The 57,671-nt window shown below is 63.5% G+C and carries 43 protein-coding genes (1 of these 43 running past the window's edge); 15 read left to right on the forward strand and 28 right to left on the reverse strand.

The genetic code is table 11. From position 1 onward, the window contains the following. The 4 genes from ASD58_RS12085 to rpsL all read right to left on the reverse strand — a co-directional run. A partial coding sequence (locus ASD58_RS12085) for a GTP-binding protein (RefSeq protein ID WP_229209966.1) occupies positions 1-231 on the reverse strand: 231 nt, incomplete at its 3' end. Positions 232-308: 77 nt separating this feature from the next. Continuing rightward, on the reverse strand, positions 309-2,414 hold the full coding sequence (fusA, locus tag ASD58_RS12090) for an elongation factor G (protein WP_057261427.1): 2,106 nt from the start codon (positions 2,412-2,414) through the stop codon (positions 309-311). A 102-nt stretch (positions 2,415-2,516) separates the two neighbouring features. Then, positions 2,517-2,987, reverse strand: coding sequence for a 30S ribosomal protein S7 (gene rpsG / locus ASD58_RS12095; protein WP_028102973.1), 471 nt, complete (start codon positions 2,985-2,987; stop codon positions 2,517-2,519). 109 nt (positions 2,988-3,096) lie between these two features. Beyond that, positions 3,097-3,480: a 30S ribosomal protein S12 gene (rpsL, locus tag ASD58_RS12100; RefSeq protein WP_028102972.1), complete on the reverse strand. Its 384-nt coding sequence runs from the start codon at positions 3,478-3,480 to the stop codon at positions 3,097-3,099. Positions 3,481-3,738: 258 nt separating this feature from the next. On the opposite strand from rpsL, the gene ASD58_RS12105 reads away from it, so the two are divergent. Then, positions 3,739-5,607, forward strand: a complete 1,869-nt coding sequence (locus ASD58_RS12105; RefSeq protein WP_057261428.1) for a phosphoethanolamine transferase — start codon at positions 3,739-3,741, stop codon at positions 5,605-5,607. A 3-nt stretch (positions 5,608-5,610) separates the two neighbouring features. Here ASD58_RS12105 and ASD58_RS12110 read toward each other — a convergent pair whose 3' ends face one another. The 4 genes from ASD58_RS12110 to ASD58_RS12125 form a co-directional block, all read right to left on the reverse strand. Beyond that, a complete protein-coding gene (locus ASD58_RS12110) occupies positions 5,611-6,078 on the reverse strand; it encodes a DUF2269 domain-containing protein (protein WP_156401258.1) in 468 nt (155 codons plus the stop codon). Continuing rightward, on the reverse strand, positions 6,063-7,316 hold the full coding sequence (locus tag ASD58_RS12115; RefSeq protein ID WP_057261430.1) for an SDR family oxidoreductase: 1,254 nt from the start codon (positions 7,314-7,316) through the stop codon (positions 6,063-6,065). The genes ASD58_RS12110 and ASD58_RS12115 overlap by 16 nt, the downstream gene beginning before the upstream one ends. Further along, on the reverse strand, positions 7,313-7,633 hold the full coding sequence (locus tag ASD58_RS12120; RefSeq protein WP_057261431.1) for a hypothetical protein: 321 nt from the start codon (positions 7,631-7,633) through the stop codon (positions 7,313-7,315). The genes ASD58_RS12115 and ASD58_RS12120 overlap by 4 nt, the downstream gene beginning before the upstream one ends. An 89-nt stretch (positions 7,634-7,722) precedes the next feature. Then, positions 7,723-8,250 carry a GbsR/MarR family transcriptional regulator gene (locus ASD58_RS12125; protein WP_057261488.1) on the reverse strand — a complete coding sequence of 176 codons (528 nt, stop codon included), beginning with the start codon at positions 8,248-8,250 and terminating at the stop codon, positions 7,723-7,725. A gap of 107 nt (positions 8,251-8,357) precedes the next feature. On the opposite strand from ASD58_RS12125, the gene ASD58_RS12130 reads away from it, so the two are divergent. Next, positions 8,358-9,485 (forward strand): DUF1624 domain-containing protein, encoded by a 1,128-nt coding sequence (locus ASD58_RS12130; protein ID WP_057261432.1) that lies wholly within the window; start codon positions 8,358-8,360, stop codon positions 9,483-9,485. Here ASD58_RS12130 and ASD58_RS12135 read toward each other — a convergent pair. After that, positions 9,460-10,944 carry a hypothetical protein gene (locus tag ASD58_RS12135; protein ID WP_057261433.1) on the reverse strand — a complete coding sequence of 495 codons (1,485 nt, stop codon included), beginning with the start codon at positions 10,942-10,944 and terminating at the stop codon, positions 9,460-9,462. The genes ASD58_RS12130 and ASD58_RS12135 overlap by 26 nt on opposite strands. A 216-nt stretch (positions 10,945-11,160) precedes the next feature. Between ASD58_RS12135 and ASD58_RS12140 the strand changes: the two genes are divergently transcribed. From ASD58_RS12140 to ASD58_RS12180, 9 genes are all read left to right on the forward strand, one after another. Next, entirely contained in the window at positions 11,161-12,426 is a 1,266-nt protein-coding gene (locus ASD58_RS12140) for an efflux RND transporter periplasmic adaptor subunit (RefSeq protein ID WP_057261434.1), read from the forward strand. Between the two features lie 18 nt (positions 12,427-12,444). Next, positions 12,445-13,149 carry an ABC transporter ATP-binding protein gene (locus ASD58_RS12145; RefSeq protein WP_057261435.1) on the forward strand — a complete coding sequence of 235 codons (705 nt, stop codon included), beginning with the start codon at positions 12,445-12,447 and terminating at the stop codon, positions 13,147-13,149. Between the two features lies 1 nt (position 13,150). Then, complete coding sequence (locus ASD58_RS12150) at positions 13,151-14,461, forward strand: ABC transporter permease (RefSeq protein WP_057261436.1); 1,311 nt, start codon at positions 13,151-13,153, stop codon at positions 14,459-14,461. A gap of 10 nt (positions 14,462-14,471) precedes the next feature. Further along, a complete protein-coding gene (locus tag ASD58_RS12155) occupies positions 14,472-15,707 on the forward strand; it encodes an ABC transporter permease (protein WP_057261437.1) in 1,236 nt (411 codons plus the stop codon). Between the two features lie 100 nt (positions 15,708-15,807). Then, complete coding sequence (locus ASD58_RS12160) at positions 15,808-17,166, forward strand: sigma-54 dependent transcriptional regulator (protein WP_057261489.1); 1,359 nt, start codon at positions 15,808-15,810, stop codon at positions 17,164-17,166. Between the two features lie 84 nt (positions 17,167-17,250). Further along, positions 17,251-18,555, forward strand: a complete 1,305-nt coding sequence (locus ASD58_RS12165; RefSeq protein ID WP_057261438.1) for a PAS domain-containing sensor histidine kinase — start codon at positions 17,251-17,253, stop codon at positions 18,553-18,555. Positions 18,556-18,634: 79 nt separating this feature from the next. Beyond that, positions 18,635-19,150, forward strand: coding sequence for an FxDxF family PEP-CTERM protein (locus ASD58_RS12170; protein ID WP_057261439.1), 516 nt, complete (start codon positions 18,635-18,637; stop codon positions 19,148-19,150). 25 nt (positions 19,151-19,175) lie between these two features. After that, positions 19,176-19,931 (forward strand): spermidine synthase, encoded by a 756-nt coding sequence (locus ASD58_RS12175; RefSeq protein WP_057261440.1) that lies wholly within the window; start codon positions 19,176-19,178, stop codon positions 19,929-19,931. 186 nt (positions 19,932-20,117) lie between these two features. Then, positions 20,118-20,747, forward strand: coding sequence for a Crp/Fnr family transcriptional regulator (locus tag ASD58_RS12180; RefSeq protein WP_229209967.1), 630 nt, complete (start codon positions 20,118-20,120; stop codon positions 20,745-20,747). A 4-nt stretch (positions 20,748-20,751) separates the two neighbouring features. Here the strand turns inward: ASD58_RS12180 and ASD58_RS12185 are convergent, their stop codons facing one another. Together ASD58_RS12185 and ASD58_RS12190 are read right to left on the reverse strand one after the other, a co-directional pair. Further along, positions 20,752-21,375, reverse strand: a complete 624-nt coding sequence (locus ASD58_RS12185) for a Crp/Fnr family transcriptional regulator (RefSeq protein ID WP_082565377.1) — start codon at positions 21,373-21,375, stop codon at positions 20,752-20,754. Positions 21,376-21,467: 92 nt separating this feature from the next. Then, the gene (locus ASD58_RS12190; RefSeq protein WP_057261441.1) at positions 21,468-22,952 is read right to left on the reverse strand and encodes a PLP-dependent aminotransferase family protein; all 1,485 of its coding nucleotides are present in this window, start codon (positions 22,950-22,952) and stop codon (positions 21,468-21,470) included. 70 nt (positions 22,953-23,022) lie between these two features. Here ASD58_RS12190 and ASD58_RS12195 point away from each other — a divergent pair, with 70 nt between their 5' ends. Beyond that, positions 23,023-23,667, forward strand: coding sequence for a pyridoxamine 5'-phosphate oxidase family protein (locus tag ASD58_RS12195; RefSeq protein ID WP_057261442.1), 645 nt, complete (start codon positions 23,023-23,025; stop codon positions 23,665-23,667). A 32-nt stretch (positions 23,668-23,699) separates the two neighbouring features. Here ASD58_RS12195 and ASD58_RS12200 read toward each other — a convergent pair whose 3' ends face one another. From ASD58_RS12200 to ASD58_RS12250, 11 genes are all read right to left on the reverse strand, one after another. Continuing rightward, positions 23,700-24,488, reverse strand: a complete 789-nt coding sequence (locus ASD58_RS12200) for a PPK2 family polyphosphate kinase (RefSeq protein WP_057261443.1) — start codon at positions 24,486-24,488, stop codon at positions 23,700-23,702. A gap of 26 nt (positions 24,489-24,514) precedes the next feature. Next, positions 24,515-26,191, reverse strand: coding sequence for a hypothetical protein (locus ASD58_RS12205; RefSeq protein ID WP_057261444.1), 1,677 nt, complete (start codon positions 26,189-26,191; stop codon positions 24,515-24,517). Continuing rightward, complete coding sequence (locus tag ASD58_RS12210) at positions 26,188-28,257, reverse strand: DUF4175 family protein (protein WP_057261445.1); 2,070 nt, start codon at positions 28,255-28,257, stop codon at positions 26,188-26,190. The genes ASD58_RS12205 and ASD58_RS12210 overlap by 4 nt, the downstream gene beginning before the upstream one ends. Next, positions 28,241-29,233, reverse strand: a complete 993-nt coding sequence (locus ASD58_RS12215; protein ID WP_057261446.1) for a hypothetical protein — start codon at positions 29,231-29,233, stop codon at positions 28,241-28,243. The genes ASD58_RS12210 and ASD58_RS12215 overlap by 17 nt, the downstream gene beginning before the upstream one ends. Further along, positions 29,230-30,120, reverse strand: a complete 891-nt coding sequence (locus ASD58_RS12220) for a DUF58 domain-containing protein (RefSeq protein WP_057261447.1) — start codon at positions 30,118-30,120, stop codon at positions 29,230-29,232. The genes ASD58_RS12215 and ASD58_RS12220 overlap by 4 nt, the downstream gene beginning before the upstream one ends. A gap of 3 nt (positions 30,121-30,123) precedes the next feature. Beyond that, positions 30,124-31,125 carry a MoxR family ATPase gene (locus ASD58_RS12225; RefSeq protein WP_057261448.1) on the reverse strand — a complete coding sequence of 334 codons (1,002 nt, stop codon included), beginning with the start codon at positions 31,123-31,125 and terminating at the stop codon, positions 30,124-30,126. Further along, positions 31,122-31,742, reverse strand: a complete 621-nt coding sequence (locus ASD58_RS12230) for a DUF4159 domain-containing protein (RefSeq protein ID WP_057261449.1) — start codon at positions 31,740-31,742, stop codon at positions 31,122-31,124. The genes ASD58_RS12225 and ASD58_RS12230 overlap by 4 nt, the downstream gene beginning before the upstream one ends. Positions 31,743-31,745: 3 nt before the next feature. After that, positions 31,746-33,080 (reverse strand): TldD/PmbA family protein, encoded by a 1,335-nt coding sequence (locus tag ASD58_RS12235; protein WP_057261450.1) that lies wholly within the window; start codon positions 33,078-33,080, stop codon positions 31,746-31,748. 11 nt (positions 33,081-33,091) lie between these two features. After that, positions 33,092-34,729: a TldD/PmbA family protein gene (locus ASD58_RS12240; protein ID WP_057261451.1), complete on the reverse strand. Its 1,638-nt coding sequence runs from the start codon at positions 34,727-34,729 to the stop codon at positions 33,092-33,094. Positions 34,730-34,798: 69 nt separating this feature from the next. Continuing rightward, the gene (locus ASD58_RS12245; RefSeq protein WP_057261452.1) at positions 34,799-36,136 is read right to left on the reverse strand and encodes a TldD/PmbA family protein; all 1,338 of its coding nucleotides are present in this window, start codon (positions 36,134-36,136) and stop codon (positions 34,799-34,801) included. Between the two features lie 15 nt (positions 36,137-36,151). Beyond that, positions 36,152-37,786: a TldD/PmbA family protein gene (locus ASD58_RS12250; RefSeq protein ID WP_057261453.1), complete on the reverse strand. Its 1,635-nt coding sequence runs from the start codon at positions 37,784-37,786 to the stop codon at positions 36,152-36,154. Positions 37,787-38,093: 307 nt separating this feature from the next. Between ASD58_RS12250 and ASD58_RS12255 the strand changes: the two genes are divergently transcribed. Beyond that, positions 38,094-38,909 carry a class I SAM-dependent methyltransferase gene (locus tag ASD58_RS12255; RefSeq protein WP_057261454.1) on the forward strand — a complete coding sequence of 272 codons (816 nt, stop codon included), beginning with the start codon at positions 38,094-38,096 and terminating at the stop codon, positions 38,907-38,909. Positions 38,910-38,912: 3 nt separating this feature from the next. Then, positions 38,913-39,770, forward strand: a complete 858-nt coding sequence (locus ASD58_RS12260) for an ABC transporter substrate-binding protein (protein ID WP_057261455.1) — start codon at positions 38,913-38,915, stop codon at positions 39,768-39,770. Between the two features lie 158 nt (positions 39,771-39,928). On the opposite strand, the gene ASD58_RS12265 is transcribed toward ASD58_RS12260, so the two are convergent. From ASD58_RS12265 to ASD58_RS12285, 5 genes are all read right to left on the reverse strand, one after another. Beyond that, positions 39,929-41,536 carry a serine hydrolase gene (locus tag ASD58_RS12265; protein ID WP_057261492.1) on the reverse strand — a complete coding sequence of 536 codons (1,608 nt, stop codon included), beginning with the start codon at positions 41,534-41,536 and terminating at the stop codon, positions 39,929-39,931. 2 nt (positions 41,537-41,538) lie between these two features. After that, on the reverse strand, positions 41,539-43,380 hold the full coding sequence (locus ASD58_RS12270) for a M1 family metallopeptidase (protein ID WP_307177428.1): 1,842 nt from the start codon (positions 43,378-43,380) through the stop codon (positions 41,539-41,541). A gap of 65 nt (positions 43,381-43,445) precedes the next feature. Then, on the reverse strand, positions 43,446-44,012 hold the full coding sequence (locus tag ASD58_RS12275) for a hypothetical protein (RefSeq protein ID WP_156401254.1): 567 nt from the start codon (positions 44,010-44,012) through the stop codon (positions 43,446-43,448). 91 nt (positions 44,013-44,103) lie between these two features. After that, positions 44,104-52,755, reverse strand: a complete 8,652-nt coding sequence (locus ASD58_RS12280; RefSeq protein WP_082565378.1) for a GH36-type glycosyl hydrolase domain-containing protein — start codon at positions 52,753-52,755, stop codon at positions 44,104-44,106. Positions 52,756-52,927: 172 nt separating this feature from the next. Further along, entirely contained in the window at positions 52,928-53,272 is a 345-nt protein-coding gene (locus tag ASD58_RS12285; RefSeq protein WP_229209968.1) for a beta galactosidase jelly roll domain-containing protein, read from the reverse strand. A 168-nt stretch (positions 53,273-53,440) separates the two neighbouring features. On the opposite strand from ASD58_RS12285, the gene ASD58_RS12290 reads away from it, so the two are divergent. After that, entirely contained in the window at positions 53,441-55,594 is a 2,154-nt protein-coding gene (locus ASD58_RS12290) for a TonB-dependent siderophore receptor (protein WP_057261459.1), read from the forward strand. A 123-nt stretch (positions 55,595-55,717) separates the two neighbouring features. On the opposite strand, the gene ASD58_RS12295 is transcribed toward ASD58_RS12290, so the two are convergent. Continuing rightward, positions 55,718-57,671, reverse strand: the 3' portion of a protein-coding gene (locus ASD58_RS12295; protein WP_057261460.1) for an aminotransferase class V-fold PLP-dependent enzyme. It continues 2 nt past the right edge of the window; the window shows 1,954 of its 1,956 coding nt (coding positions 3-1,956); its start codon straddles the right edge of the window (only 1 of its three bases is visible, at position 57,671); it ends in the stop codon at positions 55,718-55,720.

Here is a 57,671-nt window from a genome sequence, read left to right on the forward strand (position 1 = left end):
GTAGTGACGGTTTGCAGTCTCGTACTCAACGTGGGCGGTGTTGATGGTAATGCCGCGTGCTTTTTCTTCTGGAGCAGCGTCGATCTGGTCGTAAGCTTTGGCTTCGCCGCCGAATTTCTTCGACAGGACGGTAGCGATAGCTGCGGTCAGGGTGGTCTTGCCGTGGTCAACGTGACCGATGGTGCCAACGTTCACGTGCGGTTTAGTCCGCTCGAACTTTTCTTTTGCCATTTTAATTCTTCCTCAGAACTTTGATTTAAGGTCAATTCCGGGCGGGAGGATCTCCCCCGCCCGGGTAATTATTTATTTTACTTCGCTTTGGCGGTGACGATTGCGTCGATCACGTGCTTAGGCGCCTCGGAGTAGTGCTTGAACTCCATGGTGTAGGTCGCGCGGCCCTGGGTCGCGGAACGCAGGATGGTCGAGTAGCCGAACATCTCGGACAGAGGTACCTCTGCCTTGATGATCTTGCCGCCGCCGCCTGGGATCTCGTCCATGCCTTGCACCATACCGCGGCGGGACGACAGGTCGCCCATCACGGTACCGGCGTAGTCTTCCGGAGTCTCGACTTCCACAGCCATCATTGGCTCCAGAATCACTGGGCTGGCGCGACGGCACGCTTCCTTGAACGCCATCGAACCGGCCATGCGGAATGCATTTTCGTTCGAGTCAACGTCGTGGTAGGAACCGAAGGTCAGGGTGACTTTGACGTCAACCACCGGGTAGCCTGCCAGAACACCGTTGTTCAGGGTTTCGCGCACGCCTTTTTCCACTGCAGGGATGAATTCGCGAGGAATCACACCGCCCTTGATCGCGTCGACGAATTCGAAGCCCTTGCCTTGTTCCTGTGGTTCCAGGGTAACAACGGCGTGACCGTACTGACCGCGGCCACCGGACTGCTTGACGAACTTGCCTTCCACGTCGGACACCGACTTGCGCACGGTTTCGCGGTATGCAACCTGTGGCTTGCCAACGGTTGCTTCCACGCCGAATTCGCGCTTCATACGGTCAACGATAATTTCCAGGTGCAGCTCGCCCATACCACCGATGATGGTCTGGCCGGATTCTTCGTCGGTCTTCACGCGGAACGAAGGATCTTCCTGTGCCAGGCGGTTCAGGGCCAGGCCCATCTTTTCCTGGTCAGCCTTGGTCTTAGGCTCAACTGCCTGCTGGATCACTGGCTCTGGGAACACCATCTTTTCCAGGGTGATGATCGAGGATGGATCGCACAGGGTTTCGCCGGTGGTCACGTCCTTCAGGCCCACTGCAGCGGCGATGTCGCCGGCGCGGACTTCCTTGATCTCTTCACGCTGGTTAGCGTGCATCTGCAGAATACGACCCAGACGTTCTTTACGCTGCTTCACCGAGTTGTAAATGGTGTCGCCTGCGTTCACCACGCCGGAGTAGACGCGGAAGAAGGCCAGCTGGCCCACGAACGGGTCGGTCATGATCTTGAATGCCAGCGCAGCGAACTTTTCGTCGTCCGAAGCTTTGCGGGTAGCTGGCTGTTCGTCGTCGTCGGTACCGGCAACGTCAGCGATGTCGATCGGCGACGGCAGGTATTCGATCACGGCGTCCAGCATGGCTTGCACGCCCTTGTTCTTGAAGGCGGTGCCGCACATCATCGGAACGATTTCCGAAGCGATGGTACGCTGGCGCAGGGCGGTCTTGATCTCTTCTTCAGAGAGTTCGCCTTCTTCCAGGTACTTGTTCATCAGGTCTTCGTTCGCTTCAGCAGCGGCTTCAACCATCTTCTCGCGCCACTCTTGTGCGGAGTCAGCCAGTTCGGCCGGGATGTCCACGTAGTCGAACTTCATGCCTTGGGACGCGTCGTCCCAGATGATGGCCTTCATCTTGACCAGGTCGATAACGCCTTTGAAGTTGTCTTCGGCGCCGATCGGGATCTGGATCAGGACTGGGTTGGCCTTCAGGCGCGAACGCATCTGCTCGTAGACCTTGAAGAAGTTGGCGCCGGTACGGTCCATCTTGTTCACGAAGGCCAGACGAGGGACCTTGTACTTGTTAGCCTGGCGCCATACGGTTTCAGACTGTGGCTGCACGCCGCCCACTGCACAGTAAACCATGCAAGCGCCGTCCAGAACGCGCATCGAACGTTCCACCTCGATGGTGAAGTCAACGTGCCCTGGGGTGTCGATGATGTTGATGTGGTGTGGCTTGAAGTTGTTTGCCATACCATTCCAGAAGCAGGTAGTCGCTGCCGAGGTAATGGTAATGCCGCGCTCTTGCTCCTGCTCCATCCAGTCCATGGTGGCAGCGCCGTCGTGCACTTCACCAATCTTGTGGTTCACGCCGGTGTAGAACAGGACGCGTTCGGTGGTGGTGGTCTTACCGGCGTCGATGTGAGCGGAGATACCGATGTTACGGTAGCGCTCAATGGGGGTCTTGCGGGCCATAATTGATCCTAAATCTTTGAATGGACAAAACCGAGCAGCATTTTTTCGAGAAAAATGTGCCCGGCTTGAACAAGGCCAGCCAGTAAAGGCCGGCCAAACGTATTAGAAGCGGAAGTGCGAGAACGCTTTGTTCGCTTCAGCCATACGGTGGACTTCGTCACGACGCTTCATCGCGCCGCCACGGCCTTCCGCGGCTTCCAGCAGCTCGCCGCCCAGGCGCTGTGGCATGGACTTTTCGGAGCGCTTGTTAGCGGCTTCACGCAGCCAACGCATGGACAGGGCCAGGCGGCGCACTGGGCGCACTTCGACTGGAACCTGGTAGTTAGCACCGCCAACGCGGCGGGACTTCACTTCAACCATTGGCTTGGCGTTGTTGATCGCTGCGGTGAACACTTCCAGTGGGTCCTTGCCGGACTTGGACTGGATGTGGTCGAAGGCACCGTAGATGATGTTTTCTGCAACCGACTTTTTGCCGGACAGCATCAGAACGTTGACGAATTTCGCGACTTCGGTGCTACCGAATTTTGGATCCGGCAGAATTTCGCGCTTGGGTACTTCACGACGACGTGGCATGTCATTTCCTTTTCTTCAGTTGAGCGCCTCTGATTTGGCACTCGCGGTGGCCATCATAGCCATCCACTTACTCGGTCTCGCGACCGCCTCAACTCAGTTAAATTGCAAATTACTTCTTAGCGGCCTTAGCGCGCTTCGCACCGTACTTGGAGCGAGCTTGCTTACGGTCTTTAACGCCCTGGGTATCCAGCGAGCCACGGACCATGTGGTAACGCACACCTGGCAAGTCTTTTACACGACCGCCGCGCAGCAGGACAACGCTGTGTTCCTGCAGGTTGTGGCCTTCACCGCCGATGTACGAAATCACTTCGAAACCGTTGGTCAGACGCACTTTTGCAACTTTACGCAGTGCCGAGTTAGGCTTCTTAGGAGTGGTGGTGTACACACGGGTGCACACGCCACGCTTTTGCGGGCAGTTTTCAAGTGCCGGCGATTTGCTCTTCACGACCAGCTTGGTACGTGGTTGGCGAATCAATTGGTTGATGGTTGGCATCGTTTTAAATCCAACAAAATTACAGCATTGACAACCCAGGCAGCCTTGCCCGGGGGCTAAAACGGTATCTCTCAGTGTGCGCTGAACGTCGCTCAAACAAACGCGTATACGATGCGCAGACTAAATGGAGAACTCGCGAGTATATACCTGGTTAACAGCTCAGTCAACCGGAATGCTGAATAAAGTGGCAGTATTTGGACGCCCCATGGCGCGGCATTGGCCGCATAATAGCGATCATTTTGTACTTTCCTGTAAGCAATGCTGCCGCGCCCTTCACACCTGTTCATCCTGTTTAGCTACCTGGCGCTATCCGCGGTGCCCTTCGTGCCTTTGTTCCTGGGCAAACCGGTGGAACAGCCGTGGCAATTGCTGGGAATCGAATGCGTCGCCTGGGTCACGGTATGGGCGCTGTTCAAGCGGCCGGCCTATTTCCATTGGCTGCTGATCCCGGCCTTCCTGGCCTTGCCGACCGAGATTTACCTGTTCGTATTTTACGGCCAGGGCATTTCCACCCACCACCTCGGCATCCTGGCGGAAACCAGCCCGCAGGAAGCGCTGGAGTTCCTGGGCCGCAAAGTGTGGACCATGCTGGCCGTGATGGTGGGCGTGGCCATATGGTGGGTGTTGAGCTTCCGCGCTGCACGCCAGACGCGCGACCTGGACTGGCATGGCGGCTCGCGCTGGTTGGCGCTGTTCACCCTGGTTGTCCTGGCGGCGACGGCAGCCTGGGGTTATGAATTCGGCATCGACGCAGTGCCGTCTGCGCGCCCGCCGGCCAGCGTGGCCAGTGCGGCGGCGGGCAGCGACAGCGAGAGTGCTGCGCAGGACGACAGCTCCCCGGAGAGCGCCTCGGCACGCGCCGCCGTGGCCGGCGCCCATGCGCTGCACCTGCCCGGCCCGGCCCTGCCCTACTGGGCGCGCCTGCCGTTCGATCCGGGTGCCTTCATCGAATCCTGGCCGTTCGGGCTGGCAGCGCGCGGCTATGATTTCTACAAGGAGCGGCGCTATCTGTCCGAACTGAACGAACGCAGCGCCAGCTTCGAATTCGGGGCGCGCCAGGTCGATGGCGGCACGCAACCGGAAGTCGTGGTGATGGTGCTGGGCGAGTCTTCGCGCTTCGACCGCTGGAGCCTGAACGGCTACAAGCGCGAGACCAATCCCCAGCTGGGCAAGGAAAGCAACCTGGTGGCGCTGTCCGACGTGATCACGTCGGTGTCGGCGACCCGCCTGTCGGTGCCGGTCATCATTTCGCGCAAGCCGGCCACACAGAGCCTGAAGGATGGCTTCAGCGAAAAGTCCTTCCTCACCGCCTACAAGGAAGCGGGCTTCAAGACCTGGTGGCTGTCGAACCAGATCTCGTTCGGCCAGTACGACACGCCGGTGTCGGTGTTTGCCAAGGAAGCGGACGTGATCCAGTTCCTCAACCTGGGCAGCTTCACCAACCACTCCAATTTCGACGAGGTGCTGTTCGAGCCGCTCAAGCACGCCCTGGCCGACCCGGCGCCGAAAAAGCTGATCGTGCTGCACTCGCTGGGCAGCCACTGGAACTACAGCCATCGCCACCCCAAGGACTTCGACAAGTGGCAGCCGTCGCTGTTCGGCGTCGACAAGCCGGCATACACCGACCTGAAGATCAAGGAACAACTGAATAACAGCTACGACAACTCGATCCTGTACACCGACTGGTTCCTGGCGCAAGTGATCGCCGACCTGAAAAGCACCGGGCAGACGGCGTCGATGTTGTACATCGCCGACCACGGCCAGACCTTGTACGACGGCACCTGCCGCCTGGCCTTCCACGGCCACAATACGGATTACGAATTCCATGTACCGGCCTTCATGTGGTTCTCGGACCAGTACCTGGAGCACTATCCGGCCAAGGTGGGGGCCCTGCTGCGCAACCGCAAGGCCAAGCTGGCGACCGAGAACGTTTTCCACACCATGCTCGACGTGGCGAACATCCGCTACCCGGACGACAAGCCTTCCTGGAGTTTCCTCAGCAAGGATTTCCAGGTGCACAAGCGGGTGGTGGACAGCTACGGCTGGACCAATTACGACAACGCCAGGTTCAAGGGCGATTGCCGCGAAGTGATCGACAAGGGCAAGCCGCAGTCGCAGGACAAGTAAGCCTTATACCGGCTTGTGCACCATCAGCCAGTACACGGCCAGCATGGCGGCAAAGGCCGGATAGCCGAGCAGCTCCCAGCGCCGCGCATAGCGCCAGTATTGCTGCGGCAATGGCGTGTTGGCGGCGTGCGCCGCCAGCGCCAGCTTGGCCATCCTGACCTGGTACCACACCACCGGCAGCCAGCAGGCGCCCGCCAGGGCGTACAGCGCCAGCGAAGCCTTGATCCAGAACGCGTCCAGCGGATAGCCGGCGAGGTGGATCATCCATGCGCCGGACAAGGGCTGCACGATCACGGCCGGGGTCGTGAACCACCAGTCCGCGCGCACCACCAGCCGCGAGACAACGGCAATCGCTTCCACCGATTTTGAGCGATTGGCGAAGAACAGGTAGAACGCCGTGCCAAAGCCGGTGCCGACCAGCAGCACCGAAGACAGGATGTGGATGGTCTTGATGGTCAGGTAGTCCACGATTTTTCCTCTGCAAGCAAAATGAACAGAATGGCCAGGATCGGCAGGTTTTTCAGCAAGGGGCCGAAGGGGTGCCACAGGTATTCCGGCAAGCGGGCCGCAATCGCTACGCTGTAGCCGAGTATCAGCGTGCCTTGCGCCAGCCAGAGTGCGCGACGCGGGCGCACGATGCTGGCGATGCCGAAGGCGGCGTCCAGCGCGGCTGCACCGTACAAGGCGGCGATGGCCGGCATGCCCTGAATGCCAACGCGGGCCAGCATGGCCAGGCTGTCGGCGCGTGGGTAGATGAAGGCACTCACCACTGCGGTCGCCAGCCAGACGATGGCCAGGGTCCAGCGCAGCAAGGCGCCGCGCCAGCTCGCCAGCGCGCGCAGGCGAAGCAATTCGCCTTCTGCCGGCGTGATGAAGGCGCCGATGGCGCGCGGCGTGCGGCCGGGCAGCTCGCTCGTGACTGCCGCACTGCCGGCACGCAGCATGCGCCAGGTGTCCGGTGTCAACGGCAGGCTGGGAAGCCTGCCGCCCAGCCAGGCGGCACAGGCCATGGCCGGCGCGGGGATCTGCAACACTGGGGCCGGCGGCAAGCCCATGGCCCCGCGGTAGGCGCGCAGCATGCCGTCAAAGCTGACCGTACTGCTTCCGGCCAGGTCGATCACGCGCCGCGCAGGGGTGCCCGAATCGACGGCGGCTACCACTGCGCGCGCCAGGTCGTCGACATGGACCGGCTGAAAGCGCGCCTCGCCCACGGCCGGCGAGACAATGACGGGCATGCTGGCCATCTTGCAAAACAGCGCCGCCGATTTGCCATCAAGCCCAAACACCAGCGACGGGCGCAGAATGACCCAGTCCAGGGGCAATGCCATCAGCGCCTCGTCGGCCGCGCGCTTGCTGGCGAAATAGGCGGTACCGCCGTGCCCTGCGCCAAGTGCCGAGATTTGCACCACCCGCCGCACGCCGGCGGCGGCGCAGGCTGCAAACAGGGCGCGCGGCGCGGCGCTATGCAATGCCGCGAAACTTGCGCCCCCGTGCTCGCTGATGATGCCGACTGTGTTGACCACCGCATCCACCCCGCACAAGCGCGCAACCCAGGCGGATGGCTGCAGGTCCGCGCAGTAGTCGATTGCGACATCGCCTGGCAGTACCGGAACGCGCACGCCGCGCAGCACTTCGTGCCCTGCCGCCGACAGTGCGGCGCAGACCGCGCTGCCGATGAATCCCGATGCGCCGCAAACCAGGATTTTCATTTGCTGGCCTTCGGGAGCGACTTTGCAATATTCCAGCCCATCACCGCGACGCCAAAGACAACGCCAGTGGCGGACATGATCAGTGCAGTGCGCAGGACCAGGGCCGGCGTGGCGCCCGCAACGCCGCTATGCCCGAACCAGAGTGCCAGCAGCATGGGGAATGCTGTAATCAGGACAGTGCTTACGCGTACCCAGAATTCGGCCCGCGGCGCAGTGCCGCACAGGTCCAGCAGAAGATTGCGCAGGGCGCCGCGCAAGTAGAAGCTGATAGCCAGGCCTGCCAGCAGGGGCACCAGGATTTCGTATGCGATCAACATTTTAAATCTCCTATTGACAGTAATTTCTGCATAAACAGAAATAACGAGTTCAAAAAAACGGGCATTGCTGCCCGCTTGGCTCGGCCAGGTCACTGTTTGCCGCGAATGGCCCGGCTGATTTTTGCGCTGACGCCCAAAGTCTTCATCAGTGTTTCCGGCTTGTAGCGCAGCAGTTCGTCCGACAATGTCGCCATCACCTCGATGAATTTCAGCGTTTCTTCGATCCGTTCGCGCGTCCCCTCATCTTCGTCGGCCATCGCCGGATTGGCGAGGCATTCGGACAGGGCGGCGGCAGTGGGGTCGATCTCGCGCTGGCGGCGCCCGGCCACGATCAGCTTGAACAACTCCCACACATCGGTCGAGGTTTCGAAATGGTCGCGGCGGTCGCCTTTCAGGTGCACCACTTTCACCAGGTGCCAGGATTGCAGCTCTTTCAGGCTGTTGCTGACGTTGGAGCGCGCCACTCCCAGCGTTTGCTGGATTTCTTCGGCATCCATCGGGCGCGCGGCCAGGTACAGCAGCGCATGAATTTGCGCCACAGTGCGGTTGACGCCCCAGCGCGAGCCCATCTCGCCCCAGTGCAGTACAAAACGTTCGGCTATCGGTTTCAGTTCCATGCCAGCCATTCTATGCTTACACTAATTTCTGTCAAGACAGAAATTAAAAATTTGCCTGGATGGCAATTCACGCCCACAATACATGGCAAATAAATAAGGGGGACGGAATGCAAAAAACTGCGCGCCTGAGCAGCATCGACATGCTGCGCGGCCTGGTGATTGTGTTGATGGCGCTGGACCATACGCGCGACTTTTTTGGCGCCGCGCTGTTCGATCCGGAGGACCTGGCCAAGACCACGCCTTTGTGGTTCGCCACGCGCTGGATCACGCACCTGTGCGCCTCTACCTTCGTACTGCTGGCTGGCACGTCGGCCTTCCTGCGCGGGACCAGGAGCGGCATTCCCTCGCTTTCACGCTACCTTGTGACACGCGGCCTGCTGCTGCTGGTGCTGGAAGCGACATGGATCAGCTTCAGTTGGCAGTTCGGGTATAACGTCACCATCCTGCAGGTGCTGTGGGCGCTGGGCATGGGGATGATTTTCCTCGCCGGGCTGGCATGGCTGCCCTGGCCGGCCATTGCGGTGGTCGCGGCGCTGCTGATCCTGCCGCATAACCTGCTCGATGGGATCCAGTCCAACCATCCATTGTGGCTGGCCTGGCACCAGCGCGGCTTCTGGCCGGTGGCTGGTAATTACGGCGTCTACCTCGCGTATCCCTTGATGCCATGGCTTGGCCTGATTGCGGCCGGCTATGCGCTGGGACCTGTGTTCCAGTGGCAGGCGGCGCGCCGGCAACGTTTCCTGGTGGTGGCTGGCGCCGTGCTGCTGCTGGCCTTCGTTGTCCTGCGCAGCGGGAATTTCTACGGTGATCCCGATCCATGGTCGCCGCAAGGGCGCGGCTTGGTATGGGACTTCATCTCCTTCATCCGCGTGCACAAATACCCCCCGTCGCTGCTCTACCTGTGCGTGACGATCGGCATTGCGCTGCCTTTGCTGGCATGGTTTGAGCGACTGCGTCCGGTGCCGTTGCTGATGCTGTTCGGCGGCACGCCGATGTTCTTCTACGTGATCCACATTGCCATGATCCACTTCCTGTCCGGGCCGTACTTCATGCTGCGCTACGGCGCAACACCGCAAGGCGGGCCTGGCGGCTTTACCCTGCCGCAAGGCTACGAGCCTTCGCTGGGCGTGGTGTATGCCGCGTGGGTGGCGGTCATTGCCATCATGTACGGCTTGACCAGACTTTGGCTGCGTCGCAAGAATCCTCGCCCTATGCCGGCAGCAGCCGGCCGCTGAGGCGTTTATAGACGTCGCGCGCGCGTTGCTCGATAGAGGCGTCGAAACCGGATTGGGCCAGCAACGTCAGTCCGTTGGTCTCTGCCAGCACGCCGGGCGTCAGTACCAGGCGCCCGGCGCGCTTTTGCACCAGCAGCGGCAGGCAGCTTTGCTCCAGTAATTGCGCCAGCACGACATTGTGCGAGGACACCAGCACGGTTCCCTGCGTAGCGAGTTGCTCCAGCACTGCAGCGGCGGCCGACACCGACTCCAGGTGGTTGGTGCCGCGGAAAATTTCGTCGATGATGAAGACCGCGCGTTGCGGCGCCCCGGCCAGTGCCAGCAATTCATGCGCGCGGCGCAGCTCCGACTGGTAGAGGCTTTCAGCGCCATCCAGCGCATCTTCATTCTGCATGCTGGCATACACCGGCAAGTTCGGCACGCGCGCCGCCTCGGCGTAACAGAAGCCGAATGCGCGCGCCGTCAGCAGGTTAATGCCGACCGTGCGCAGCAAAGTGCTTTTGCCGATGCCATTCTGGCCGCTGATGAAGGCACTCTTGCCATCCAGCTCCAGGTCCAGCGACTGCGCATCGGGCAGCAAGGGATGGCGAACTGCTTGCAGTTGGACTTCCTGCTCCCAGCCCTCCTCCGCCCAGCACCACTGCGTTTGCGCAGACAGGTGGCGTGCCAGCGCGAGGTCGGCATCCAAACCTGCCACCAGTGCATAGCTCGCGCGCAGGAAAGCTGCGTTGTCACGCACCAGGCGGTGCGTCGCAAAGTAGTGCTTCAAGTTGGCCAGCATCACCCAGTCGGCATAGTCAGCCACACCGGGCGCGGTGGAGAAGGCATTGCGGGCCAGCTTGCGGCGCAACTGTGCGGCTTGCGCCGCGCCAGGAGCATCCGGTTGGACGCTATGCACATAGAGCTGCAGTTGCAGCGCCTCCGCAATGGCGGACCACTGCTGGACGCGCGAGTGGAAGGTGATCTGGATGGCCATCAGCACCAGCGACAGCGCGACCGCGGGAATCAGTGCGGTCAGCCAGAAGAAGCTGGCCGCCGCGCAGGCCAGGAACGCCAGCGGCGCCAACCACAGCCAGGCGGCCCAGCGCGGTACTGGCGGCAACGGCGGCTCGGCAAGCGTTGCGCCGGCGGCCGCAACGCCTGCGGCAGGGGCAAATAGCGACTCGCTGACTTCCGCCCTGGCCTTGCGCAAGGGCGCCAGCTGCGCGGCAAGCCGCTCGCGCGCAGCGCGGTCCGCCAGCAGCGCGCGGACGGGTTCGGATGGTCCCGCCGCCACGCCGCGACGCAAGCGCCGATACAGCATTTGGCGACCAAAGATGCTGGCCCCTTCCCCGATTGCCTGCAGGTAGGGCGCCAGCAGCAAGTCCTGCCATGTCTGTCCGTCCACCGCGCCGTTGCCGCTGGTGCCGGCCAGTTCGTCGTAGCGCGCCACCGCGCTGTCGGGGAACGGATACTCCACAGAACCACTCCTTGCCATAAAGTTAAGTCAACAAGTATAGCCGCTTATTAAAAAATCAAGTGACCCGGCTGGCGGAAGGTGCGGACAGGCGGACACGGTGGACGCTCGCGGACGGCGGTCACGCTTGGCGGACGGCATATAAATCAAACACTTAGGCGCTGGCACACTTCATGCAATAGCAAGATTGACCAAACCACCAACGCCAGGAACAAGAACATGATTCGCGACACCTCACACCAGGATCAAGCGATCGCCGCCCCCACCAGCCGCTTCCCGCGCCGCAAGGCGCTGCTGCTGGCCGCCGGCGTGGCGCTGGCGGCGGCCGGCTACGGCCTGCTGAAAAACTGGAGCGGCAGCGAGCAGTCGATCAGCGCTTCCCGCCTGCGCATCGGCGAAGTCACGCGCGGCACCCTGATCCGCGATGCCGCCGTCAACGGCCGCATCGTGGCCGCCGTCAGCCCGACCCTGTATTCGACCTCCACCTCCACGGTGGAACTCAAGGTGCATGCCGGCGACACTGTCAAGAAAGGCCAGGTGCTGGCCGTGCTGGAATCGCCCGACCTGACCGACGAACTGAAAAAGGAACAGACGCTGTTCAGCGAGCTGCAGGCCGAAGTCGCGCGCCAGCAAATCCTGGCCCGCAAGCAGAAGCTGGCCGCCCAGCGCGAAGCCGACACTGCCGAGATCGAGCGGGTGTCCGCCATGCGCACCCTGCAGCGCTATGAGAGCGTGTCGACCGACGGCATCATCGCCAAGATCGATATGCAGAAGGCCAGGGATGCCGTGGCCGCGGCCGACATCCGCGCCAGCCACACCAAGCAGGCCGCCGAACTGGAAGGCGACAACGTCTCGCTGGAACTGAAAACCAAGACCGCGCAGATGGAGCGCCAGAAGCTGTCGCTGGCCAACGCCCAGCGCCGCGTCGACGAGCTGACCGTGCGCGCGCCGGTCGACGGCTTCATCGGCACACTGTCGGTAGCCAACCGCAGCGTGGTGCAAGCCAATACCCCGCTCATGACGCTGGTCGACCTGTCCCAGCTCGAAGTGGAACTGGAAGTGCCGGAGTCCTACGTCAACGACCTGGGCCTGGGCATGACCGCCGAAATCGAAGTGGCCGGCGTGAAGACCAAGGGCAAGCTGTCGGCACTGTCGCCGGAAGTGGTGAAGAACCAGGTGCTGGCGCGGGTGCGGTTCGACCAGCAGCCGGAAGGCCTGCGCCAGAGCCAGCGCGTGTCGGCGCGCCTGCTGATCGACGAGAAGCCAAACGTGCTGATGGTGCAGCGCGGCCCGTTCGTCGAATCGGAAGGCGGCCGCTATGTTTACCTGCTGCAGGACGGCATCGCCGTGCGGACCCCGGTGCAACTGGGCGCCACCAGCGTGGCTGCCGTGGAAATCGTCAACGGATTGAAACAGGGCGACAAGATCGTGATCGCCGGTACCGAAAGCTTCGAGAACGCCAAGCGCGTTTCGATCAACAAATAACCCCTACGGAGATTAAACATGCTGCGCATGAATAACCTGAGCAAAGTCTATCGCACCCATATGATCGAAACGCACGCGCTGCGCGGCTTCGAGATCGAAGTCAAGCAAGGCGAGTTCGTCACCGTCACCGGCCCTTCCGGCTCCGGCAAGACCAGCTTCCTGAACATTGCCGGCCTGCTGGAGGATTTCACCAGCGGCGACTACGTGCTGGACGGCATCAACGTCAAGGGCATGGACGACAACGCCCGCTCACGCCTGCGCAACGAAAAGCTGGGCTTCATCTTCCAGGGCTTTAACCTGATCCCCGACCTGAGCCTGTTCGACAACGTCGACGTGCCGCTGCGCTACCGCGGCTTCAACGCGGCCGAACGCAAGGAACGCATCGAAGACGCGCTGGCCAAGGTCGGACTGGCATCGCGCATGCGCCACTACCCGGCCGAACTGTCGGGCGGCCAACAGCAGCGCGTGGCCATCGCGCGTGCGCTGGCCGGTTCGCCCAAGCTGCTGCTGGCCGACGAACCGACCGGTAACCTGGACACCCAGATGGCGCGCGGCGTGATGGAACTGCTGGAGGAAATCAACGCCGAAGGCACCACCATCCTGATGGTGACCCACGACCCGGAACTGGCGCAGCGCACGCAGCGCAACGTCCACATCATCGACGGCCAGGTATCCGACCTGGTGCGCAAGTCGCCATCGCTGGTGGTTGCCAAGGAGGCCTGAGATGTTTCAATACTATTTCCTGCTGGGTGTGCGCAGCCTGCGCCGCAACCCGATACTGACCGCGCTGATGGTGCTGATCCTGGCGGTGGGCGTGGCCGCCAGCGTCTCGACCCTGACCATCCTGCACGTGATGTCGGGCGACCCGATCCCGCACAAGAGCGAGCGCCTGATCGTGCCGCTGGTCGATAACGGCCCGCTCAAGGGCTACACGCCCGGCGAACGCGAAGGCGACGAAATGTCCTACCGCGACGCCGTCAACCTGCTCGCCTCCGGCCAGGGCGACCGCCGCACCGCGATCCGCGGCGCCTCGGGCACCGTCGAGCCGGCACGCAAGGACCTGCCTGTGTTCACCGTCGAAGGGCTGACGCCAACCCGCGACTTCTTCGCCATGTTCGAAGTACCGTTCGTGCAAGGCGGCCCATGGAGCGAAGCGGACGACAAGGCCGGCGCCGACGTGGTGGTCCTGAGCACCAAGCTGGCCGAGCGCCTGTTCGGCAACGCCAATCCGGTCGGCCAGCGCGTGCGCATGTTCGGCTTCGACTACGCCGTGACCGGCGTGTACGGCAACTGGAAACCGGTGCCGCGCTATCACCGCATCATCGGCGGCTCCGGCGCCTTTGGCGAGGGCGACGAATTCTACATCCCCTTCCACAACGCGATCCGCCACGAAATGGGCCAGAACGGGAATATGAACTGCAGCAGCGATCGCGGCCCCGGCTATCAGGCCCTGCTCGATTCGGAATGCGTCTGGATCCAGTTCTGGTTCGAACTGCACTCGGCAGCCGACCGCCCGCAACTGCAGGCCTGGCTGGACGCCTACGCGTCCGAGCAGCGCAAGCTGGGACGCCTGCAGCGCAACGCGCCGAACAAACTGTTCAACGTGATGGAATGGCTGGAAGAACAGAAGGTAGTGGGCAAGGACAGCCGCCTGTCCGCCATGCTGGCCTTCGGCTTCCTGCTGCTTTGCCTGGTCAACACCATCGGCCTGCTGCTGGCGAAATTCTCGGTGCGCGCACCTGAAGTCGGCGTGCGGCGCGCCCTGGGCGCCTCGCGCAGGGAAATCTTCACCCAGTTCCTGATCGAGAGCGCCGTGGTCGGCCTGGCCGGCGGCATCCTCGGCCTGGTACTGGCGCTGGGTGCACTGGCCCTGATCGGCAGCATCTCCGAGCAGATCGCCGTCACCACCCATATGGACTGGGTGATGCTGCTGGTGACCTTCGTCATGTCCGTCTGCGCCGCCATACTGGCCGGCCTGCTGCCGACCTGGCGCGCCTGCCAGGTTACCCCGGCCCTGCAACTGAAATCGCAGTGAGGTATTTACCATGGAAATCAAACCAATCTTTTCCGCGCTGATGCGCTCCAAAACCGGCCCGGTCCTGGTGGCCGTGCAAGTGGCGCTCAGCCTCGCCATCCTGTCCAACGCCTTGCACATCGTCAGCGTGCGCCAGGAAGTCGCCGCCCGGCCGACCGGCATCGCCAACGAGGAGCAGGTGTTCAGCCTTGACGTGAAAGTGCTCAACCCCGGCGGCCATGAAGAGCAGGTGGCGGCCCAGAAAGCGCAGGCGGCAGCCTTGCGCGCGCTGCCCGGCATCGTCTCGGTGGCCAACACCAACCAGATCACGCTGTCGCGCTCCGGCAACTACAACAGCGTGGCTGCCAGCCGCGAGCAGGAGCGCAGCAACGCCAGCCCGACGATGTACATCACCGCGGATTCGCTGGTCAAGACCTGGGGCCTGAAGGTAATTGACGGCCGCGACTTCACGCCGCAGGACGTACTGGAAATCGACCAGAAGACCAGCAAGGAGTTCCCTCGCGTAGCCCTGATTACCAGGACCACCGGGCAGAAGGTATGGCCCGATGCTCCAAGTTTCGTCGGCAAGAAGATGTACTACGGCACCGGTCCCGATGCACGCGAAGTGACGGTGATCGGCGTCATCGACACCCTGCAGACCCCGAGCGGCGCAATGGGGGCTGACGGCGAGATGTCGACCATGGTTCCAGCCCGTTTCTCGGGCACCTCGCGCACGCTGTACACGCTGCGCGCCGAGCCGGGCCAGCGCGACCGCGCCATGAAGGATGCCGAGCAGGCGATCCGCAAGCTGCATAACGGCCAGGTGGTCGTGCGCAGCAAGACCCAGTCCGAACAGCGCGTGGAGCGCTACCGGGCCGACAACGCGCTGTGCTGGATGCTGATCACCGTCAGCGTGCTGCTGATGGTGGTAACTGCCAGCGGCATCGTCGGCATGGCCAGCCTGTGGGTCACGCAGCGCCGCAAGCAGATCGGCGTGCGGCGGGCACTGGGCGCGCGCAAGGTCGACATCCTGCGCTACTTCGTGACCGAGAACGTGATGATCACCACCACCGGCATTGTCGGCGGGCTGCTGGGGGCACTGGCGCTGAACCAGTTGCTGGTATCGAAGCTGGAGCTGGCGCGCTTGCCGGCGGAGTACATGCTGGTTGGCGCCGCCGCTTCCTGGGCACTCGGTATCGCCGCGGTGTACGGGCCCGCGTGGCGTGCAGCATCCATCTCGCCCGCCTTGGCGACCCGTTCCGCCTAAACCGGCAAGCCAGGGGCCGAAGACCGTTAGGGGTCTGACCCTGTGCCGGATGGCCGTCCCGTCGGACCCCGGTTTACCGGTTTTAATGTATCCTGCCAAAATGCCAACCGTACTAATCATCGACGACAACGCCGCAGTCGCGGTCGCCCTCGAAGTCCTGTTCTCGCTGCACGACATCGAATCGCTGCACGCCGCCTCCCCCGAAGAAGGCCTCGCCCTGCTCGACCGGCGCAGCGCCAGCATCGACCTGGTGGTGCAGGACATGAACTTCAGCGCCGACACCACCTCAGGCGAAGAAGGGGTGGAACTGTTCCGCGCCATCCGCAAGCGCCACCCCGACCTGCCGGTGATCCTGCTGACCGCCTGGACCCATCTCGACGCGGCCGTCGACCTGATCAAGGCCGGCGCCGCCGACTACTTGTCCAAGCCGTGGGACGACAAGCGCCTGGTCGCCACTGTGCGCAACCTGCTGGAACTGGGCCAGGCCAACCGCGCCCTCAACCAGCACCGCAGCGACGAACTGCGCCAGCGCCGCGAACTGGAACGCTACAACCTGCGCAATATGGTGTGGAACGACCCCGCCACCGAGCGCGTGATCTCGCTGGCCTGCCAGGTCGCGCGCGCCGACGTGCCGGTCCTGATCAGCGGCCCGAACGGCACCGGCAAGGAACGCATCGCCGACATCATCCAGGCCAATTCCTCGGTGCGCGAAGGGCCGTTCGTGGTGCTGAACTGCGGCGCCCTGCCGGCCGAACTGATTGAAGCCGAATTGTTCGGCGCCGACGCCGGCGCCTACACCGGCGCCTCCAAAGCGCGCGAAGGCAAGTTCGAAGCGGCCGACGGCGGCACCTTGTTCCTCGACGAAATCGGCAACCTGCCGCTGGCTGGCCAAATGAAGCTTCTGCGCGTGCTGGAAACCGGCCGCTTCGAACGCCTCGGCTCCAACCGCGAGCGCCAGGTGCAGGTCCGCGTGGTCAGCGCAACGAATGCCGACCTGCCAGCCATGATCCGCGCCGGCACCTTCCGCGAAGACCTGTACTACCGCCTGAACGTGATCGAACTGCGCCTGCCGCCGCTGGCCGAACGCCCCGCCGACATCCTGCCGCTGGCGCGCCACTTCCTCGGCAAGGATCGCCAGCTGCGCGCCGACGCCGAAGCCGCGCTGCTGGCGCACGGCTGGCCCGGCAATGTGCGCGAGCTGAAGAACGTGATGGCACGCGCCAGCCTGCTGGCACAGGGCGAAGCCATCACGGTGCCCGACCTCGGCCTGCCCGCTGCCAGCGCCATGAACGGCCACAGCGCGAACCTTGCCGGCCCCGACCAGGAACCCGACCGCGACGCCATCGTCGCCGCCCTGCAGCGCGCCAGCGGCGTGGTCGCCCAGGCCGCAGCCGAGCTCGGCCTGTCGCGCCAAGCCCTCTACCGCCGCATGGAACGCCTCGGCATCGCCCGCCCATGAGCGCCCTGCCTCATCCAACGGCCCAGCCCGTGTCACACTTGGGGTGTGACCCCAAGGGGGACACGAACACAACCATTTAGGCCCATGCGACTTTCGCTGTTGACACTGTGGTCGGCGCTGGTGGGGACGCTGACGGCGACCGGGATCCTGATTGCGCTCGGGCTGAACCAGCTCTTGCCCCGGCATCCCACCCTGGTGGTCGGTATTTCGCTGCTGTGCCTGGTACCGCTGGCGGTCATCACCATCCGCGCCCAATTGCAGCGCCAGCTGTCGCTGTACCGTGCACTGACCGGTACCGTCACCAGCTACCGCGATGGCGATTTTTCCTTCAGCCTGCACTGGCCGCAGAACGATGAATTGAGCGACCTGGTGGCTGCCCACAATGAACTGGGCCAGGTGTTGCGCGAGCAGCGCCTTGGCCTGGTGCAGCGCGAACTGTTGCTCGACACCATGGTCCAGCACACGCCTGTCGCCATGCTGCTGGTCACCGATAACGATGCCATCGTGTTCGGCAACCTGGCCGCGCGCCAGTTGGTCAATGAGGGCCGCAAGCTGGAAGGCCTGCGCCTGCCGGAACTGCTGGCGCGCGTCCAGCCCGCCCTGCGCGATGCCGTCGGCCGCGGCGGCGATGGGCTGTTTACCATCGGCGACAGCGAGGAAGAGGAAGTCTTTCACCTGGCGCGCCGCAGCTTCAGCCTGAATGGCCGCCCGCACGAACTGCTGTTGCTGCGCCAGCTCACGCAGGAATTGCGGCGCCAGGAAGTGCAGACCTGGAAAAAAGTGATCCGCGTGATCAGCCATGAATTGAACAACTCGCTGGCGCCACTAACCTCGCTGGCCCACTCCGGCGCCGAACTGGTACGGCGCGGCCAGACCGAGCGCTTGCCGCAGATCCTGGCCACCATCGAAGAACGCACGCGCCACCTGGAGAGCTTCATCCTCGGCTACGCCCGCTTTGCCAAGCTGCCCTCGCCGCGGCTGGCTCCGCAGGATTGGAGCGCTTTCCTGGCCGCGCTGTCCGACCAGGTGCAATTCAAGCAGCATGGCGAATTGCCGGCCGAGCCGCATGCCTTCGATGCCGCGCAAATGGAGCAGGCCCTGCTCAACCTGCTGAAGAACGCCCATGAATCCGGTTCGCCGCCGGAGGAAGTCGGCCTCGAGCTGCGCCGCCAGCAAGCCATGCTGCGCATCGAAGTGCAGGATCGCGGCCCGGGCATGAGCGAAGCGGTACTGGCCAACGCCCTGGTGCCGTTCTATTCCACCAAGCGCAGCGGCACCGGCCTCGGCCTGGCCCTGGCGCGCGAAATCGCCGAAGCCCATGGCGGCCGCATCGCGCTTGCCAACCGCGAAGGCGGCGGCCTTGCAGTGGCCATCATCCTTCCCCTTTGATCCAGATCAAACAGTAGCTCAATCGTGCGGCCTACCTTGGAATGTGCAGGCGCTTCGCCTGCGCTTTGAGGAGAACACCATGAAGACAGCCATGGGCTTGCTGCTTGCAGTCGCCGCCACAGCGGTGCAGGCTGACAACGTCAGCACCAATGTCAACCTCGGCGGCAGCGCCACCGAACAATCCGCCGCTTTCGGCGTCACCCATCTCGAGGAAGGGGCCTTCTTCGATACCTTCAATTTCTCGCCCAGCTCCGGCACCTATTCTGTCAATGCCAGCCTGGTGACCCTGGGCTTCACCCCGTCTACCGATGTGACCTTCACCGCCGCCAACGTCAATGGCCACGAGTTGACACTGAGCGGCCCGGGCCTGTTCGAATACGGCTACCTGCTGCCGGCCGCGATCACGGGGCCGCTGGTATTGACCGTCTACGGCTATGTCAATTTCGAAGATACCAGCTTCACCCCCGCCTCAGCCAGCTACGCGGGCACGCTGACCATCAACGCCGTGCCGGAGCCGGGCGCTTACGTCCTGCTGCTGGCGGGGCTCGGCGTGGTCGGCGCGGCGGGCTTCAGCCGGCGCCGCCAGGGGGCTTGAGCGCCGGGCTGGTAAACTGTCGGCCATGACTTCCCGCCGATTTGACCAGCCTGGTTTTCCTCCCGCCACCATCACCGAGTTCGAAGGTGTCCGTTCACTGCACCTGGGTACTTCCTGGGTGCAGGGCGCCATGCGCCTGTCCAAGCCCGACATGATCGAGCTTGAATACGTGCGCATGATGATGATATGGACGCTGTTCCTGCCCGCCCCCCGCCACATTGTCCAGCTCGGCCTGGGCAGCGCGGCCTTGACCAAGTTCAGCTACCGCCAGTTTCCCAAGGCGCGCGTGACCGCGATCGAACTCAATCCGAATGTGATTGCGATATGCGAGGAAAAGTTCGCCCTGCCGCCGAATGACGGGCGGCTCGACGTGCGCCAGATGAACGCCATGGATTTCGTGCTCGACCCGCGCAACCACGGCACGGTGGACGTGCTGCAAGTCGATTTGTACGACGAAGAAGCGCGCGGCCCGGTGCTCGACACGCCGGAGTTCTACCAGGCTTGCTTCGACTGCCTGGGCCCGGACGGCATCATGACCACCAATGTATTTGGCGATTTTGACAACTACGGCAAGAACCTGCAGCACATGGAGCTGGTATTCGACGCCGTGGTATGGCTGCCCGAAGTCCACGACGCCAATATCGTGGTGATCGCCTTCAAGCGCTCGCCTTCGATCGATTTCTCGGTGCTGTACGACCGCGCCAACCAGATCAGGAAATCGCTTAACCTGAACGCGCGCCCATGGGTGGATGGCATGCGCGACTGGATGGCCAACGCGTAGTATAGCTACATGCGCCGCCGCCATCCGTTTAAATAGTTGAAGATTATCAGGTAGTTACTAAAATTAGCTGGCGTCATGCAACAGTTTGTATATCAGGATTGCCCGGCTCGTTTCAGTGGTTTATATTGCGGGGCCTGTGGTTTCAGGCAAGAAACAATATTGTCATAAAGACCAAGAGTTACCGCAATGTCCGAAGCATTCCTAAAGCAGCGAGAAGAATTCAGCGAATACTCGATGAGCCGTATCGGCGTATCGCGCGCAATGTTCGATGAATTCAACCGCATCCTGGCCCCGCATGTCGTCGAGGTGCATTTCCGCAAGGGCGAGTACCTGCAGCGCGCTGGAGTCCCGGCCAGCGTGGCCTATTGGCTGTACCGCGGCGTGGCACGGCGCGGCATGATTACCAAGGACGGCAGCGATGTGACGATGGCGTTTTCATCCGAAGGCGATTCCTGCGGATCGCACCATGACTTGCTGGCGGCGCAGGACGGCCAGCCGGCGCAGGAATTCATTATCGCGGAAACCCCGGTGACGGCGATTCGCGTGGAGTGGGCCACCATGGCGCGCCTGCGTGAAGAACACAGCCTCATGCGCGAGTACTACCTGAAGGTATCGGAGCACTCGATCCGCCGCTATTCGCAAAGCTGCCTGGTGCGCAGCATGACCTCGGCCAATTGCCGGCTGGCGGCTTTCCGCGAACAGTACCCAGGGCTGGAGCAGCGCATTTCGCAGAAATCGCTGGCCTCCTTCCTGGGCATTACGCCGCAATACATGTCCACGCTCCTGCGGCAGGAGCAGGAACGCGGCGGCGACTGAACTTTTACGCAGCGTCCTGTTCGCGGCGCATGAGCTGCGACAGGTAGGCCGGCGTGATCTGCAGGTAGGACGCCAGCACCTTCTGTGAAATCCGGCGTTCCAGGTTCGGATACTCCGCCCTGAAATTGGCCAGGCGCTCTTCGGCGCTCGATGCGGTGTGCGTAATGAAGCGGCGCGCCTGGCTGCACACGGCAAATTCCAGGATGCGCGTCATGTAGGCCGTCAGCACCGGGTGCTCGCTGCGCGCCATGCTCATCTGCTCCCAGTCGAAACGGAAGCCCTGCACCGAGGTCTCGGCGACGATGAAGGAGCGCGCCGGCAGTTCGCCGCGCATTTCCAGCAGGTCTTCGTAGGCGTTTGCAATATGGCTTTCGGTGGCGAAACGCATGGTGACTTCGTTGCCGCCTTCGCTGACATAACCGACGCGTGCCACGCCGCCCGTCAGCCAGAACACCTCGCGCGAGGTCTGCCCCACGTGTTGCAGCAGTTCGCCGCGGCGCGCCGAAAACGGCACCGCGAGCGGGGCGATGCACCGGCTGGATTCGTCAAACAATTGTTCGTCGACGGCGTAGCGCGCCATCATGTCGGCCTTGAAATTCTGCCGTAGCTTCAGGAAATGTTGATTCATTGCGCCCCAGTATTCGTTTTTTGTTTTTGACTACATCTGGTCAGGCCAGATTTACTTCATTCTAAAAACAAGGGGCGCGCGGTTTCGATCAACTATTTGAACTTTCTGTAAAAATTTTCATACGCCGTTAAATGAATGACACCGGCCAGGCGCTTGACCAGGCCATCCACCTTGCCGGGGTCCACCTGGCCATAGCCCAGGGCCAGTCCTTGCCAGTTGCACTGGCCGGCCACGGCATGCACGCTGAGGGCGTTGGCGATCATGCCTTCCTGTTCGAGGGCGCGGCGGCCGATCTCCACGTCCGACAGGCGCGGGTCTTCCCAGCGCAGCGCAAGGTGCATGCCGGCCGACGCGCCCTGCACGCTGGCGATGCTGCCCAGGTGCCTGTCCAGCGCTTCCACCAGGGCGTCGCGCCGCTCGCGGTAGACGCGGCGCATGCGCCGCAGGTGCAGGGCGAACTGTCCGCTACGCAGGAATTCGGCCAGCGCAAGCTGGTCGGCAGCACGGCCGCGCGAGGCCGATTGCTGGCGCATGGTGGCCAGCGGTTGCACCAGCCAGGGCGGTACCACCAGGTAACCGATGCGCAAGCCGGGGAACATGGTTTTGCTGAAGGTGCCGCAATACAGCACCGGGGCATCCGGCTGCAGGCCCTGCATCGATGCCAGCGGCGGGCCGTCGTGGCGGAATTCGCTGTCGTAGTCGTCTTCGATGATCAGCGCTCCGCAGGAACGCGCACCGTCGATCAGGGCCATGCGGCGCGCCAGCGACAGCACCGTGCCGGTCGGGTATTGGTGCGATGGCGTGGTGTAGATCAGGCGCGGCGGGCGCTCTTTCCAGTCCGCGGGACGCGGCGCGATGCCCTCGTCGTCGACATCGATCGGCTCCAGTTTCAGGCTGGCGGCGCGAAAGGCGGCCATGGCGCCGCCATAGCCGGGGTTTTCCATCCACAGCGTTTCGCCGGCGTCGGCACAGGCGCGGCCGCACAGGTCAAGGCTGCTTTGGCTGCCGTCGGTGATGAACACCTGCGACGCTTCGCAGATCACGCCGCGCGAGGCGCGCAGGTAATCGGCAATGGCTTCGCGCAGCACCGGCTCGCCGCACGGATCGCCGTAGTTCAGCTTTTCGGTCGGCAGCGAACGCCAGGCGCGTTCCAGCAGCCGGCGCCACAGGCCGATCGGGAAGCTGGGCAGGTCGGGTACGCCCGGCACGAAAGGCGTGCCGCTGGCAGCCGAAGCAGTGCTGTGGCGCAGGTTCTGCGCACGCTGCGACAGGCCCTTGTAAGGCACCACCACGCTGGCCTCGCGCTGGCGCGCCGGCGCCACGGCAGCCACGATGGTGCCGCTGCGATCGGTCGTCACATAGCCTTCGCTGGTGAGCTGTTCGTAAGCGTACAGCACGGTGTTGCGCGCCACGCCCAGTTCGCAGGCCAGGGCGCGCGTGGCGACCAGGCGCGTGCCCGGGGCCAGCGTGCCGTCACGGATGGCGGCACGCAGGCATTCGTGCAGCAGGCGTTGGCGCGGCCAGCCATGGTGGCCGTGGCTGGCGGTGAAGTTTGAAATCAGCAGCGAATAGTCCAAGCGTGGCTCCATGGTTTTACATGCCCCTGGACCTGTTACAGGGGCCAGCAGGACATTATAGTCCGATGCCATGAACACAACACTTCCCCCATCCGACCGCACCCGCGTGCGACGTGGCGCCGTCAATGCCGCCTATGACCCTGAACTGGTTCGCGCCATCGTCGATGCCGCCTACATTTGCCATATCGCCTTCAGCGACGGGCAAGGCACGCACTGCATCCCGACCGCCTGCTGGCGCGAGGGCGAGCACCTGTACATCCACGGCTCCAACGGCAGCCGCATGCTGAAGCAGTTGATGGCGCAGGACGCCTGCGTCACCATCACCCACCTGGACGGCCTGGTGCTGGCGCGTTCGGCCTTCAACCATACGATGAACTATCGCTCGGTGATGATTTACGGCCGCTTTGAGGCCGTGGACGAAGCGGAGCAGCGCAACACGCTGGACGCCTTCATGGATCACCTGGCGCCGGGCCGCCGCCTTGAAGTCCGCGGCGGCAACGACAAGGAGCACGCAGCCACCACGGTGCTGCGGCTCCCGCTGGCCGAAGCGGCATGCAAGGTGCGCAGCGGCGGGCCGAATGACGATGAGGAAGACATGGGCATTGCAGCCTGGGTGGGCGAACTGCCATTCGTGCAGCTGCGCACTGCACCGGTTGCCGATCCGCTGTGCCAAGTTACGGCGCCGGCGTATGTCCTTGATTGGGAGGCCAAATAAGCGCCATTACCGTCCGCCAGGCAGCGGCATGACTAGCGCACTTTGAGCTTCAGCAGCCGCTTGTCGGGTGGCGGCCAGTCGAGCCGCATGCCGCGCAGGGTTTCCAGCAACAGGCGGGCGACCACTTCGTTTCGATAGCGCTTTGAATTCGCGGGAACCACATACCATGGCGCGTGGCCGGCGTCGGTCTCCGTGATCGCATCTTCGTAGGCCTTCTGGTAGTCGTTCCAGAGCTCGCGCTGCTTCAGATCCTCGGGATCGAACTTCCAGTGCTTGTGCGGGTCGTCCACCCGTTCCTGCAGGCGTTCTTTCTGTTCGTCCTTTGAAATGTGCAGGAACAGCTTGACGATGGTGGTGCCGCTTTCGGCCAACATGCGCTCGAAGTCGCGGATCTGTGCATAGCGGCGCTTGCATTCCTGCGGCGTGATCATGCCGAGCACGCGGGTGATCAGCACGTCCTCATAGTGGCTGCGGTTGAAAACTACGATTTCGCCGGCTTTCGGCGCTTCGCGGTGGATGCGCCACAGGAAGTCGTGCGCGGCCTCGATCTCGGTCGGCGCCCGGAACCCGACGGCGCGCAGGCCCATGGGATTGATCCTGCTGAACAGGTGGCGCACGGTGCCGTCCTTGCCGGAGGTATCCGTGCCTTGCAACACGATCAGCAGCTTGCGTTTGCGCTCCGCATACAACATCTCCTGCATGTCGGAGATGTCGTCCAGCATCTTGTCCAGCAATCCCTTATCGGGCTTGCTGTCCGCTTTCGCATCCTTGTCGCGCAGCCGCAGGTCAGGTTTGGCCCGGAATTGGTCGATCGCTTTCATGCAACGACATTAGCACGGCTTGCGGCTCAGCGGCGCTCACGCCACCACAGAAGCAACACGCTGACGGCGAACGCGATACCCAGCAACCAGCGTGGCACGGCAGTCGCCCACAATTGCGTCTCGCCTGCGCGCGGCGTGGCGCGGGCGGCCGGATCGGCGGCAGCATTGGCGACCGGCTGGCCGCTGCGGCTGGCGTAGCGGGCCGTCGCATCGTGGCGCAACGCAGCCTGCCATTCCGGCCAGTCTTTGGCACCGAATACGTAGACCGCGTTTTCGGCGCCGCCGCTGCGCACCGGCAGCCATCCAGCCGCGCGAGGCCAGAGCGCCACGCAAGCGGCATCCGCGCGCTCGTCGCGGGCCTGCCAGCGCATCGCTTCCTGTCCCACCGTGACTTCGACCCCTGTTGCCACGCCTTGCGCGCACACCTCGGTACGCAACCCGGCTAATGGCATGGGGTCGGCGTCGAGCCAGCGCACCTTCTGATCACTGTCCAGCGCGGACAGGTCGATGACTTGCTGCCACCACTGGCCAAGGGCAGCCGGCTCGCTGATGGCGTGCTTGTGCCAGTCCCGGATTCCCAGCCACAGGACGCGGCCCTTCTGCCAGTCACGCTGCCACAGCCATGGCTTGCCATCCTTGTCGCGCGCTATGGCCTGCCATCCGCCGCCGCCTGCCGGCACATGCGCACCTGGTGCGAAAGCCAGCGTGGCGCCTGCAAACGCCAGGTGGCGCACGTCTTCCTGCTCGGTCGTGACCGACTGCGGCGCAAGCTTCAGTCCAAGTTCGCGCTGCCACAGCGCGGGCTGGTCGGCATTGCCGCCCAGGACCAATAACGGCAGGCCTTGTGCGGCCTGGGCCAATGCGCCGCGCAGGCCGCCGCGTTCCAGCCAGGCCGCATCGGCCACCAGTGCATTCGGGTGGGCCAGCGGGGCGCGTGCCTCCTCATTGCGTGTCAGCGACTTGCCAAGCGTGGTTTGCCAGTCGACGATTGCGTTCGAATCTGTCAGCAACTGGTTCAGCACACGCGCATCGAAGGACGGGGCGCCGAAGCGGCCCTGCACTTGCAAAGGGACGGCGTCCTGCACGCGCAGCGGCACCGGGCCTTGCGCAATGGGCTTGCCATCCTGGTCGAGCAGGCGCGCTTGCAAGACCATCGCTTCCGCCATTGGCGGTTGCCATTGGACGGTCAAGGCTTCGGCCGCCGCGGAGGCGCGCGACTCGGACAGCACCTGGCCATTCTCGGCCAGCAGTTGCAGGCGCCAAGCGGCTTGCGGGACATTGCGCCGCACAGTCAGTGCAAAGCTGCGGCCTAGAGGAAGGGAGCGCGGAAAGTCCAGCCATAGCAGGCCTTCCTTTGCCGGCGCCCACTGGATTGGGCGCACCGGCATGTCGCGCCATTGCGCCTCGTGCAAGCCTTGACCTTGCACTTCCAGCACGGTACTGCGCGGCGCCGCCGGCAATTGCGCCAGTGCTGCCGCAAGGCGGTCGTCAGGCGCTGTTGGCGACGCTCCCGCAGTCGCCAGGACTAGCGGCTGCGGGCCGCCAACCGGTGCCGGCGGCGCGGCGAGCAAGGTCGCCAACGAGGCGCCAGCCGCCACGGCCAGCGCTGCGTCTACCCAGCGCTTCTTGCGCAGGTAAAGCAAAGCGCTCACCGTCCCGGCCAGCATTGCGCCACCGTACAGGAAGTTGATATCCACGTTCACGGCGCGCCCTTCCCTCGCAATGCCTGCCCAAATTTGGTTTGCGCCTGCGGGCGCGCCTGCAGCAGCACCATCGGCTTCTCCACCGTTGTGCGCAGCCAGGCCCGCAACTGGGCACGGCATGGCAGGCAACCATCGGCCACATCCTGCACTGCGGCCAGTGCAGACAGGCGTTGTTCGCCATCACTGATACGCGCCACGGCTTCGCGCGCTGCCTTGCTCCACAAGGCGGGAAGCGCGCCATCGCTGCCGAGGGCCTGCACCAATTCGCGCACATCGGCCGGGACAAACTCGGTAGCCGTGCCTTGCGCCCGGCGATAGCTGGCGGCACCATTCATCTCGCCGGTCATGCGTTTTTCTTCCTTGATGGCGGGTGGCACAAAGGCGGTGCGGTGCAGGTAAACGCGTTCGGCCTGCTGCAGCTCCTTGATGGCGCCAAGTGCCTTGTACTCTGGCGGCAAGGCCGGTTTCGGTGCGATCGCGCGCAGATGTTTCTCTGCGTCCCACATTGCCCGCAACGCGCGGCGCAACACTTCCTTGGTCGCCGGGTCGAAGATGGTGGCATTGCCTTCCTGGTCATGGGCATGGCCGAACTCGGCGGCGATGTTGCCGGTGCCAAAGCCTCCAGGACCCTGGGTGCTCGCGCCACCGTGCTCGTGGCCATCGGCGTCGCCCTGTCCTTCATCGCCGAACAGGGAAGATTCTTCGCCGAGGAATTGACCGTAGCGCAGGCGCAGCTTGGCCTGGTCGCCGGCGATCCTCTCGCTGCGGGCGCGTAGTTCAGCGGCGCCGAGGCGCGGCGAGTCGGCAAGCAGTTGTTCGGTGTCGATGATGATCTGGCGCTGGCTGCGCAGGTTTTCCGGCTTCACCATGGATGGCAAGGCTGTCGACTCCAGCGCTTCGTCTTGCTGGCCGGGCAGGCGCAGCGTGTAGGTCGGCGATTGGGCGATATGCGGGACCGGAGCGTTGTCGCTTGCGCGCACGAAGAAATACAGTTCATCACCAGGCTCCATGCCGAGTTCTTTCAGCATCCATTGCTTGTTCCAGCTACGCTTGCGTGGATCGTTTGATGCGGGAAGCGGCGTTTCCTTGTCGGTGAAACGGATGTTCTCCCCGCTGCCGCGCGCGAGCGTCATATGCAAGGTGGCTTTAACGACCGCATAGTCGTCGCTGACGCTGACGTTGATCTGCGCGCTTTGGGCGTCTGGCTTCAGGACCGTTACCGATTCGTTTGGCGCGGCAATGGCGACCTGCGGCGCCTGGTCGGGTGTTACGCGGATCGTGTAGCGCTGGCTTGCGTTGCGGCGGCTGCGCCAGAAGGTGGAATCGCTGGCGATCCATTCCGCGCATTGGCCTGCTTCGGTTTGCAGGGTCTGGCCGTCGCCAAGTTCGATGGTGGCAGCGGCATTGATGGCACACCAGCGCAATTTGCTGTGCTGGGGGACCAGCAGGTCGCGCGGCGCGCCTTCGCTTGGCTTCACGCCTGTGTACGGCGGAGGTTCGGCATGCAGCTTGATGCCGGCTGCGGCGATGGCCGCCTGCACTGCCGAGCCGTTTCCGGCCGGTGCCGCGTAATGCGGTCCATGTGCTGCGGCATAGCCCCAGGCGCCGATGGCGGCGGTCACCGCTAACGCTAGCGGGATGGCGTTGAAGCGGACTTTCTGCTTTGCGATGCGGCGCAGGCGTTCATCGCTCAGGGCCTGGTCAATGCGGGCCAGCAGACGGTTGCGTTGCAGCTTGCCGAGCGGGCTTTCCGGGGCGGCGGCCAACATCGCACTACTGTCTTCCAGCTCGGGCACGGCGTCGTTCAGCCAGGATGGAAGTTGTTCGTCGATTCGCTTGCGCCAGAGCGCGAAGTCGATTGCGGCCCAAAGCATGGCGGCGGCAGCCAGTGCGAGGGGGACGGTGATCGTAACGGGCCTGGCGCTGCCGAAGGCGCCGGCGAGTATCGATGCAGCCAATACGGCGGCGGGCAGCAGCGGCAGCAGCCAGCTTGCACTGCGCCGGCGGATCAGGGCTTGCAGCATGCGTTGGCGCACGCCAGCCAGGTGGTCAGCGGCGGCGGGCATGGGCCAGGATCCTTTCGACTGCGAACAATGCCAACAGGACTAGTGCCAGCCATTCGGGCGAGCGGGCCAGCGGTGTGGGCAGCGGCTTCGTGCGCCCGGCCTTGATGGTTTGCGCGGGCATTGGATAAGGGGCTGCTTGCACGGTGGCGGCCTGCCAGCGCTCGTAGAGCGCGCGGGCAGCGTCGACGTCTTGCAGCGGCCATTGCGGGGAGGTCCAGGCCAGGCCTTGCGGGGTTTGCGTTTGCCCGGTGCTGTTGGCGGTGCGCCACCAGAGGGCGGCTTTCCAGGAGGTCGGCGGTTCCTTGCCGGGGCGGTCCCAGACGATCAGCTCTGTCGCTGCCGTCGGCGTGTCGGAGATGAGGTAGCGGTTGACGCCATCGGCTGCGGTGCTGAAAGCCGCAAACAGGGCTTGCCAGCGAAGCAGGCGCTCGGCTGGCGCGGATACAACGACGTGCCGTTCGCGGGGAGGTGTGCGTGGCGCGGTGGCGGACGGCGGGGCCAGGCGCAGTTCGACGGCGTGGGCCAGGCGCGGGGGGAGCGCAGGCATGCTGGCGTGGGGGGCGAGGATGAGGAAGCGCGCCTCGGGGCGCCATTCGTGTTCATTACGGGCCAGCCAGTTCCACAAGTCGGCGGGTAACGGCTCACGGGCCGCCACGCTCATGCCGGCGGATTGCACCTGCTGCACCGCCCACGGTGACGATTCGAGCGCCGGCGAGACGAATACCGTATCTCCTTTCCACGGCATGGCAAGCACCGCCATCCACGCGATCAGTACCGCCAGCAACGCCAGCCGCACCAACAGGAGCAGCACCTCCGACCAGCGCAACACCCGCTGTTGTTGCGGCGCAGCTGCCGGCAGGAAGCGCGCGGTGGCGAGAAAGTCGGTCCGCGTGCGTTCTCGCTTGCGCATATGCCACCACACCGGCAGCAACAGTACCGGCAAGGCAAGCCACCACAAAGGCTGCATGCTGGTCATGGCCTGCGCGCCTCCGGCTTTCTCAACCAGGCGCGCAGGACTTCGGCCAGCGGCTGTTCAATCCGCGCCTCGCACAGAGGCACATCATGCTGGCGGCATGCGCTTCGGACAGCCGCGAAGTGCGACTCGAGTGCTGCATGGTATTGATCCCGGTCGGCGCGAGTAAAGCTGTGCAGGCGGGCACCCTCCTCCGGGTCGCGATACGCGCGGCCGGCGGCGAAGTTCGCTTCGACTTCGGCCTCGGTACGCAAGGCCAGCAAGCGCACGTCATGCCGCATATGGCGCAGGCGCACCAGCGCCTCCTCCAAAGGAGAAGGCCAGTCCAGCGCATCGCTGGCGGCAAACACCATGCTTTGCGAGCGTGCGAAATGCAGACTGGCCCGCAGTGTCTCGGCATCCGGCAATTCACCGGATGGGGTCGCGCGCTGCAAGGCTGCCAGCACGCGCTGCAAATGGCGCGGGCCGCGCGAAGCTTGCGTGAATTCCACTTTGCCATTGGAGATCACCAGCAACCCGAACGCATCGCCCTGGCGTTGCGCAATCGCCGCCACGCAAGCCAGCGCCGTGCGTGCATACCAATGCTTGCTCAAGCCATCCACACGCCGGCTTGGCTCCGCCATCGACGCAGTAGCATCCAGCACCAGCCAGCTCGCCACGTGGCTGTCGCGCTCCGCCTCGCGCACATAGTAGCGGTCGGCCCGCGCCAGCAGCTTCCAGTCGACGCGGCGCCACTCGTCGCCGGGTGCGTAAGCCCGGTATTCGGAGAATTCGACGCCGGCGCCGCGTTCGCGGCCCGCATGGATGCCATGACCGAGCCCCGCCAGCACGTGGCGGATCACCAGTTCAAGGTCGGCGGAATGCGCCAGCAGCGCAGGTGTTTCCAGCATTGCTTATTCGGGCTTGATTGCGTCGCGCAATGCGGCCAGGATGTCGGCGATCGCGATACCGTCAGCTTCCGCCTCGAAATTTCGCAGCACGCGATGCGCCAATACCGGCAACAACATGTGGCCAATATCTTCACGGGTCACCGCCAGTCGGCCCTGCATCAACGCACGCGCCTTGGAGGCCAACACCAGCGCCTGCCCGGCACGCGGGCCGGCGCCCCAGCCGACATGCTTTTTAATCGCTTCGACAGTCGTCTCGCGCGGACGGGTAGCGCGCACCAGACGTGTCGCATAGCGCAGCAAATGGTCTCCGATTTCAATGTCGCGCACCAGCGCCTGCAAGCGCAGCAGGGTTTCCACATCCATCGCCGGCTCGGCGTCTTTCAAACCGGCGTGGGTGGTTGCTGACACCATCGCGACCTCCTCATCTTCCGTTGGGTAGCCAACGTCGATGTGCAGAAGGAAGCGGTCCAACTGCGCTTCCGGCAGCGGGTAGGTGCCTGCCTGTTCGATCGGGTTTTGCGTTGCCAGGACGAAGAACGGGCGCGGCAGCTGATGGGTCTGGCCGGCAAAAGTCACCGAGCGTTCCTGCATCGCTTCCAGCAGCGCCGACTGCGTCTTCGGCGGCGCGCGGTTGATTTCGTCCGCCAGCAGCACTTGCGTGAACACCGGCCCTTGCTGGAAGCGGAATTCGCGCTTGCGCGTCGCATGGTCTTCTTCCAGGATTTCGGTACCGACGATATCGGACGGCATCAGGTCCGGCGTGAACTGCACGCGGCGGAATTCCATGTCGGTGGCCTGCGCCAGCGACTTGACCAGCAGCGTCTTGCCCAGGCCCGGCACACCTTCCACCAGCGCGTGCCCGCCAGCCAACAGGCAGATGACCAGCGAGTCGATCACTTCCTCCTGGCCGATGATGACGCGGCCCATGCTCGCCTTCAAAGCCTTTACCCTGGCGTGCAGTACGCCGATCTCGTTTTCGCTCCAGCCGCTTTCAGCCACGGTCATGCCCCCAACGCGTATTGAATGATATTGACAGCGAAGCGCGTGTTGTCGATTGCCAGCCAGCGCTTGTTGCGGAAGTCATAGTCCCACTCGCAGCCATAGTCCTTATTGCTATACAAAAGCCTGATGCGGCCACCGAATTCCACGGCCTTCAGGTAGTCGTGCACCAGGTCGTCGCCCCAGCCATTCAGCTCCATCCCGGTATTTGGCGGCCCATCGAAGTTGAAGAAGGCCGAATACAGCGGATGGTTGTTGGGGATCTTGTGCAGTGCCTTGAGGCCAAAGATCCGCGCCACTTCCGCCTCGAACGATTTCGCAAACAGGCCATCGATATCGTGATTGCAGTCGTCCACGAAGACGAAGCCGCCGCCCCGCACATAGCGCTCGAAGTTTTTGCGCTCGGCGGAGGTGAACTGCACCAGCTTATGACCGGCCAGGTAGCAGAACGGCGCCTCCAGCATCTTCGGATCGGACAGCGCAACGATGCGCTCAACGGGATCAACTTTCAGGGTGGTGTATTCGACCAGTGAGTTGAGCACATTGCTCGGCATCCGGATATCGACATCCCAATCGCCCGACTCGTAAGTCAGGCGCGTGAAATAGAAATCGTAGGCAGGCATTCCTTAAACCGCGTCGGACAACGACGTGAAGTTGAAGTCACGCACCTTCATGGCAGGAATCATCAGCTTGCGCGAATCGGTATCCCCGATCAGCACCGGGCGGCCCAGTTCATCGATATTGTTCAGCATCGAAACAGGGCTGTCGTTGAAGCGGAAGTTCTTGATCGGATGCTTGATCTTGCCGTTCTCAATGTAGAACGTGCCGTCGCGGGTCAGGCCGGTCAGCGCCACCGATTGCGGATCGACCATGCGGATATACCAGGTGCGGGTCACCAGGATGCCCTTCTTGGTCGAAGCAATCAGTTCTTCAGTCGACCTGGAGCCGCCCGCCATGATGATGTTGCCTGCCGGCGGAGTGGCCTCCTTGCGCTGCTTCTGCGCCCAGTAACGGTTGTAGTCGAGCGAGGTGATGACGCCGCCCTTGATCAAGTCACGGCGGGCGCGTGCCTGCATCGAGCCCTGGTCCCACGGCAGCACCGGCGCATTGGCGTCCCACGGGTCGGTCCAGACATTCACCTGCTCGTCGAACAGCTTGTCGCCCAGGCGATTTGCACCGCCCTTCTTGGACAGGAAGCTGCGGCCTTCATCCGCGGAACGCGCATCGAAGGCGCTGAACATGAAGTTAAGCAGGTCATTGGTGGCGGCGGGCTCCATCACCACGGTGTAGCGGCCCGGCTCCAGTGCCTTCGCATCCACCGAGCGCAGCGCCTTCTCAATCGCGATCTCGGAGGCCGCGCGCGGGTCGAACGCCTTCGGATCGTAGGCCGCGCGGTTGACCCAGCCTGAACCGCGGCCATCGTCAGTGCGCGTAGTCACGGTGAAATTCAGGCCACCCAGTTCCTGGAAGCCGAACACGCCGTTCGAGTTGGCGACACAGTCGAAACCGATGCTATCGTTGAAGAAGCCCGCGGCCTGCAGGCCGGCCTTCTTCGCCGCGTCGATGCTGGCGAAGGCCACGTCGGCCCGGTAATCCGGATTGAACGCTTCAGCATTGCGGTTGAAGGTGTTGGTCGCCCTGAATTCCTGCTTGCCTACGGCCGGCATGAATTCTGGATTATCCGGAGCCAGGCGCGCGATTTCTTCGGCACGGCGCACTGCTGCTTCCAGCGATTTGGCGTCGAACTGGTTGCAGGTGGCGGAACCTTGCTTCTTGCCGAAGGCGACGCTGACCACCAGGCTGGTGTCTTCGATCTGCCCGGCGGTGGAGACACTGTTGTTCGCGTAACGCACATTGCCCTTGCGGCTGCCGCTCAGGTTGATGCGGCACTCGTCGGCCTTGGACATGGCCATCACTTTGTCGCAGATGCTTTTTGCTTCGTCTTTGCTCAGGAGTTTCATCTATCGCGTCCTTAGTCAATCTTGCGGGCAGTGTTGATCACATTGATGCCATTGAAGCGCGTCGTCGAAGAGCCGTGCGAAACAGCGCTGACCTGGCTTGGCTGGCCTTTGCCATCGAAGAACGAACCGCCCATGCGCCAATCGCGCTGGTCGCAGGTGGCCGAACAGGAGTTCCAGAATTCCTGGGTGTTCGACTGGTATGCCACGTCGTTCAGCATCTGGCCGACCTTGCCATCCTTGATCTCGTAGAACAACTGGCCGCCGAACTGGAAGTTGTAGCGCTGCTGGTCGATCGAATACGAGCCGCGCCCCAGGATATAGATGCCCTTCTTCACGTCCTTCACCATCTCATCCACCGACAGCGGCTTCCTGCCGGCCTCCAGAGACACGTTGGGCATGCGCTGGAATTGCACGCTGCTCCAGGAATCGGCATACGAGCAGCCCTGCGATTCCTTCTCGCCCAGGATGTGCACCTGGTCGCGCGTGGCCTGGTAGTTCACCAGGATGCCGTTGCGGATCAGGTCCCACTTTTTCGAAGCCACGCCTTCGTCGTCGTAGCCCACGTTGCCCAGTGAGCCCGGGGTGGTCTTGTCGGCCACGATGTTGACGAGGTCGGAGCCGTACTTGAAGTTCTTGCCCTTCCACTTATCCAGCGTGGCGAAAGAGGTACCGGCGTAATTGGCTTCATAGCCCAGCACGCGGTCCAGCTCCGTCGCGTGGCCGACGCTTTCGTGGATCGTCAGGAACAGGTGCTCGGGGCTCAGCACCAGGTCGTATTTGCCGGGTTCGACCGATTTGGCCGACAGCTTTTCGCGCGCCTGCTTGCCAGCCGCCCTGGCATCTTCGATGATGTCGTAGCCGCCGTTGTATAACGGGGTCACGCCGCCTGCCGCACGCACCTTGTGCTCCGGCTTGGCGTCGAAGAATTCATAACCCATGCCGGCCGGTGAAGACAAGCCATCGCGCGTGCGGAATTTGCCGGTCGCCTTGTCGACCGCGGTGGCGGTGAACGGCGCCCACAGGCGGTGCACGTCCTGGTCGATGTAGGAACCATCGGTCGAAGCAAAGTATTTCTGTTGGTTGACCTGGAACAGGTTGGCGGTCATGAAGGACGCGCCGGCGTCCAGGCCTGCCTTGTTTGCGGCCAGCAGCATGTCGGCCTTTTCCTTGATCGGCACTTCGCGCCAATCCTTCTTGAAAGGCGTCTGCCATGCGACTTCGCCCACGCCCTTGACCGGCGCCAGTTGCACCGGCGAGGCCTGCAGGCGCGAATTGGCGCGCGCAATGGCGACAGCCTGGCGCGCGGCGTCGGCCACCGCATCCACCGTCAGCGCGTTGGTGGCGGCGAAGCCGTAGGCGCCATTGGCGACCACGCGCACGCCGACGCCGGTCGACTCGGTATTGACGATGTTCTCAACGCGGGTGTCGCGGGTGGTGATGAACTGGTTCAGGTAGCGGCCGATGCGCACGTCGCAGTAGCTGGCGCCAGCCTTGGTGGCGGCATTCAGCGCGGCGTCGGCCAGTTCTTTCTTGAACTTGCGCGCCATCGGATTCGCCAAATCTTCCGCGGCGATGGCATTGCCAAAGACGGGGACCAGCATGGTGCCGCCGGCAGCAGCGGCGACTTTCAGGAAAGATCTACGTTCCAATGTGTTACTCCATTCTTAAAACCGGTAAAGCAGTGTCAGACCCGCAGGGTCCGACACCGATTCGCGGTTTTAGACTGCGTCAGACAAAGAGGTGAAGTTGAAGTCACGCACCTTCATGGCAGGAATCAGCAACTGGAATTGCGATTCGTCGCCAGCCAGCACTTCCGGACGGCCCAGTTCTTCGATGTTGTTCAACATCGTCACCGGGCTTTCATTGAAGCGGAAGTTCTTCACCGGATGCTTGATCTTGCCATTCTCGATGTAGAAGGTACCGTCGCGGGTCAGGCCAGTCAGCAGCACGGTCTGCGGATCGACCATGCGGATATACCAGGTGCGGGTCACCAGGATGCCCTTCTTGGTCGAGGCTACCAGCTCCTCGGTCGACTTGGAACCGCCCGACATGATGATATTGCCCGGCGCGCCAATGGCACGCTGGTTCATCTTCTTGCCCCAGAACGGCGAGTAATTCATCGACGCGATCTTGCCGTTCTTGATGATGTCCATGCGTTCGCGCGCCAGCAAGGTCTGGTTGTCCCAGGGCAGCACGGGAATATCCTTGTCCCACGGGTCGGCCCACACGTTCACCTGTTCGTCGAACAGCTTCTCGCCCATGCGGTTGCCGCCGCCTTTTTTCGCCAGGAAGCTGCGGCCCTCATCGGCCGATCGCGCATCGAAGCTATTGAACATGAACGCCAGCAGGTCGGAGGTGGCGGCAGGCTCCAGAATCACCGTGTAGCGGCCCGGTTCCAGCGCCTTGGCTTCCGCCGAACGGATGGCTTTTTCCATTGCCACCTCGGCCGCTGCGCGCGGATCGAAGCGGGCCACGTCCTGCGCATCGCGGCGCACCCAGCCCGAACCGCGACCATCTTCGGTGCGCACGGTACAGGTGAAATCGATGCCGGTCTGCGACTGATGGCCGAACACGCCGCGCGAGTTGGCGATGGTCTCGAACGAGGACTGGTCGGTAAAGAAGCCGGCTGCGACCAGGCCTTTCTTCCTGCACGCTTCGATGCTGTAGGCGGCAACCTGTGCGCGGTACTCCGGATTGATCGCGTCGGTCGACTTGCTGAAAGTGTCGGAACCCTTGAACGCCTGCTTGTCCGGCGTAGGCATGAACTCCGGATTCTCCGGCGCCAGCTTGGCCAGTTCTTCCGCGCGCTGCACGGCTTTCGCCAGCGACTTGTCGTCGAACTCGTTGATGACGGCCGTGCCCTGCTTCTTGCCGAAAGCGACGGCGACGGACAACTGGGTGTTCTCCACCAGGCCCGCAGTCGATACGGCATTGCGCGCATAGCGGATATTGCCGGTACGGCTGCCGTTGATGGTGACGATGCATTCGTCGGCTTTGCTCAGCGACATTACCTTGTCGGAGATGCGCTTGGTCTCTTCCTGATTCAGGATCTTCATGGTTGTCCTTTACGCTCAGCCGATCTTGCGGGCAGTGTTGATCACGTTGATGCCGTTGAAGCGGGAGGTCGATGAACCATGCGACACCGCGCTCGACTGCATCGGCTGGCCTTTGCCATCAAAGAAGGAACCGCCCATGCGCCAGTCGCGCTCATCGCACATGGCGGTGCAGGCGTTCCAGAACTCCTGGGTGTTCGACTGGTAAGCCACGTCTTCCAGCATCTGGCCGATCTTGCCGTCCTTGATCTCGTAGAACATCTGGCCGCCGAACTGGAAGTTGTAGCGCTGCTGGTCGATCGAGAAGGAGCCGGCGCCCACGATGTAGATGCCCTTCTTCACGTCTTTCACCAGTTCGTCCGGGGTCAGCTTCTTCTTGCCCGCCTTGAGCGAAACGTTGGGCATGCGCTGGAACTGCACATTGCTCCAGGAGTCCGCGTAAGAGCAGCCGTGCGATTCTTTTTCGCCGATCACCGCCACCTGGTCGCGCGTGGCCTGGTAATTGACCAGGATGCCATTCTTGATGATGTCCCAATGCTTGCACTTGACGCCTTCATCGTCGTAGCCGACCGCGCCCAGCGAGCCAGGGATGGTTTTGTCGGCTTCGATGTTGACCAGGTCGGAACCGTACTTGAATTTCTTCGACTGCTGCTTGTCCAGCGTGGCGAAAGAGGTGCCGGCGAAGTTGGCTTCATAGCCCAGCACACGATCCAGTTCGGTCGGGTGGCCGACGGATTCGTGGATCGTCAGCCACATGTGTTCCGGCGACAGCACCAGGTCGTACTTGCCCGGTTCGACCGATTTGGCGGTCAGTTTTTCCTTGGCCTGGCGGCCGGCAGCTTTCGCATCCTCGACCAGGTCGTAGGTACGGTTGTACAGCGTGGCGACGCCGCCCGCTGCCTTGATCTTGTCTTCCTTGCGGCCGTCCAGGTATTCATAGCCCATGCCGACCGGAGTGCCCAGGTCGGAGCGGCTGCGGAACTTGCCGGTCGACTTGTCGACGGCGGTGGCAAAGAACGGCACCCACAGGCGATGCAGGTCCTGGTCGATATAGGAACCGTCGGTGGAAGCGAAATACTTCTGCTGGTTGACCTGGAACAGCAGGGACTGGATGAAGGAAGCGCCGGATTCCAGCGCGCCCTTGTTGGCGGTGATCAGCAGGTCGGCCTTCTCCTTGATCGGTACCGTGCGCCAGTCTTTCTTGATTGGCGTCGCCCACGACACTTCGCCCACGCCCGGGGTAGGTGCCAGTTGCACGCCGGCAGCCTGCAGCTTGGAGTTGGCCTTGGCGATGGCAACCGCCTGGCGCGCCGCGCCGGCCACCCCGTCCGGCGACATGTCGCTGGTCGCTGCAAAGCCGTAGGCGCCATTGGCGATCACGCGCACGCCGACGCCAGCCGACTCGGTGTTGGTGACGTTTTCAATGTTCAGGTCACGGGTGGTGATGAACTGGTTCAGGTAGCGGCCAATGCGCACGTCGCAGTAGCTGGCGCCGGCCTGGGTGGCCGCGGTCAGCGCGGTATCTGCCAGCATCTTCTTGAACTTCACTTCCACGGGCTTGATCAGCTCGTCGGCCGCAATGGCGCGGCCAAAAGGCATCATCATGGCAGCCATCGCACCGCCGCTCATGTTGAGGAATGCACGTCGTTCCATAGTCTCTCCAGGGTTATCGTTTTTACCTAAGACAGCTTGCAGGAGTCAAATCCTACGCAATTTTTATGCCATTGTGTAAAGCTTGTACAAAGCAGAAACAATTGCCGAAAAAATGGGGACGTACCCCATTTAAAGAAGCTTTCTCTTTAAATGGGGTACGTCCCCATTTTTTCGGCAATTGTGTCCGGGAGGTGTCCGCACACCGTCCGCGCGGACACTTGACCAAGCGGCCAGCTTGCCCGATCATCAAGGCCCGGGCGACCGGACCCGCTGTGTCGCCTGCCCAACGAAAAAAGGAGACTCCTGAATGAAACAGTACGTCCTGGCCGGCTTGCTGGCCGTTGGCTTCACCAGTTTTTCCGGCGCGGCTTTGGCAGATCCTGCCTTGAAAGCTGCAATCGCCAGCCCCACCCGCAACGCGGACAACGTCAAGCGCGACCAATTCCGCCATCCCTACGAGACCCTGACCTTCTTCGGCATCAGGCCGGGCATGACGGTGGTCGAACTGTCGCCGGGCGGCGGCTGGTACACCGAGATCCTCGCCCCCTACCTGCGTGACCAGGGCAAGCTGATTACAGCCGGCTCCACGCCGCAATCGGCCGATGAAAAAGTGCGCAAATCGGCCGAGCGCTTCCAGGAATTCCTGGCCAAACAACCTGGCCGCGACAAGGTGGTGCTGGGCGCCTTCGAACCGGGAAAAGGCTTGTATAGCTATGCGCCAAAGGGCAGCGCCGACATGGTGCTCACCTTCCGCAACATCCATAACTGGATCGGCACCGGCGACGAAAACATGAAGAAGCTGATGTCCAGCATTTACGACACCCTGAAGCCGGGCGGCGTGTTCGGCGTGGAAGAGCACCGCCTGCCGGCTGCCATGAAGCAGGACGCCGAAGCCAGCTCCGGCTATATGCACGAAGCCTATGTGATCAAGATGGCCGAGCAGGCCGGCTTCAAGCTGGTGGCCAAGTCCGAAGTCAACGCCAATGCCAAGGACGACGCCAACCACGAAAACGGCGTATGGGCCTTGCCGCCAACCTTCACCAACAAGGACAAGGACCGCGCCAGGTACGCTGCCATCGGCGAGAGCGACCGTATGACGCTGAAGTTCGTCAAGCCGCAGTAATCAGTGCTGACAAGGCTGCATCGCGCTGCCGCCGGCCTGTTGCTGGCGGCAGCATCCACCCTGGCTAACGCTGGCGACGCGGCCAATGCGCCGCTGATGCGCTTCGTGCTGCCTTCGGTCACTCCCGGCTCCGAGGTGCAGGTCACCTACTTCCACCTGCTGCTGCGCCTTGCGCTGGAAAAGACCGACGGCCCGTTTTCCATCGAGTTCTATCCCCACGAACTGACCAGCCCGCGGCGCGCCCTGGAACTGAAGCGCAATGGCGTGATCAACATCATGTGGGATGGCACCAACGCCCAGCGCGAACACGACCTGCTGCCGATCCGCATTTCGCTGGTGCGCGACTTGAACGATTACCGTGTCTTCATGATCCGCAAGGAAGACGAGGCGCGCTTCCGCGAAGTGCGCAGCCTGGCCGACTTGCGCAAGCTCACCGCCGGTGCCGGCGTCAACTGGCCTTCGGTGGACGTGTTGCGGCACAACGGCCTGCCGGTTGAAACCACGGTCAACTACAGTTCCCTGTTCCCGATGCTGAAAGCCAGGCGCTTCGACTACATGCCGCGCGGCGTGCACGAAGCGTGGGCGGAAGAGCAGGTGTATGGCAAGGATGGCTTGATGGTGGAACCAAGCATCTTCCTGCATTATCGCGTGCCGTTCTACTTCTTTGTCAGCAAGGACAATAAGGCGATGGCGCAACGGGTGGAGAGGGGATTGAAACTGGCGCAAGCCGATGGCAGTTTCGACAAGCTGTTGAATGGTTACCCGGCTTTTCAGCGCGCCCTGGCGGAAATCGCGGCGCGCAAGCGCAAGGTGTTTGAATTGGAACTTCCTAGCGGGACTGCAGGCGGCTCATCAAGGTAACAAAGCCATAGCCGGCAACGAACAGACCACCCAATACGACGGCAATTGAGACAATCAGGCTAGTCATTCATTCTCCCATGTGCACACGCCAGGCGACATTATGCTGCATGCGCACATGAAAGATTCTCACACTTCGTTTCAAGTTTGTCTGAATTTTGTCATTTTTTCACCGGAGTAAAGGACAAATCGGCGAAGTCATAGCTGAAATCAGTCTCGGTGGACACTGGCGCCATCTTCATGCGGTCGATCGAACCGTCCGGATTCAACGAGAACGTCACATAGGCATCCGCGTTGAAATTGCGCTCCTTCCAGCGCACGATGAAGGTGTCGTGCTGGAAGTGTTCCAGCGTGCCGGTCAAATCCGGCGTGCGGCTGAATGTCATGAGCTGCTTGCCGCCTTCCTGCCTGATGCTCACCGTGCCATACCAGTCATCCTTGTAGTCGCCGTTGTAGGAAGCCAGCGGCAGCGAAGGCTTGGAGGACGCCGCGCGGCCTGCGGTCAGCTTGCCCTGGCGTGCCAGTTCTTCCTTGTGCATTTCCGCTTCCTGCTCGGCATAGACCTTGATCCAGTCGGTCGGCGCCGCGCCCATGTAATTATCCAGGATGCGCCACTGCAGCGCAGTCATTGCCGGGCCGTTTTCCGCGTTGGTGAAGATGGCCACGCCCAGCTTCTCCTCCGGCACCATCACGATGCGCGAATAAAAGCCTTGCAGCGCGCCGCCGTGCATGGCGATCTTGCGGCCACGGTAGTCGCGCAGTTGGAAGCCCAGGCCATACGCGGCAAAGTTAGGCTTGGTGGCAGCCAGCGCCGGTTTCGGCTCGCTGATCTTCATCGGCGTTTGCTGGGTCCACATCTCGCGCGCCTGTTTGGCGCTGAAAAGCTGCTTGCCGTTTTCCAGCTTGCCTTCGTTGAGCAGCACTTGCATCCACTTGGCGATATCTTCCGCATTGGTCTGGATGCCGACTGCGCCCACGGCATTCTGCACCGGCATCGGCTTCACCACGGCGGCTTTGCCATTGATCTTGCTGTGCGGCGCCGAGTAATCGGCCGTCTTCAGCATCTCGTCGACATTGGTGGTAGTGCCGCTCATGCCCAGCGGCGCCAGGATGCGCTCTCGCGTCGTTTCTTCCCAGCTCTTGCCTGACTTCTGCGTGATGATCTTGCCGGCCACGATGTACAGCAGGTTGTCGTAGGCGTAGTTGTTGCGGAAGCTGGTGGCCAGCTTCACGTTGCGCAGGCGCTCGATGATTTCATCGGTGCTGAAGTTGGTGGTAGGCCACCACAGCAAATCGCCGGCGCCCAGGCCCAGGCCGCTGCGGTGCACCAGCAGGTCGCGCACCGTCATGGTGTGGGTCACATAAGCATCCGACATCTGGAAGCCAGGCAGGTGCCTGGTGACGGGGTCGTCCCAGCCAAGCTTGCCCTCGTCCACCAACTGCGCCAGTCCGGCAGCCGTAAAGGCTTTCGAGTTCGATGCAATTTCAAACAGGGTCTTGCCGGTCACCGGCGCCGGGTTGCCCAGCTTGCGCACGCCAAAACCCCTGGTAGCCACGACCTTGCCGTCCTTGACGATAGCGATGGCAATGCCCGGCACGTCGAACGTCTTCAACGCCAGGTTGACGTCGCGATCAAGGTCAAAGGCCGGCGCAGTGGTGGCGGCAGCGGCGACCGTACCCTCCGGTGCGGCGCCAACCGGCGCACTGATGGCAGCACTGGCCGCAAAGGCCAGCATGAGCAGGGTGGCGATTGGTTTCCTCAGCAGCATGATCATTTCTTCAGCAGTTTGTCGACGGAACCCTGGGTCTCAGGGTGGTAGCGCGAGCGCGCCCTGGCGTAGACGCCTTTGGCCCACGACGCCTCGTTCGGATTGTTCAGCAGCGCCTTGTACAGCGGGACCACGAACTTCTGGCGGCCGACGCTCATGAGGAAGGCATTCAGCGGCTCGCGCACGCCGTAGCCCGCATGCACGGACGCCAACAGGAAGCGGAAGCCGATTTCATTGTTCCTGGTGTCGCGCAGCTTGAAGGCTTCATCCAGCTCCTTCATCTGCGCGGCGTTGGCCTTGCCGTCGATGCCGTTCAGGAAGTGCATCCACTCCAGCGCGATCCACTGCTGCGTCTCCAGCAGGCTGGTGGCCAGTTCGCCTTTCAGCCATGCTTCGCGCTTCGCATCGAGCGCGGCCAGGCGCGTCGAATTCACGTACTGCGCACTGGCCGGGATGCCGCTGCCGTGCAGCCACTCGTCCAGCTCCGCGTCGCCCATGATGGAAGGATTCCTGGCCAGCAGGTTCTTGCGCAGGTAGTCGACGAATTCGTCGGTCGTCGCCGACTGGAAGGCGTGCTGGTCGAACCAGCCGCGCAGGAACGGATCGAACACTTCGCGGCCGGCGCGCTGCTCCAGCGTGTGCAGCAGCCAGGCGCCTTTCGGGTAGGCCAGGCCTTCGTCGGTGTAGGTGTCCGGATTGGTGTCGGCATCCTTGGTCAGCAAGGCCTGCTTGGCAGGCGGGATGTCCTTCAGCGAAGCCACGGCTTCGGCCTGCTCCACTTGCAGGTTCATGTCGGCCACGTCCTTGCCGTACAGGCTTTCCACGATGCGGGTCGTGACGTAAGTGGTAAAGCCCTCGTTCAGCCACCAGTGCTTCCACGAGGCATTGGTGACCAGGTTGCCGGACCAGCTATGCGCCAGTTCATGCGCAATCAGGTCGTTCAGGCTACGGTCGCCGGCAATCATGGTCGGAGTCAGGAAAGTCATGCGCGGGTTTTCCATGCCTCCGATCGGGAACGATGGCGGCAGCACCAACATGTCGTAACGCCCCCAGCGATACGGCCCGTACAGTGCTTCGGCGGCGTTGACCATCTTCTCGGTGTCGGCCAACTCGTAGGTAGCGGCATCGATGCGGCCGGGTTCCGCGTACACCGCGGTGCGCGGGCCGAGGTTGCGCAACTCGATTTCGCCGATGGCAATGGCCAGCAGGTAGGAAGGAATCGGCTGCGGCATCTTGAAGTCCCAGCCGCCCTTGCCGGTCGCATGCTGGTCGCCTTCCGCGCTCATCACCACGCGCATGCCGGCCGGCGCGTTGATGTGGGCGCTGTAGGTAAAGCGTACTGCCGGCGTGTCCTGCACCGGCGCCCAGGAACGTGCCTCGATCGTCTCCGACTGGCTGAACATGAAGGGGCGCTTGCCCGACAGCGTCTGCTCCGGATTCATCCACTGCAGTGCATTGGCGGTGGGCGCGGTGCGGTAATAGATACGGACTTTCTCAGGCTGCGCTTGCAGCGCGATGCGCAGTGCGCGTCCCTTCTTCGGGTCCTGCTTGTCGAGCATGAAGGAAGCCGGCGCCCAGCTGCCGCCCGGCTGCTGCACTTGCACGCGCGCGATCTTGAGCTGGCGGGTGTCGAGCACCAGTGTGCGCGCCGACTTGTCGATCCAGTTCAGCGACAGTTCCGCATAGCCGTCCAGCGTCTTGCGCGCGAAATCGGCTTTCAGGTCCAGGTGCAGGTCGGTCGTGCGCACCTGGTCATAGCGCGCAAAGCTCAGCGGGTCCTGCGCCCACGCAGGCAACGCAAACGCGGCCACCACGGCGGCGGCAGGCATAGACAGTCGGAACATGGCATCTCTCTGTTGTTACAAGCGCGCAGAGGATAGCACACCGCGCTGCACGCGACCGCCCTCAATCAATCATCCTTGCGGTTGTCGGCGCGATCGCCCCAGCCAGCTGCACGGCGCTGTGTTCGCGCCTTTTCCGTTGCCCGTGCAACGACACCCCACAAGTTGACCCTTTCACCCTTGCAGGTCCGGAGCGAGATGCCAAGGATATCGTCCGCAGCGAGCATCCGTTCCTGGAATTGCACGCCGGGGTCTTTCCCGTCATACCATTCCTTCAGCATCGTCGATGTCTCCGCACAGTAGTCGAACTCCGACATCCCGTGATTCGCAGTGAACCATACGCGGCCCCGCCGGTCGAATACGATGACGGCACTTCCCGGCCACCCGCTGTTGGACAATCCAACGAACATTTCACGATCCGGTGAAGGGTAGATATCGTCGAAAATCATGTCGTTCAGCGACAGCAGGAGGCGGCCTTTCTCCCACATTTTCAGCTTGAACTCCGGGCTCATCGGATCCTTGCGCGAATCGAATGACTGCGTGATCTTCACGCTGCCGAACACATAATCCTTCTTCTTGAACGTCCGCTCCATCGACGGCATGTCTGCGTTCGCAATACCTGCCAGCAGGAACATGCCCGCCCCTATGGCAGCGAGTTTCTGGACGAGGGTTCTCCTGATGGGCATATCCGGCTCCGGCGCTGAAAAACGCCGAAGATATCCGAACTCATGCCCTTACGTCAATTTCGTAGGTAGTACCGTCGTCGACCAGCGCGATCTCCGTCGGCGAGGCGAGGCCTTCGCCGCGGGTGACGCGCAGGATGTAAGTGCTGCTGCCGTGGCGGTAGTGCAGCGTGAAGCCCGGCCACGCAGCCGGCAGGCGCGGGGCCAGCAGCAGCTTGCCGGCCTGGCGCGTCAACCCAAGCAGCGACTCGAGCAGCAAGCGGTACATCCAGCCGGAAGAGCCGGTGTACCAGCTCCAGCCGCCACGGCCGACATGCGGTTCGACAGCGTACACGTCGGCCGTTACCACATACGGCTCCACCTTGTAGCGTGCGCAGGTTTCCGCGCTGGAGCCGTGCCGTACCGGGTTGATCATCCGCATCAAGTCCCAGGCCCGCTCGACATCGCCCAGCCGCGCAAAGGCCATCACCGTCCAGATGGCGGCATGGGTGTACTGGCCGCCGTTCTCACGCACGCCCGGCACGTAGCCGCGGATATAACCGGGGTTCAGCGCCGACTTGTCGAACGGCGGATCAAGCAGCTGGATCAGGCCGAAATCGCGCCGTACCAGCCGTGCTTCCACCTGTTCCATCGCCCCTTCCACGCGCGCCTTGTCGGCGGCGCCGGTCAGCACGCCCCAGCTTTGCGAGATCGAATCGATCTGGCATTCCTCATTCTGCGCGGAGCCGAGCGGCGTGCCGTCGTCGAAATAGGCGCGGCGGTACCACTGGCCGTCCCAGGCATTGGCTTCGATGTTAGCGGCAAGCTGTCTGGCCTGCTCGCGGCACTCGTTGGCGAAGGATGCGTCGTCGCGTTGCTCAGCCACTTCGGCAAAGCGCTGCAGCACCTCGATCAGGAACCAGGCCAGCCACACGCTCTCGCCCTTGCCATGTTCGCCCACCTTGTCCATGCCGTCGTTCCAGTCGCAGGAACCGATCAGCGGCAAGCCGTGCTCGCCGAACCGCAAGCCGTTGCGGATCGCCCGCACGCAGTGCTCGTACAGGTCGCCGGCATGGGCCGAGCGGCTTGGCATGTCGTAGTAGGAATCTTCTTCCGGCTGCACCGGGCGGCCTTCCAGGTAATGCGCCTGCTCGTCCAGCACCGACATGTCGCCCGTGCTCGACACATAGCGCCACGCGGCAAGCGGCAGCCACAGGTAGTCGTCCGAGCAGTGCGTGCGCACGCCGCGGTCGGATGGCGGGTGCCACCAGTGCTGCACATCGCCTTCCACGAACTGGTGCGCCGCGCACAGGACCAGATGCTCGCGCAGTATGTCAGGCCGCGTGTGCACCATCGCCATCGCATCCTGCAGCTGGTCGCGGAAGCCAAACGCGCCGCCGCTCTGGTAGTAGCCGCTGCGCGCCCACATGCGGCAGGCAATGGTCTGGTACATCAGCCAGCCGTTGGCCAGCACGTCGAGCTCCGGCTCGGGCGTCTGCACCTGCACCGCGCCAAGCACCCGGTCCCAGTGCGCATGTACCTCGCCCAGCGCCTGCAGCGCCGCACCGCGCCCGCCGTGGCGCTGCACGACATTGGTGGCGTCGGCATTGCGGCGGCCGCCCATGCCCAGCACGAACACGATTTCGCGTTCCTGCCCCGGCTGCAGTTCAAACGGGGCCTGGATCGCCGCACAGGCATCCAGCCCCGCGCCGGCCTTGCCCGACAGTCGCACGCGGCGCAGCGCGGCCGGCCGTGCCAGGCTGCCATTGCGGCCGAGGAATTCCGTGCGGTCGCAGGTGACGGAACGTACCGACGCGTCGGCATTGAAGAAGGCTACACGGCCGGAGAATTCCGTGTTGTAGGCATTGCGGGCAAACAGCGCGCCGGTCACCGGGTCGATTTCGGTCACGATATGCATGCCCGACTTGGAGCGCATATCGCCCAGCACCCATTCGACATAGCCCGTCACCGACAGCTTGCGCGCCACCTCGGAATCGTTGCGCACGCGGATTACCGTGTAGCGCACCGGCGCATCCAGGGCCACAAAGGTGGTCATGCGGCTGCTGACGCCCGCTTCCGCATACTCGAACGAGGAATAGCCAAAACCATGGCGCGTCAGGTAGCTTCCCGTGCCCGGTGCCGGCAAGGCGCACGGCGACCAGAAGCGGCCGCTCTGCTCATCGCGCAGGTAGAAGGCTTCGCCGCTCAGGTCCGACACCGGATCGTTGTGCCACGGCGTCAGGCGGAATTCATGCGCGTTCTCCTGCCAGGTATAAGCCTGCCCGCTCTCGGACACCACGCTGCCGAACTGTGCGTTCGCGATCACGTTCGACCAGGGCAGCGGCGTGCGCTGTCCGGCGCCGGTGGCGATCACATACTCCTTGCCGTCCTGCGTGAAGCCGCCCAGGCCATTCACCAGGATCAGGTCGTCCGGCAAGGAGACGCCCGCCCCGCCAGCGCGCTCGGACGCCTCGGCACGCCCTTCGGCGATCAGCGGCGGCATGCGCAGCGTGGGCGCCACGCCGCGCTTCAGTTGATCGGCCAGCGTGCCGCGTTCGTCGCTCAGCACAGCGCGCGCCACCGTCTGCAGCAGCACGCGGTCTTCCGGCGCGATGCCTTCGGTCGGCCGCACGAAGATGCCGCCCGGGCGGTCGATCGCCTGCGCATCCAGGCCGGAGGCAATCAGCCCCATGATCTGGTCATGCAAGGCCTGGCGATAGCCGGAGCGGTCTTCGTACCAGATCACCAGGTCCACCACCAGCCCTTTCAGGCGCCAGTAGGCGTGGGCCTGCACCAGCTGGCGCGCCAGTTCGATATTGGCCGCGTCGCGGATTTCCATCAGCACGATCGGCAGGTCGCCGGAAATGGCATACGCCCACAGGCCCGACTGGCCGCGCTGGTTGCGCACCAGGATGCCGGGGTCGGCACGCAGGGCGGCATTCGGATAGATCACATGGTTGGCCAGGCGCGCGTATAACTGCGCCTCGGCCTCGCTGGCATTCAATTGCCGCAGCACCACCTGGCTGTGCGTCCACGCCAGTTCGAACACCCGGTCCGCCATGTGGCGGTCCTGGTATTTGTCGATCAGATATTGCGCGGCATCGCGCGTATCGGTCATGCCGGTCACCACGTCGATCACCGACACCTGGCCCGGCTCCAGCGCGATGCGGTAGCGGATCGCCACCACGGGATCGAGCACCGACCCTTCGCTGCCGGACAACGGCCCCGGTTCCTGCAGCGCCAATGGCAGCAGCGCCGTATTGCCGCGCCCAATGAAGCGCGCGCGGTCGGTTTCATACGACACCTGCTGCACCTGTGCGTCGTGCACCGTCATCACGTGCAGCAGGTATGGCGTCTTCTCGTCCTTGCCGCGCGGGCGGCGCGTGCACAGGATGGCGCTTTCGTCCTCCACGATCTCGGTCTGCACGAACAGCTTGCTGAACGCCTGGTGTGCGTTGTCGGCCGGCGCCGGCGCCATCACCACTTCGCCGAAGCTGGTGATCTCGATGACGCGGCGCCGATCAGAATGATTGGTGATGCGCGTGCGGCGCATCTCGATATCGTCTTCCGGCGACACCACGATTTCCGTGTACAGCTCGATCTCGTTGTCGCTGCGTCGGAACTCGGCCCGTCCTTCGGAGAAGATCACTTCCAGCCGCTGTGGCTCGGCCTGGGTGGGCTGGTAGGTGGTGGACCAGACGGCGCCGTCCTCGACGTCCTGCACGTAGCAGAACTGGCCCCAGTTGTCGCGCGTGCTGTCTTCGCGCCAGCGCGTCACGGCCAGGTTGTTCCAGCGGCTGTAGCTGCCGCCGGCGCTGCTCACCATGACGTGGTAGCGGCCGTTCGACAGGAGCTGGGTTTCCGGCACCGGCGGCGTATGCTGGTTCATGATGCGCATCGGCGCCGCCTGCTCCGGCACCGTGCTGCGCACCGAGGCCTGCTCCGCGCTGGCCGAGTGGAAGGCGCCAATGCGCGGGCTGCGCTCCTGCAGCACCAGCAAGGTCGATTGCAGCAGCGGGTCGGATTCGAAACGGCGCTGCATCGGCCGGTCGTTCAGCACATAGCTCAGCGCCAGGAAGCCCATGCCCTGGTGGTGCACCATGAAGGACTTGATGACGGCGTATTGCTGGCCGCGCGGCAGGCGCGCCGCCGTGTAATCGATCGCCTCGTAGAAGCCGTAACGCCCCATGAAGCCCATGGCCGCCATCTTCTGCAGGTTCTGGCAGGACGCGTCCGGATCGACCATCAGTCCCAGCATGGTGGCATACGGCGCCACCACCAGGTCTTCCGCCAGGCCGCGTTTCAGGCCGATGCCCGGCACGCCGAACGCCCGGTACTGGTAGTTCAGCGCCGCATCGGTGGTGTTATAACCCGACTCGGAAATTCCCCAAGGAACATTGCGCTGCCTGGCGTATTCCACCTGCGCCGCCACCACCGACTGGTAAGTCTGGTCCAGCAGGGTGCTGGGGTAGGTCGGCATCACCAGCAGCGGCATCAGGTACTCGAACATCGAGCCGCTCCAGGACAGCAGCACCGGCTGGCCGTGCACGATGCAAAGCTGGCGCCCCATGGCGAACCAGTGCTCCTGCGGCAGTTGCCCCTGCGCGATGGCGACGAAGCTGGCCAGCCGCACTTCGGAAGCCAGCAGGTCGTAGCAGCTCGCATCGAGCCGCCGCTCGCTCAGGTTGTAGCCGATGGCCAGCAGCTTGGTGGTCTGGTTGAACAGGAAGCCGTATTCGCACTGGGCGAATTCATTGGCCTGGTGCGACAGGCGGTTCAGCATGTCAAGGCGTTCACGCGCCCGGGCCGCGCCCTGCTCCACCAGCGTCGCCAGCTGCTGCTGACGCTCGCGCTCGTCCGGCGCCAGGTCGCTCAAGGCCGCGCCCGGCAAAGGCCAGCTTGCCAGCTCGCGCAGGGTCGGAACCCGGTCCAGTGTGGTGTCGTATTGCGCTTCGGTTTGCGCCGTGATCCAGGGCGCGAAACCATCCAGTTCATCCAACGCGCCGCGGCATTGCGCATGCAAGGCACCGGCCCACGCCGCAACCTGTGGGTCGAGCGGCACCGAGGCCTGGCGCAGGAATTGTTCGGCGCCTTCGCAGGCGCGCACCAGCCAGGCGCGCTGCTGCCGCAGGCTTGGCGGATAGGCGGGCGTTGGCGCGGCGATCGCCGCTTCCAGCGCCGCCAATGCCTCGGCGCCTGCGCCGCCGGACGAGGTGGCGGCTTCGCGCACCAGCGCACAGGTCGTGGCCAGGCCTTGCGCCAGGTTCGGATGCACGATCGGCAGTTCCGCAATACCGACCAGGCCCGCCTGCAGCGTGAGCAGGTGGCCCGCAAGATTTCCGCTGTCGACAGTGGAGATATAGATCGGGTGCAGCGGCTTCATCGACTGGGTGTCGTACCAGTTGTAGAAGTGGCCCTGGTGCCGTTCCAGCTGCGCCATGCTGTCCAGCGTGCTGGCGGTGCGCGCCGCAAGCTGGGCACCGGTAATGTAGCCGAAGTCATATGCCGTCAGGTTGGCCAGCAGCGCCATGCCCATATTGGTGGGCGAGGTGCGGTGCGCCACCACCTGGGTCGGGTGTTCCTGCATATTATCCGGCGGCAGCCAGTTGTCTTCCGGCCCCACAAAGGTCTCGAACCACAGCCAGGTTTTGCGCGACAGCTTGTGCAGGAACAGGTTCTGGTCTTCCTTCAAAGCCCGCTGCACGCGCGCAATGGGCAGGCTGATCCACCAGGCCACCAGCGGCGATGCGAACCAGGCGGCGACAAAGATCAGCGCCGCCTCAAACGCCTGCGGCCGCAGCGCGGCCAGGCCGGCCCCGGCGCCCAGCGCCAGCAGCGGTGCCATCCACATGGTGCGCCAATTGCTGGCCAGGGTGGTGCCGGCACGCGATAGTCCCGAGGCCCGCCACTCCAGCAAGCGGCGCCGCGACACCAGCAGGCGCCAGCCGGTGCGCACGATGGCGTCAAGGCTGATATACGCTTCATAGGGCAGGAACACCAGCGTCAGCAAGGCATGCTCGAACTGCATGCCGCTGCGGCGCAGCGATGCCGGCGCGTGCTGGCTCCACAGCGTGTCATCCGGCTTGTGCAGCAAGTCGTAGACGGCGCTGACCAGGGGCGGCAGGAAGATAATCGCCAGCACGGCCAACGCCCAGAACCACGGGTGAGGCAATGCGGCGAAGGCCATCAGCAGCGACAGGGTCAGGACCGGCGCCACCAGGCTGCGGCGCAAGTTGTCGAACAGCTTCCAGCGCGACAGCGCGGACAAGGGATTGGCTTCGTGCTTGCCGCCTGCCAGCGGCACGCGCCGCATCAGCCAGGGCAGCAATTGCCAGTCGCCGCGCATCCAGCGCTGGCGGCGGCTGACGTCATCGCGATAGCGGGCCGGATAATGTTCATAGAGCTGCGCGTCGCTCAGCAGGCCGGCGCGCAGGTAGCAGCCTTCCAGCAGGTCGTGGCTCAGGATGCGGTTGTCGGGCAGGCGCCGCCCCAGCACTTCTTCGAACACGTCGACATCGTAGATGCCTTTGCCGATGAAGGAGCCTTCGGCAAACACGTCCTGGTACACATCGCTGACGGTACGCGTATAGGGATCGATGCCCGGCTCGCCGCCGCACAGCTTTTCATAGCGCGATGCGTCTTCGCTCGGCAGGCTGACCGCCACGCGCGGCTGCAGGATGCCGTAGCCGGCCACCACGCGCCGCAGGCGCTGGTCGATGCGCGGCATATTGAGCGGGTGGCGCATGGTGGCGACAAATTGGCGCGCGGCGTCGCGCGGCAATTGCGTGTCGCTATCGAGCGTAATCACGTATTTGAATTCAGGCAGGTCGTCCATATCGCCAACGATCAGCGAGAACGCGTCCTGCGCACCGCCGCGCATGAAGCGGTTCAGGTCGGACAACTTGCCGCGCTTGCGCTCCTCGCCCATCCAGGCGCGCTGGGAGGCATTCCAGCGGCGCGGGCGATGCAGCAGCAGGAAAGGCGCCGGCGCCCCCTCCTCCGTGTATTTCAGGTTCAGGCGTGCGATGTTGGCGGCCGCGCGCTCGGTCAACGCAGCGTCGGTCGACAGCGTTTCTTCCTGCGCATCGGCGAAATCGGTCAGCAGGCAAAAGCGCAGGTTGGGGTCGCGGTTGGCGAGGAAGTGCACTTCGACCTGCTCGCACAATTCATCGACATTCTCCCGGCTGTACAACAAGGTCGGCACCACCACCATGGCGCGCGCATCCGGTGGCACGCCGTTCTGGAAATCCATGCGCGGCAAGGGCCGCGGTTCGACGAACAGCGTGGCGACCCAGTTGACCAGCGCCAGTGCAAGCTGGCTGCTGCCCATCAGGCCAAGGATGCCCAGCACCACCAGCACCCACGGCTGCACGCCATCGCGCCAGGCGCGCTCCAGCATCAGCGCGGTAGCAATCACCGACAGCGCGCCGATTGCGCCAAGGTAGGACAGCAGCGGCGAGGTGCGCATGGTGCGCTTCAGCGAGCGCAGCGGCGGCAGGCGCACGCCAACCTGGCGCTCCAGCAGCAGCATGCCATCGCCCACCAGGTAATAGCCGACATGATGCAGGCGCGTGTCGTGGTCGACGGCACGGGTGCGCGCCAGCTCGAGCGCCTGCTGCGCCACTTCCTCCTCGCTGGCAGGCGAATAGCGCGCCATGCGTTCCACGCTGTGGCGATACTGGTCGCGCGTGGAGAAGTCCATGTCGGGATAAGTACCGGCCGGGTCCTCGCGCAAGGCTTGCTCGACCACGCTCATGGTCTCGACGAACTCCTGCCAGTCCATGGTGCCGAGGAAGCGCAGGCTGCCAATGCTGTTGGCGATCGACACCTGTTCCGCAGCCTGCAAATGAATTTCGGCCTGGATCTGCTGTTCGATGGTCTGGCCGGATTCCGCCAGGCGGTAAGTGATCCAGTTGAGCGCCAGCGTCAGCACCGGGCTTTGCCCCTGCAGGCGGCGCGCCAGTTCGGCCACGAAGCCGCTGGTGATCGGCGGCTCCGAGCGCGCCATGTCCGCCACCAGCAAGATCAAGCCGCTCGGATTCTTGTCGGCGATTTCCACCATCTGGTCGGCCCAGCTATTCGCCAGGTCGCGCTGGAAGCGGTTTTCTGCCACGCGCGCCGCCACGCGGCGCAGGTTCTCGATCAGCGCCAGGCGCAGCATGATCGGGATGGCCCACAACTCGCCCAGTTTCAGCGTCGCGACTTCCTGATAGGCTTCGACGAAACGGCTCAGGCTTTCCGGGTCAACGCGGCCATCGCCATGCGCGATGATTTCCAGCGCGATCTGGTAGACGCGCGGCGTGCCTTCGGGCGCGCCCTTGGCCAGGCGCGGCAATTCCTTGCTGTAGTCTTTTGGCAGGTGGCGCCGCGCAGTGCGGATCTGGTCCTCGATCAGGTAGAAATTGTCGAGCAGCCATTCGGAAGCGGGCGTGACCTGGCGGCCTTCCTTGACCGCCTCCGTCAAGCCTTCGCAGGTGGAGCCGATCAGCGCTTCGTTTTCGCTCAGCCGCGCCAGCAGGCGGTCGCCGCCGCCACGTTTGCTGAGCTCATGGCTGGCAGCCAGCGCACGTCCATGCTGCTCCATCTGCTGCGCGCTGAACAGCTCACCGCGCAATGGCAAATCATCGTCCTCGCCGGTCCCTTTTTCCAGGGAGCCCGATTCCGATTCCTTGAACCCGGCACTTGCGACCGGCCATAAAAAAGGGTTCTCTTTCAAGGGTGGGCCTCACACTTATTCTTAGAACTGCCGCGCAGAACGGCAGTATGTTCCAAGCAATGTTATGCGGGCGCACGGCATGCGACTGTTCGCTAGCGTACATATGGCTCCGTTACAGATCAGCGCGTTTTGCGCCTCGCATTTCGCCTCGGCAAGAGGACGAATTTTTTTGCTAACCTGGCTTGCTGAAAATAGGGTCGCGCAAACCCTGCACGCACGGTGCTTCAGCCGCCTCGTCAAGGTCGAGGATGATGATCTCGTTATCGCCCTTGTGCAGCCAGGATGCGGGCAGGAACAGGCTTTGTTGCGGACCGACGCGCCAGTAACGGCCGAGATGATGGCCGTTGACCCATACGTGTCCTTTGCCAAGCGCACGCGTATTTAGGAAGGTGCTGCCTTGCGCATCGCTGCGGAAATGTCCGCGCCAGAATGCAGGGCCTTGCCGTGCGGGCGCACCGCGCTTGAAGCGCAAGGCCGACAAGTCCGCCAGCGGCATCTCCGGCTCCTGCAAGATCACATCGAAAGCGATCCTGTCAATTCGAAAGAACTATTTGGGCAAAGCGAAAGATAGCTGCACGATGGCCTGCAGTTTTGTTATCTCTTTGTAACCGGCCATTAATTACCTCTCAGGTGGCGCGCCGGGCGGTGTATCCTGCTACGTTTCCCAAAAGCCACCGCCATTTGCATGAAGAAAATCGCCCTACCCCTGCTTCTCATCGTCCAGGTGCTCAACAGCGCTTACGCACAAGAGCAGGCCGCCTCCGACAAAGTCACGCCCAAGGTTGAGATCAAGGGTAGCGCGGCCATGGATATCCGCCGCAACGACACCGCCACCAAGATCGTCGTCACGCAGGAAGAAATCCTGAAGAATGGCGACACCAGCATCGGCGAAGTCCTCAAGCGCCTGCCAGGCATCACCCTGGACGGCGTGCAGGGCCGCGGCGGCAATATCCGCATGCGCGGCCTGGGCAGCGGCTACACCTCCATCATGCTGAATGGCGAACCTGCGCCACCCGGCTTCTCTCTCGATTCGCTGACGCCGGACATGATCGAGCGCATCGAGATCATGCGCGCCGCCACCGCCGAGTTCAGCACCCAGGCCATTGCCGGCGGCATCAACATCGTGCTGAAAAAAGCCATTTCCACGGCACAGACTGAAATCAAGGCCGGCCTGCAATCGGACAACGGCCAGCCCGGCACCAGCGTCAACCTGCAGATGTCGGACCGCAAGGGCCCATGGTCGTACTCGATCGGCGGTGGCTTCCTGTACGGCGATTTCGACCGTCCCAGCCACTCGATGACCGAAGCCACCGGCAGCGCGCCGCTGCTGCGCCGCGGCGAGGCGACCAGCGAAGGTTCGTTCCGCAACTTCAACCTGGCGCCGCGCGTCAATTACGCCATCAAGCCGGGCGACGTGATCACCTCGCAGAGCTTCATTGCGGTCAATCGCTTCCGCGCCCACAACACCGAACAGGTGACTACCGTGTACGGCGACGAGCCGCAATTCAGCGGCCTGAACCAGAACATCAAGGCCGACTTCGAGCTGTTCCGCACGGACCTCAGCTGGGCCCGCCCGCTGGCCGATGGCGCCAAGCTCGATATGAAGGCCGGCGTCAACTACAACCACCGCAACGTGGAAGCCCCCAGCCTGCAGAACGGCACCTTGTTTGAACGCAGCCGCACCGTAACGTCCGAATCGACCGACAAAGGCTTCACCACCACCGGCAAGTATTCCAGCCCGATCGTGCCGGGCCACGCCCTGGCGACCGGCTGGGACATCGGCTACAGCAAGCGCCACGAAGACCGCATCCAGCGCGAACAATACTTGCGTGCGCCGGCCGGCATCGCGCCGCAAAACCTCGATGAAGTCTATTCCGCCGACGTCACGCGCCTGGCAGCTTACGCGCAGGATGAATGGAATGTGAGCGAGCGCTGGTCGGTGTACTTCGGCCTGCGCTGGGAAGGCGTGAACATCAAGAGCACCGGCTCCGATTACGGCAGCATCGACAACAACTCCAGCGTCTTGAGCCCGCTGTTCCAGACCCTGTACAAACTGGGCGAGAAGAAGAAGGACCAGGTGCGTTTCGGCCTGACCCGCACCTACAAGGCGCCGGGCGTGGGCGACTTGATCCCACGCCGCTTCACCTCCAACAACAACAGCTCGACGTCGCCCGACATCATGGGCAACCCGAACCTGAAACCGGAACTGGCCTGGGGCCTGGACCTGGCATTCGAGCACTACCTGGGTGAAGGCGGCGGCCTGCTGTCGGCCAGCACCTATGCGCGCCGCATCGAGGACATCACGCGCCGCCGCGTGGACCTGGTCGATGGCGCATGGGTTTCGCGCCCGGTTAACGCCGGCACCGCCAACACCTACGGCATCGAACTGGAAGCAAAGCTGCCTTTGCGCTCGATCATGAAGGAAGCGCCGGGCGTGGAAATGCGTGCCAACCTGACCCGCAGTTGGTCGAAACTGGACACCGTGCCGGGCCCGAACAACCGCCTGGACCAGCAGGTGCCTGTCAGCGGCACCGTGGGTGCGGACTGGAAACTGGACAAGCTGCCGCTGACGCTGGGCGGCTCCTACAGCTACCAGGGCGGCGGCGAAGTGCGCATCTCCGACCGGCAGTATGCCTACTCGGTACCGAAGCGCGCGCTGGACCTGTATGGCTTGTGGAAGTTCACGCCGAAGACCCAACTGCGCCTGTCGGCGTCCAATATGCTGCACCAGGATAACCTGACGCAGTCGTCCTACGTTGAGGCCACTGGACGGCGCAGCGATACCACCATCACGCCAACCAGTGTCCTGTTCCGCGCAATTCTTGAGATGAAGCTTTAAATGGAGACGGCGGCCAACTGGCCGCCGTTTTTCCTGGGACCAGCTCGGGAGTGGAAAAGCAGAAAAATGACAAAAAAAAGCGGCGGCCAACGGCCGCCGCAAGCAGGATACAACTTTACACAATCATGCGGCAAGCGCCAGTGCTGCTGACGCCAGGGCAATCCCTCCGCCCAGGCTATAAGCATTGCGATAGCCGAGGCGGCGCAGGCATTGCGCAGCCTTGGCACTGCGGTTTCCGCTGCGACAGAAGAACACCAGCGGCGGCTGTTCTGCCGCATCCAGCCAGCCCGGCACGAAGGCCGCCAGCCGGCTAAGCGGCACACTCTGCGCGGCACGGCCGCCTGGGATGCAGGCGGCTTGCTCATAGACCTCACGCACGTCCACCAGCACTGCTTGCGGATGCGCTTCCAGCAGGCGCGCCAAGGCGATGCTGTCCAGGTTCAGGTCGACGCCCAGCGCGCCGCCTATCTCCTCCGCACGCAGGCTGGTGCAGCAGGCATTCAATTCTTCGCGGCCGGCGCAGACCAGCGCATCGTCCGGAATCCTGCCGGCCAGCGCAGACCAGGGCGCCAGGCCGGTGAAGGCGTAATCGACCTTGTCGCCGCGGCAAAGCAGATAGGCATGCTGGTGCGCCTCCAGCGTCACGTGGCGCACGGTGTGCGCGCCGAACACGATGCTGTCGCCGGCAGCGGCGCCGTCGTGCGTACTCACGCGTGCCGCGACCTGGTAGCCATGGCTGCGCAGCAGGCTGTCGATGCGCTCACCCAGTTCTTCCTGATGGTCGATCACGACGCATTGGCGCGACGGTGCGTCCAGCAGCAGCCAGGTATGGTTGCCGGCCAGGCTCAGTTGCAGCACGCCTTCCGGAGCATTGGCCGCAGTGGCTGCCGGTACATCCAGCAAGCCGGCGGCGCGCAAGGCCTGGCCACAGCGCTCGATGCGCGCGCAGGCCTCGATAATGATTTCTTCGCTGGCCAGCGGCCCGAAAGACATGCGCACCGCACTGCTGCTGCGCCAGGCCGGCAGGCCCATCGCATCCAGCACATAGCTCGGCGCAGCCTTGGCGGCGGAGCATGCGCTGCCGGCGCTGACGCGCACATTGGCGGCGTCGAACACGTCCAGCAGTTCCTTGCTCGACAAGCCAGGCACGGAGAAATTCAGGGTGGTCGGCAGCGCCTTGTCGAACGGCGCATTGAACACGATGCCGGGCAGCGCGGCGCGCAGGCTGGCGGCCAGCTTGTCGCGGAAGCCGTACAGTTCCGCCGGCGGGCGGAAGGTGCCGCCTTCTTCCAGCGCAGCCAGCACTGCGCCCAGCGCCGCAATGCCTGCCATGTTTTCGGTGCCGGAACGCAGCCCGGCTTCCTGGCCGCCGCCCATCACCAGCGGGGTGTATGGCGCGCCTTCACGCACATACAGCATGCCGATGCCTTTCGGTGCGTACAGCTTGTGGCCGGAGAATGGCGCGTAGTCGATGCGGGTGTTGCCGAGGTCCAGCGGTAGCTTGCCCAGGCCCTGCACGCAGTCGACCATCCACAGCGCCTTGCTGGCTGCCAGCGTGGCGCCGATGCCGACCAGGTCGGACACCACGCCGGTTTCGTTATTGGCTGCCATGGTGCAGACAAAAGCCGCTTGCGGCGCCAGCGCGCGCAGCGCGGCCAGGTCGTGGCGTCCATCAGCGTCAACCGGCAGCTTTTTCAGTTCGAGGCCCAGGCCCAGCAAGCGGTTCCAGTGCGCCAGCGCTTCCGGCACGGCCTTGTGTTCGGTGGCGCCATACACCAGCAGGCTGCCGGTGGCTTCCCCGCTGTCGCGGCGTTCGCGCAGCGCGCACAGCGCCGACAGCACGGCAGTCTGGATACCTTCCGTAGCGCCGCTATTGAACATGATGCGGCCGCTGCCCACGCCCAGCAGGCGTTTGGCGCGCTGGCGCACGATGTCCATCATGGCCTTGGCCTTGAGGCCGGTAGCGTGGGTGCTGCTGGGATTGCCGAAACAATCGCGCATGGCTTGCACCGCCGCGTCGATGGCGGCTGGCAGCACGCAGGTGGTGGCATTCCCGTCGAGGTAGATTTCTTTGCTC

The sequence above is a fragment of the Duganella sp. Root1480D1 genome, from assembly GCF_001427305.1.
Classification (GTDB): Bacteria; Pseudomonadota; Gammaproteobacteria; order Burkholderiales; family Burkholderiaceae_D; genus Rugamonas.

Coding starts and splice junctions, on each gene's coding strand:
- fusA (WP_057261427.1), bottom strand. CDS start 2,414: ATGGCCCGCAAGACCCCCATTGAGCGCTACCGTAACATCGGTATCTCC.
- rpsG (WP_028102973.1), bottom strand. CDS start 2,987: ATGCCACGTCGTCGTGAAGTACCCAAGCGCGAAATTCTGCCGGATCCA.
- rpsL (WP_028102972.1), bottom strand. CDS start 3,480: ATGCCAACCATCAACCAATTGATTCGCCAACCACGTACCAAGCTGGTC.
- ASD58_RS12105 (WP_057261428.1), top strand. CDS start 3,739: ATGCTGCCGCGCCCTTCACACCTGTTCATCCTGTTTAGCTACCTGGCG.
- ASD58_RS12115 (WP_057261430.1), bottom strand. CDS start 7,316: ATGAAAATCCTGGTTTGCGGCGCATCGGGATTCATCGGCAGCGCGGTC.
- ASD58_RS12120 (WP_057261431.1), bottom strand. CDS start 7,633: ATGTTGATCGCATACGAAATCCTGGTGCCCCTGCTGGCAGGCCTGGCT.
- ASD58_RS12125 (WP_057261488.1), bottom strand. CDS start 8,250: ATGGAACTGAAACCGATAGCCGAACGTTTTGTACTGCACTGGGGCGAG.
- ASD58_RS12130 (WP_057261432.1), top strand. CDS start 8,358: ATGCAAAAAACTGCGCGCCTGAGCAGCATCGACATGCTGCGCGGCCTG.
- ASD58_RS12140 (WP_057261434.1), top strand. CDS start 11,161: ATGATTCGCGACACCTCACACCAGGATCAAGCGATCGCCGCCCCCACC.
- ASD58_RS12145 (WP_057261435.1), top strand. CDS start 12,445: ATGCTGCGCATGAATAACCTGAGCAAAGTCTATCGCACCCATATGATC.
- ASD58_RS12150 (WP_057261436.1), top strand. CDS start 13,151: ATGTTTCAATACTATTTCCTGCTGGGTGTGCGCAGCCTGCGCCGCAAC.
- ASD58_RS12155 (WP_057261437.1), top strand. CDS start 14,472: ATGGAAATCAAACCAATCTTTTCCGCGCTGATGCGCTCCAAAACCGGC.
- ASD58_RS12160 (WP_057261489.1), top strand. CDS start 15,808: ATGCCAACCGTACTAATCATCGACGACAACGCCGCAGTCGCGGTCGCC.
- ASD58_RS12165 (WP_057261438.1), top strand. CDS start 17,251: ATGCGACTTTCGCTGTTGACACTGTGGTCGGCGCTGGTGGGGACGCTG.
- ASD58_RS12170 (WP_057261439.1), top strand. CDS start 18,635: ATGAAGACAGCCATGGGCTTGCTGCTTGCAGTCGCCGCCACAGCGGTG.
- ASD58_RS12175 (WP_057261440.1), top strand. CDS start 19,176: ATGACTTCCCGCCGATTTGACCAGCCTGGTTTTCCTCCCGCCACCATC.
- ASD58_RS12180 (WP_229209967.1), top strand. CDS start 20,118: ATGTCCGAAGCATTCCTAAAGCAGCGAGAAGAATTCAGCGAATACTCG.
- ASD58_RS12185 (WP_082565377.1), bottom strand. CDS start 21,375: ATGAATCAACATTTCCTGAAGCTACGGCAGAATTTCAAGGCCGACATG.
- ASD58_RS12195 (WP_057261442.1), top strand. CDS start 23,023: ATGAACACAACACTTCCCCCATCCGACCGCACCCGCGTGCGACGTGGC.
- ASD58_RS12200 (WP_057261443.1), bottom strand. CDS start 24,488: ATGAAAGCGATCGACCAATTCCGGGCCAAACCTGACCTGCGGCTGCGC.
- ASD58_RS12210 (WP_057261445.1), bottom strand. CDS start 28,257: ATGCCCGCCGCCGCTGACCACCTGGCTGGCGTGCGCCAACGCATGCTG.
- ASD58_RS12215 (WP_057261446.1), bottom strand. CDS start 29,233: ATGACCAGCATGCAGCCTTTGTGGTGGCTTGCCTTGCCGGTACTGTTG.
- ASD58_RS12220 (WP_057261447.1), bottom strand. CDS start 30,120: ATGCTGGAAACACCTGCGCTGCTGGCGCATTCCGCCGACCTTGAACTG.
- ASD58_RS12225 (WP_057261448.1), bottom strand. CDS start 31,125: ATGACCGTGGCTGAAAGCGGCTGGAGCGAAAACGAGATCGGCGTACTG.
- ASD58_RS12230 (WP_057261449.1), bottom strand. CDS start 31,742: ATGCCTGCCTACGATTTCTATTTCACGCGCCTGACTTACGAGTCGGGC.
- ASD58_RS12235 (WP_057261450.1), bottom strand. CDS start 33,080: ATGAAACTCCTGAGCAAAGACGAAGCAAAAAGCATCTGCGACAAAGTG.
- ASD58_RS12245 (WP_057261452.1), bottom strand. CDS start 36,136: ATGAAGATCCTGAATCAGGAAGAGACCAAGCGCATCTCCGACAAGGTA.
- ASD58_RS12250 (WP_057261453.1), bottom strand. CDS start 37,786: ATGGAACGACGTGCATTCCTCAACATGAGCGGCGGTGCGATGGCTGCC.
- ASD58_RS12255 (WP_057261454.1), top strand. CDS start 38,094: ATGAAACAGTACGTCCTGGCCGGCTTGCTGGCCGTTGGCTTCACCAGT.
- ASD58_RS12265 (WP_057261492.1), bottom strand. CDS start 41,536: ATGCTGCTGAGGAAACCAATCGCCACCCTGCTCATGCTGGCCTTTGCG.
- ASD58_RS12270 (WP_307177428.1), bottom strand. CDS start 43,380: ATGTTCCGACTGTCTATGCCTGCCGCCGCCGTGGTGGCCGCGTTTGCG.
- ASD58_RS12275 (WP_156401254.1), bottom strand. CDS start 44,012: ATGTTCCTGCTGGCAGGTATTGCGAACGCAGACATGCCGTCGATGGAG.
- ASD58_RS12290 (WP_057261459.1), top strand. CDS start 53,441: ATGAAGAAAATCGCCCTACCCCTGCTTCTCATCGTCCAGGTGCTCAAC.